The organism is Couchioplanes azureus (assembly GCF_014648355.1).
GTDB lineage: Bacteria > Actinomycetota > Actinomycetes > Mycobacteriales > Micromonosporaceae > Actinoplanes > Actinoplanes azureus.
In genome coordinates this window covers 681,380-739,050 of sequence record NZ_BMQY01000001.1, presented here as the reverse complement: position 1 = coordinate 739,050, position 57,671 = coordinate 681,380, and the positions used below count along the sequence as shown (strand labels likewise).

At 72.6% G+C, this 57,671-nt stretch carries 46 protein-coding genes and 1 tRNA gene (1 of these 47 cut by a window edge); 35 read left to right on the top strand and 12 right to left on the bottom strand.

The annotated features are described in order from the left end of the window. Positions 1 to 208 precede the first annotated feature (208 nt). From IEY99_RS03365 to IEY99_RS03335, 7 genes are all read left to right on the top strand, one after another. A complete protein-coding gene (locus IEY99_RS03365; RefSeq protein ID WP_189200577.1) occupies positions 209 to 838 on the top strand; it encodes a TrmH family RNA methyltransferase in 630 nt (209 codons plus the stop codon). Between the two features lie 292 nt (positions 839 to 1,130). After that, positions 1,131 to 1,793, top strand: coding sequence for a DUF6758 family protein (locus IEY99_RS03360; protein ID WP_308427009.1), 663 nt, complete (start codon positions 1,131 to 1,133; stop codon positions 1,791 to 1,793). A 127-nt stretch (positions 1,794 to 1,920) separates the two neighbouring features. Continuing rightward, positions 1,921 to 2,079 (top strand): hypothetical protein, encoded by a 159-nt coding sequence (locus tag IEY99_RS03355; RefSeq protein ID WP_023562582.1) that lies wholly within the window; start codon positions 1,921 to 1,923, stop codon positions 2,077 to 2,079. A gap of 9 nt (positions 2,080 to 2,088) precedes the next feature. After that, complete coding sequence (locus IEY99_RS03350; protein ID WP_189199165.1) at positions 2,089 to 2,982, top strand: PH domain-containing protein; 894 nt, start codon at positions 2,089 to 2,091, stop codon at positions 2,980 to 2,982. A gap of 43 nt (positions 2,983 to 3,025) precedes the next feature. Then, complete coding sequence (locus IEY99_RS03345; protein ID WP_189199164.1) at positions 3,026 to 3,877, top strand: PHP domain-containing protein; 852 nt, start codon at positions 3,026 to 3,028, stop codon at positions 3,875 to 3,877. A gap of 51 nt (positions 3,878 to 3,928) precedes the next feature. Continuing rightward, a complete protein-coding gene (locus IEY99_RS03340) occupies positions 3,929 to 4,537 on the top strand; it encodes a MarC family protein (protein WP_189199163.1) in 609 nt (202 codons plus the stop codon). 132 nt (positions 4,538 to 4,669) lie between these two features. Next, positions 4,670 to 5,488: a RecB family exonuclease gene (locus tag IEY99_RS03335; RefSeq protein WP_189200572.1), complete on the top strand. Its 819-nt coding sequence runs from the start codon at positions 4,670 to 4,672 to the stop codon at positions 5,486 to 5,488. A 218-nt stretch (positions 5,489 to 5,706) separates the two neighbouring features. On the opposite strand, the gene IEY99_RS03330 is transcribed toward IEY99_RS03335, so the two are convergent. Next, entirely contained in the window at positions 5,707 to 6,567 is an 861-nt protein-coding gene (locus IEY99_RS03330; protein ID WP_189199162.1) for an oxygenase MpaB family protein, read from the bottom strand. 383 nt (positions 6,568 to 6,950) lie between these two features. Here IEY99_RS03330 and IEY99_RS03325 point away from each other — a divergent pair, with 383 nt between their 5' ends. Further along, the gene (locus tag IEY99_RS03325) at positions 6,951 to 7,424 is read left to right on the top strand and encodes a DUF2231 domain-containing protein (protein WP_189199161.1); all 474 of its coding nucleotides are present in this window, start codon (positions 6,951 to 6,953) and stop codon (positions 7,422 to 7,424) included. 415 nt (positions 7,425 to 7,839) lie between these two features. Here the strand turns inward: IEY99_RS03325 and IEY99_RS03320 are convergent, their stop codons facing one another. After that, entirely contained in the window at positions 7,840 to 8,178 is a 339-nt protein-coding gene (locus tag IEY99_RS03320) for a translation initiation factor 2 (protein WP_189199160.1), read from the bottom strand. A gap of 56 nt (positions 8,179 to 8,234) precedes the next feature. On the opposite strand from IEY99_RS03320, the gene IEY99_RS03315 reads away from it, so the two are divergent. Together IEY99_RS03315 and IEY99_RS33940 are read left to right on the top strand one after the other, a co-directional pair. Then, on the top strand, positions 8,235 to 8,420 hold the full coding sequence (locus tag IEY99_RS03315; protein ID WP_071803150.1) for a hypothetical protein: 186 nt from the start codon (positions 8,235 to 8,237) through the stop codon (positions 8,418 to 8,420). 968 nt (positions 8,421 to 9,388) lie between these two features. Further along, positions 9,389 to 9,583: a hypothetical protein gene (locus tag IEY99_RS33940; protein ID WP_229798271.1), complete on the top strand. Its 195-nt coding sequence runs from the start codon at positions 9,389 to 9,391 to the stop codon at positions 9,581 to 9,583. A gap of 224 nt (positions 9,584 to 9,807) precedes the next feature. Here the strand turns inward: IEY99_RS33940 and IEY99_RS03305 are convergent, their stop codons facing one another. Next, entirely contained in the window at positions 9,808 to 10,431 is a 624-nt protein-coding gene (locus IEY99_RS03305) for a 5-formyltetrahydrofolate cyclo-ligase (protein ID WP_189199158.1), read from the bottom strand. A gap of 570 nt (positions 10,432 to 11,001) precedes the next feature. Beyond that, positions 11,002 to 11,148: a hypothetical protein gene (locus IEY99_RS35180; protein WP_373293276.1), complete on the bottom strand. Its 147-nt coding sequence runs from the start codon at positions 11,146 to 11,148 to the stop codon at positions 11,002 to 11,004. 129 nt (positions 11,149 to 11,277) lie between these two features. On the opposite strand from IEY99_RS35180, the gene IEY99_RS03300 reads away from it, so the two are divergent. From IEY99_RS03300 to IEY99_RS03275, 6 genes are all read left to right on the top strand, one after another. Beyond that, positions 11,278 to 13,125 (top strand): sensor domain-containing diguanylate cyclase, encoded by a 1,848-nt coding sequence (locus IEY99_RS03300; protein ID WP_373293275.1) that lies wholly within the window; start codon positions 11,278 to 11,280, stop codon positions 13,123 to 13,125. Between the two features lie 50 nt (positions 13,126 to 13,175). Next, positions 13,176 to 14,102, top strand: a complete 927-nt coding sequence (locus IEY99_RS03295; protein WP_189199157.1) for a UTP--glucose-1-phosphate uridylyltransferase — start codon at positions 13,176 to 13,178, stop codon at positions 14,100 to 14,102. Then, positions 14,099 to 15,409, top strand: a complete 1,311-nt coding sequence (locus IEY99_RS03290; protein WP_189199156.1) for a molybdopterin molybdotransferase MoeA — start codon at positions 14,099 to 14,101, stop codon at positions 15,407 to 15,409. The genes IEY99_RS03295 and IEY99_RS03290 overlap by 4 nt, the downstream gene beginning before the upstream one ends. Next, positions 15,409 to 16,050 carry a GNAT family N-acetyltransferase gene (locus IEY99_RS03285; protein WP_189199155.1) on the top strand — a complete coding sequence of 214 codons (642 nt, stop codon included), beginning with the start codon at positions 15,409 to 15,411 and terminating at the stop codon, positions 16,048 to 16,050. The genes IEY99_RS03290 and IEY99_RS03285 overlap by 1 nt, the downstream gene beginning before the upstream one ends. A gap of 129 nt (positions 16,051 to 16,179) precedes the next feature. Then, positions 16,180 to 17,037: a divisome protein SepX/GlpR gene (gene sepX, locus IEY99_RS03280; protein ID WP_189199154.1), complete on the top strand. Its 858-nt coding sequence runs from the start codon at positions 16,180 to 16,182 to the stop codon at positions 17,035 to 17,037. Positions 17,038 to 17,156: 119 nt separating this feature from the next. After that, a tRNA-Ala gene (locus IEY99_RS03275) sits at positions 17,157 to 17,230 on the top strand. Positions 17,231 to 17,291: 61 nt separating this feature from the next. Here IEY99_RS03275 and IEY99_RS03270 read toward each other — a convergent pair. Further along, on the bottom strand, positions 17,292 to 17,684 hold the full coding sequence (locus IEY99_RS03270; protein ID WP_189199153.1) for a response regulator transcription factor: 393 nt from the start codon (positions 17,682 to 17,684) through the stop codon (positions 17,292 to 17,294). 159 nt (positions 17,685 to 17,843) lie between these two features. On the opposite strand from IEY99_RS03270, the gene IEY99_RS03265 reads away from it, so the two are divergent. The 4 genes from IEY99_RS03265 (at position 17,844) to IEY99_RS03250 (ending at position 21,261) form a co-directional block, all read left to right on the top strand. Then, the gene (locus tag IEY99_RS03265; protein ID WP_189199152.1) at positions 17,844 to 18,233 is read left to right on the top strand and encodes a VOC family protein; all 390 of its coding nucleotides are present in this window, start codon (positions 17,844 to 17,846) and stop codon (positions 18,231 to 18,233) included. A gap of 73 nt (positions 18,234 to 18,306) precedes the next feature. Further along, positions 18,307 to 19,068, top strand: a complete 762-nt coding sequence (locus IEY99_RS03260) for a phosphodiesterase (RefSeq protein ID WP_189199151.1) — start codon at positions 18,307 to 18,309, stop codon at positions 19,066 to 19,068. A 76-nt stretch (positions 19,069 to 19,144) separates the two neighbouring features. Continuing rightward, positions 19,145 to 19,510 carry a VOC family protein gene (locus IEY99_RS03255; RefSeq protein WP_189199150.1) on the top strand — a complete coding sequence of 122 codons (366 nt, stop codon included), beginning with the start codon at positions 19,145 to 19,147 and terminating at the stop codon, positions 19,508 to 19,510. Between the two features lie 515 nt (positions 19,511 to 20,025). Further along, positions 20,026 to 21,261 carry a GAF domain-containing sensor histidine kinase gene (locus IEY99_RS03250; protein WP_189199149.1) on the top strand — a complete coding sequence of 412 codons (1,236 nt, stop codon included), beginning with the start codon at positions 20,026 to 20,028 and terminating at the stop codon, positions 21,259 to 21,261. 88 nt (positions 21,262 to 21,349) lie between these two features. Here the strand turns inward: IEY99_RS03250 and IEY99_RS03245 are convergent, their stop codons facing one another. The 3 genes from IEY99_RS03245 to IEY99_RS03235 form a co-directional block, all read right to left on the bottom strand. Next, the gene (locus IEY99_RS03245) at positions 21,350 to 23,791 is read right to left on the bottom strand and encodes a bifunctional polysaccharide deacetylase/glycosyltransferase family 2 protein (RefSeq protein ID WP_189199148.1); all 2,442 of its coding nucleotides are present in this window, start codon (positions 23,789 to 23,791) and stop codon (positions 21,350 to 21,352) included. Then, a complete protein-coding gene (locus tag IEY99_RS03240; RefSeq protein ID WP_189199147.1) occupies positions 23,788 to 24,768 on the bottom strand; it encodes a hypothetical protein in 981 nt (326 codons plus the stop codon). Before IEY99_RS03240 ends, IEY99_RS03245 begins: the two co-directional genes overlap by 4 nt. A 962-nt stretch (positions 24,769 to 25,730) precedes the next feature. Continuing rightward, entirely contained in the window at positions 25,731 to 27,317 is a 1,587-nt protein-coding gene (locus IEY99_RS03235) for a dolichyl-phosphate-mannose--protein mannosyltransferase (protein WP_189199146.1), read from the bottom strand. Positions 27,318 to 27,448: 131 nt separating this feature from the next. On the opposite strand from IEY99_RS03235, the gene rsmI reads away from it, so the two are divergent. Continuing rightward, a complete protein-coding gene (gene rsmI, locus IEY99_RS03230) occupies positions 27,449 to 28,300 on the top strand; it encodes a 16S rRNA (cytidine(1402)-2'-O)-methyltransferase (RefSeq protein ID WP_189199145.1) in 852 nt (283 codons plus the stop codon). A gap of 44 nt (positions 28,301 to 28,344) precedes the next feature. On the opposite strand, the gene IEY99_RS03225 is transcribed toward rsmI, so the two are convergent. Beyond that, positions 28,345 to 29,607: a hypothetical protein gene (locus tag IEY99_RS03225; RefSeq protein ID WP_189199144.1), complete on the bottom strand. Its 1,263-nt coding sequence runs from the start codon at positions 29,605 to 29,607 to the stop codon at positions 28,345 to 28,347. A 531-nt stretch (positions 29,608 to 30,138) separates the two neighbouring features. Between IEY99_RS03225 and metG the strand changes: the two genes are divergently transcribed. Together metG and IEY99_RS03215 are read left to right on the top strand one after the other, a co-directional pair. Beyond that, positions 30,139 to 31,932, top strand: a complete 1,794-nt coding sequence (metG, locus tag IEY99_RS03220) for a methionine--tRNA ligase (RefSeq protein WP_189199143.1) — start codon at positions 30,139 to 30,141, stop codon at positions 31,930 to 31,932. 214 nt (positions 31,933 to 32,146) lie between these two features. Further along, a complete protein-coding gene (locus IEY99_RS03215) occupies positions 32,147 to 33,544 on the top strand; it encodes a hypothetical protein (protein ID WP_189199142.1) in 1,398 nt (465 codons plus the stop codon). A 57-nt stretch (positions 33,545 to 33,601) separates the two neighbouring features. Here the strand turns inward: IEY99_RS03215 and IEY99_RS03210 are convergent, their stop codons facing one another. Next, positions 33,602 to 34,636, bottom strand: a complete 1,035-nt coding sequence (locus IEY99_RS03210; RefSeq protein WP_189199141.1) for a hypothetical protein — start codon at positions 34,634 to 34,636, stop codon at positions 33,602 to 33,604. Positions 34,637 to 34,709: 73 nt separating this feature from the next. On the opposite strand from IEY99_RS03210, the gene IEY99_RS03205 reads away from it, so the two are divergent. Then, a complete protein-coding gene (locus tag IEY99_RS03205; protein ID WP_189199140.1) occupies positions 34,710 to 35,597 on the top strand; it encodes a TatD family hydrolase in 888 nt (295 codons plus the stop codon). 103 nt (positions 35,598 to 35,700) lie between these two features. Here the strand turns inward: IEY99_RS03205 and IEY99_RS03200 are convergent, their stop codons facing one another. Next, positions 35,701 to 36,123, bottom strand: coding sequence for a hypothetical protein (locus IEY99_RS03200; RefSeq protein WP_189199139.1), 423 nt, complete (start codon positions 36,121 to 36,123; stop codon positions 35,701 to 35,703). A gap of 307 nt (positions 36,124 to 36,430) precedes the next feature. Here IEY99_RS03200 and rsmA point away from each other — a divergent pair, with 307 nt between their 5' ends. The 5 genes from rsmA to IEY99_RS03175 all read left to right on the top strand — a co-directional run bounded on the left by rsmA (position 36,431) and on the right by IEY99_RS03175 (position 41,257). Further along, on the top strand, positions 36,431 to 37,330 hold the full coding sequence (gene rsmA / locus IEY99_RS03195) for a 16S rRNA (adenine(1518)-N(6)/adenine(1519)-N(6))-dimethyltransferase RsmA (RefSeq protein ID WP_189199138.1): 900 nt from the start codon (positions 36,431 to 36,433) through the stop codon (positions 37,328 to 37,330). A 73-nt stretch (positions 37,331 to 37,403) separates the two neighbouring features. Then, positions 37,404 to 38,351 carry a 4-(cytidine 5'-diphospho)-2-C-methyl-D-erythritol kinase gene (locus IEY99_RS03190; RefSeq protein ID WP_189199137.1) on the top strand — a complete coding sequence of 316 codons (948 nt, stop codon included), beginning with the start codon at positions 37,404 to 37,406 and terminating at the stop codon, positions 38,349 to 38,351. A gap of 71 nt (positions 38,352 to 38,422) precedes the next feature. Then, entirely contained in the window at positions 38,423 to 40,249 is a 1,827-nt protein-coding gene (locus IEY99_RS03185; RefSeq protein ID WP_189199136.1) for an ABC-F family ATP-binding cassette domain-containing protein, read from the top strand. A 64-nt stretch (positions 40,250 to 40,313) separates the two neighbouring features. Continuing rightward, on the top strand, positions 40,314 to 40,799 hold the full coding sequence (locus IEY99_RS03180; protein ID WP_373293274.1) for a DUF4383 domain-containing protein: 486 nt from the start codon (positions 40,314 to 40,316) through the stop codon (positions 40,797 to 40,799). Further along, entirely contained in the window at positions 40,799 to 41,257 is a 459-nt protein-coding gene (locus IEY99_RS03175) for a DUF4383 domain-containing protein (RefSeq protein WP_189199135.1), read from the top strand. The genes IEY99_RS03180 and IEY99_RS03175 overlap by 1 nt, the downstream gene beginning before the upstream one ends. Before the next feature lie 22 nt (positions 41,258 to 41,279). Here the strand turns inward: IEY99_RS03175 and IEY99_RS03170 are convergent, their stop codons facing one another. Beyond that, positions 41,280 to 41,882, bottom strand: coding sequence for a TetR/AcrR family transcriptional regulator (locus IEY99_RS03170; RefSeq protein ID WP_229798216.1), 603 nt, complete (start codon positions 41,880 to 41,882; stop codon positions 41,280 to 41,282). A 520-nt stretch (positions 41,883 to 42,402) separates the two neighbouring features. Here IEY99_RS03170 and IEY99_RS03165 point away from each other — a divergent pair. The 6 genes from IEY99_RS03165 to IEY99_RS03140 form a co-directional block, all read left to right on the top strand. Then, positions 42,403 to 49,590, top strand: coding sequence for a type I polyketide synthase (locus IEY99_RS03165; RefSeq protein WP_189199133.1), 7,188 nt, complete (start codon positions 42,403 to 42,405; stop codon positions 49,588 to 49,590). A 6-nt stretch (positions 49,591 to 49,596) separates the two neighbouring features. Continuing rightward, on the top strand, positions 49,597 to 54,249 hold the full coding sequence (locus IEY99_RS03160; RefSeq protein ID WP_189199132.1) for a type I polyketide synthase: 4,653 nt from the start codon (positions 49,597 to 49,599) through the stop codon (positions 54,247 to 54,249). A gap of 11 nt (positions 54,250 to 54,260) precedes the next feature. Then, positions 54,261 to 54,557, top strand: a complete 297-nt coding sequence (locus IEY99_RS03155) for an acyl carrier protein (RefSeq protein ID WP_189199131.1) — start codon at positions 54,261 to 54,263, stop codon at positions 54,555 to 54,557. Then, positions 54,554 to 55,324, top strand: a complete 771-nt coding sequence (locus IEY99_RS03150) for an alpha/beta fold hydrolase (protein WP_189199130.1) — start codon at positions 54,554 to 54,556, stop codon at positions 55,322 to 55,324. The genes IEY99_RS03155 and IEY99_RS03150 overlap by 4 nt, the downstream gene beginning before the upstream one ends. A gap of 8 nt (positions 55,325 to 55,332) precedes the next feature. Further along, the gene (locus IEY99_RS03145; RefSeq protein WP_189199129.1) at positions 55,333 to 56,274 is read left to right on the top strand and encodes a sulfotransferase family protein; all 942 of its coding nucleotides are present in this window, start codon (positions 55,333 to 55,335) and stop codon (positions 56,272 to 56,274) included. 85 nt (positions 56,275 to 56,359) lie between these two features. Then, on the top strand, positions 56,360 to 57,671 hold the 5' portion of the coding sequence (locus IEY99_RS03140) for a hypothetical protein (protein WP_189199128.1). The gene runs 308 nt beyond the window's last position; the window shows 1,312 of its 1,620 coding nt (coding positions 1–1,312); the start codon lies at positions 56,360 to 56,362; the stop codon falls past the right edge of the window.

Sequence of the window (57,671 nt, the reverse complement as noted above, 5' to 3'; positions counted from 1 at the left end):
GCCGACAGCCATCCCGGCTTTCCAGGCGTCGTCCTGTGGCGGCTTCCCAGGCGTCGCCCTGTGGCGGCTTTCCAGGCGCCTCCTGCGGCCGCTTTCCCGGCCTTCGGTGCGCGAGTGGGCCCGGCCGACATGGCGGCGGCTTGCGCCGCTACCGTCCTCCACCATGACGGCCGACGACGTGACCACGGACAGCGGGCTTCCCGTTCCCATGGCCGCAACCGAGTCCTACCTCGAGGTCGGCGTCGGCCCGTGGCCGGGTCCCTGGCCCGACGACGAGCGCTACGACCCGGAGCTCCTCGCGCACGGCGATCGCCGCAACGTCGTCGACCGGTATCGCTACTGGCGGCGCGAGGCCGTCGTTGCCGATCTCGACCGCCGGCGGCACGGATTCCATGTCGCGATCGAGAACTGGCAGCACGACTTCAACATCGGCACTGTGGTCCGCAACGCCAACGCGTTTCTCGCCGCCGAGGTGCACATCGTCGGCCGGCGGCGGTGGAACCGGCGGGGCGCGATGGTCACGGACCGCTACCAGCACGTACGGCACCATTCGACGATCGAGGATTTCGTCCGGTGGGCGGCCGGCGCGAGTCTGCCGATCATCGGGATCGACAATCTGCCGGGCTCGCGCCCGATGGAAACGGTCACCCTCCCGAAAGAATGCATTCTGCTCTTCGGCCAGGAGGGGCCCGGGCTCTCCGATCCCGCCCGCGCGGCGTGCCGCGAGCTCTTCTCGATAGCCCAGTACGGGTCCACGCGCTCCATCAACGCCGGCGTGGCGAGCGGCATCGCGATGCATTCATGGGTACGAGCGCACGCCGGCCCACCCCCGAGCTGACCTCGGAAGTGCGAGCCCCCGGAGCCGACCCCGGATGAGCTCACGCCCGCCCTCCGATGACCCTCGGCGCACGCACGCAGCCGCGCCCAAGCTGAACCCCCCGGGGAGGGCGCGCCGCCCGCCCCTGGAGGCTTGCCGCGGGGAGCGAACGTCCCCGTATCCGCGGGACGGCCCGAGCGGCGAGACCACGGCGCCGCCCGGATCCGGGGCGCGCCTGCCCTTCCGTTCGGGTTCTGCCGATCCGCTTGACGGGGGGCGCCCCGACCCGCACCTTTAGAGGGTGGGTGTCACGGTGAGTTGCCCCCGTTGTGCTGCTCAGGTCCGGCCGCCGGACCTGATGCACAGTGAATGGCGCTGCGACAACTGTGGCGACGTCCACCCGTTCCACGTGGCCGACCATATCGGGCCGGAGATCCTCGAGAGCGCCGTGCGCCAGCCCGTCCGTTCGGTCGGGCGCATGCCCCTGTGGTGTCCCTGGCCGCTCCCGACCGGCTGGATGGTCACCGGCGTCGGCTGGGCGGGTGACGACCGATCGGGTGTCTGTGCGACCGCGCTCTCGTGCAGCGGCCCCGACCCGCTCGGCGGCGGGCCGGCCGACCTGGTGCTCATCGCCGAGCAGCCCGGCGTCGGGCTGGGCACGCGTTTCGCCGGCATTCCCGGCATCGATCCCGGCTATCTGATCGCCGAGGCGCTCGGCGACGGCGGTGGGCGGCCCGGACCGCACGCCAAGATCAAGGCCGGCGGGCATCCGACTCCACTGTGGTGTGTCAAGTCCCCGGAGGACCGGAGCGCCTATGTGAGTGAGGCCAAAGGAATGTGGCTCTATGCGGTAGCGTGGCCCGCAAGCGCGGGTTACTTCCTCGCCGAGCATGTCGTCCTGCACGACCTGTCGGACGGGATTCCGCCCGAGCTTGTGTACGGAGCGCCGTCGCCCTACCTGCACGGCCGGGTCTGACGTTTCGGGCTGACCTGCGGGAACGGTATCGGCTTTTCGGCCACAATGTTCACACTGAGCAGCGAAACTGATACCGTGAGTGTTGCCGCGGCGTCGACCGTACCCGCAACGGAGGAGCAGGCCCGCCATGATCAAGAAGGTACTCACCTGGCTTGGCATCGCATTCTTGATCTTCTTCATTGCGTTCAACCCGAACTCGGCCGCGGCCGTCTTCGAGTCGCTCGGTTCCACCATCGGGGACATCGCCCGCGGTTTCGGAACGTTCTTCACCAACCTCGTCGCTTAACATCGGCGCATGGGTCCTGGTGAGCCGCGGCAACCTGATGGTGAGGGTGCGCGTCGCCCTCAGGACGACGACGAGAACTTCGGTTACAACGATCCGGCCTTCTCCGACGACGGCCCGCAGTACGCCCGGGGCCGGGCCTCGGCGGACGGTCCGGGCTATTCGCCCAGCGCAGGGTACTCATCGGACGCCGGCTACTCGCCGAGCGCGGCCTACGGCGACGACTACGAGACGCGGGAGCAGGAACGCTACCGGGATCCCGGCGAGTACGAGCCTCCCGTCTTCACCGAGGAAGAGCTGCAGGGCCTCGGCGGGGACGGCGCGGGCGTCCCGGGTGGACCCCGGCGGGTGCTGCCGCTCGAGGACGAGCCGACCACACTGGTCTCCCGCTATCTCTTCCCGACCGAGCGCTACCGCGGCGAGTGGAAGCGGCACTGGATCCATCTGTCCACCCCGCTGCTGATCGGCATCGGCGCCACGCTGCTGCTCGGTTACCTCGCCGGCTTCCTCACCCGGCAGAACATCGACGGCCTGGTCACGGCCGCGGTGCTGATCTGGCTGGGCGTGATGGGCTGGGTCGCCTGGAAGGTCGGCGACTGGTACTTCGACCGCTTCATCCTCACCAACAAGCGGGTGATGGTGGTCAACGGCATCATCACCCGGCGGGTCGCGATGATGCCGCTGCTCCGGGTCACCGACATGAAATATGAACAGTCCGCGCTCGGCCGCATGCTGAGCTACGGCACGTTCGTGCTCGAGTCGGCGGGCCAGGACCAGGCGCTGCGCGAGGTCAAGCACCTGCCCAACCCCAACGAGCTCTACCTGCGGGTGGTGGAGGAGATGTACGAGCCGCAGGCGGTCGAGGCCCGGCTGGGCAAAGACGGTGACGCGGGCGACGACGCCTGACATCCGTACCCGCACCGTGGCGGCCACCCGATAGCGTCTGCGAGTGACCAGAATCGACCTGCACTGCCACTCGACCGCCAGTGACGGCACACTGACCCCGGCCGAGCTGGTCAGCGCCGCGGTCGAGGCGGGCCTCGACGTGATGGCCATCACGGATCACGACACCACGGGCGGGTGGGAGGAGGCCGCGGCGGCGCGGCCCGCAGGCTTGACTCTGGTACGCGGCGCCGAGCTCTCCTGCCGCTGGCACGGCGTCGAACCGGCGATCCCGCTGCACCTGCTCGCGTACCTGTTCGATCCGGCGGAGCCGCGGCTCGCCGCCGACCTCGCGCGGCTGCGCAGCGACCGTGAGCAGCGGGCCGAAAAGATCGTCGGCCGGTTGCGCGCCGACGGGGTGGACATCAGCTGGCCCGAGGTCAGCGGCTACGCGGCCGGCGGCTCGATCGGGCGGCCGCACATCGCCCAGGCGCTGATCCGTGCCGGGCTGGTCCGCACGACCGACGAGGCGTTCGCGTCCCGCTGGTTGGGCGCGCGCTACTTCGTACCCAAGGCTGATCTTGATGTTTTCGAGGCCGTGCGGGCGGTGCGCGAGGCCGGCGGGGTGACCGTGTTCGCCCATCCGAACGCCACCGTCCGGGGCCGCATCGTGCCGGACAAACTGATCGTCGACCTGGCCCGGGAAGGCCTCTTCGGACTCGAAGCCGACCACGAGGACCACACGCCGGAGCAGCGCGCGCACGTGCGCAAGCTGGCCGGCGAACTCGGCCTGGTCGTCACCGGGTCGTCGGATTTCCACGGTACGCACAAGACGGTGCGGCTAGGGGCCTTCACGACCGAGCTTGCCGCGTACGGGAAAATCGTGGCCGCCGCGACCGGAGTGCCCGTCCTGGGGTGACGGTTCTCGCAGTTCAAGGCGGTTCTCCGCGGCGCCGCCTAGGTTGGGCCCGTGGATCTTAAGTTGTTCGGCGAGGCCTTCGTGACCCTCCTGGTGATCGTCGACCCTCCGGGCATGGTGCCCGTCTTTCTCGCGTTGACCGGCACGATGCCGACCAAGGAACGTACGCGGGCGGGCACCCAGGCGGTCCTGCTCGCGCTCGGCGTGATCGTCATCTTCGCGGTCGCGGGGCAGACGCTGCTCGACTATCTGCACGTCCAGCTTCCGGCGCTGCAGGGCGCGGGCGGTCTGCTGCTGCTGCTCGTGGCCTTGCAGCTGCTCACGGGCAAGGTGGACGAGTCGGAGGACCAGGGCGGAACGGCCAATGTGGCGCTGGTGCCGATCGGCACCCCGCTGCTCGCCGGGCCCGGCGCGATCGTGGCGACCATGCTGTTCGTGCAGCGTGCGGACGGTGCCGGGGACTACACGATGATCGGCCTGGCCATCCTCGCGGTCATGTTCGCGGTGTGGCTGGTGCTCCGGTTCTCCGGCGGGATCGTCAAACTGCTGCGGCCCGCGGGGATCGAGGTGCTGACCCGGATCGCCGGTCTCCTGCTGGCGGCCATCGCGGTGCAGCTCGTCGCGGACGCGGTGGCGTCCTTCGTCAAGCTCTACGCCTGAGGGCCGCGGTCCTCGTCCGCCGCGGTCGCCCGGTCGGGCGGCGGTTTTGTCGGGGGATCCTGGCAGGATGGGGACGTGCCCAGGACCTCGCAGCGATCCGCCGCCGTACCCGAGCAGTTGGGGTTCGCCGGCATGCCCGAGCGCCTCTTCGTCTGCACGCCGAGCAAGCTCGGCGCCTACGCCGACTGCCCGCGGCGTTACCGCTACACCTATGTCGACCGGCCCAGCCCGCAGAAGGGACCGCCCTGGGCGCACAACTCGCTCGGCGCCAGCGTGCACACGGCCCTCAAGAACTGGTATGCCCTGCCGGCCGCCCGTCGCAGCACCGACGCCCTGCCCACGCTGCTGAAGGCGACCTGGGTGCGCGAGGGCTATCGCGACGTCGACCAGGAGCGCATCGCCTACCGCAAGGCCCTCGAGTGGCTGGAGACCTACGTCGCCGGGCTCGACCCGCAGGAGGAGCCGCTGGGCGTGGAGAGGGTGGTCGCCACCAAGACCGGCGTCCTCGCCTTCAACGGCCGGGCCGACCGCATCGACTCGCGCGCCGGCGAGGCCGTGATCGTCGACTACAAGACCGGGCGGTCGGGCCTCGACGCGGACGACGCCCGCGGGTCCCAGGCGCTGGCCCTCTATGCGTACGCGGCCCAGCGCGTGTTCCGCCGCCCGTGCCGGCGCGTCGAGCTGCATCACCTGCCGAGCGGCACAGTGGCGGCTCACCAGCACACCGAGGAGTCGCTGGCCCGCCAGATCGGCCGGGCCGAGGACACGGCCCGCGACATCATGGCGGCGGAGAAGGCGGTCGCAGCCGGGGCGGATCCGGACGCGGAGTTCCCGGCCAACCCGGGGACGTTGTGCGGGTGGTGCGACTTCCGGCGGACGTGCCCGGCGGGTGCGGAGGTGCAGGGGAAGGAGCCGTGGTCGGCCGTCGAGCATCTGGAGCGGGCGGGGTAGAGGCGGGGATGGCGGCGTACGGGTGTGGACGCCGCCCGAGTGAGCCCAGTCGGTTGTTGGTTGACCTTGCCGGTTTACCTGGATGTTGGCCGGTTGCTGCTTGGACTTTGCCGGTTTGCTCGGCCCTGCCGGTTCGTGCTTGGGCGGGGGGGGGGGGGGGGGGGGGGATTCGCCGGGGACGGGTTCTGTCCGGGGCAGCGGCGGTCGGGCGTCTCGGCTCAGGCCAGGCCGGCTCGTTGGAGGGCTTCGCGGCGCATCGGGGCGACGCGATACCGCTCCGGTAGGGCGGCGAGTCCCGCTTTCATCAGCAACCGGATCGCGCGTACGGAGAGGTCCGCCGACAGGTCGGTCGTCGGCCAGCCGAGGCCGCCGAACATCTTGCGCGCCCAGGGCGGGAGCAGGGCGACCGCCGTGGCCGCGATGCCGAAGTACGCCCAGCGCGCGGGGCCCAGCGTCAGCCCGAGGCGCAGCGGGCGGCTTCCCCACGACGCGGGCACCGGTGGAACCGTGAGGAAGAAGGCCGTCTCCGCGCTGTCCCGGGTCAGCCCCAGCCCCGGCTTCATCGCCTCGAAATAGTCGGCGACGTCGGCCGCCGTCGCGGGAACGGTGGCGGGATCGAGCCCGACGAGCTCGGCGGCACGCAGCTGCTCGGTGTAGTAACCGTCGACCTCGTCGTCGGTGAGACTCAGCCCCGCGCGCCGGGCCGTCGTCAGGAACGACTCCACCTCGGTCACGTGCACCCAGCGAAGCAGGTCCGGCTCGTCGATGCGGAAGACCTCACCCGTACGCGGATCGGTCGCGGTCATCCGGGCATGCAGCCGCCGGATCCGGCTCGCCGCGCGCTCGGCCTCGGCCGTGGTGCCGTAGAGGAGGGTTTCCACGTACTCCGAGGTGCGCTCGAGACGTCCCCACGGGTCCGAGCGATAGCCGGAATTCTGCGCGATAGCCGCCACGGCTCTCGGATGAAGGGCTTGCAGATAGAGGGAGCGAAGTCCGCCGAGGGCGACGATCGGTTCCCGGTGCAGCTTCCAGGTGACCGAATGGGGACCGAACAGCCCAAGGTCGTCATCCGTGGTCATGCCCTCCAGCGTGCCACGGGAGGAGTGAATTTGAACAGGTTCAGAGTTTGCGCGCTCGTGAGTGGCACCACGCCGCACCGGGACTGACCGCTGCGCCCGCTGCAAATCGTGCTCTCTACCCCAGCACCTGCTGCCGGTTCTGCTTGTTCTCCTGCTGCCGCTGTTGCTGAGGCTGCGACCGGTGGTGTCTGATGCCGACGTTGGGTTGCGGGGGCCATGGGGGCGCGGTGCTGACGAGCTTCGTGGCTGCAGAGTCTTACGCGGCCCGTCGTGCCGATGAACCGGATCGATCCGGTAAGCGTTAGCGCGAGCAGGGGGATGTTCCCGGCTCGAGTTGGCCCTAGGCTGGCGCCATGATTGTTTAACGTTCAAGGAGGCTGACCGTGTTCGACCAGATAAACGGCCTGCCCGTCCACGCCCTCGTGCTCCACGCGGCGGTCGTGTTCGTGCCGCTCCTGGCCCTGGTGGCAGTGGTTTACGCGTTCGTGCCGAACTGGCGGGCGAAGGTCGGCTGGGCGGCGATCCTGCTGGCCGTCGCTGCCCCGTCCTCGGCCTTCGTGGCCAAGCAGTCGGGCGCCGAGCTGCACGACCGCCTCGTCGCGAACGGAATGACCGGCCCGTCGCTCGCCAAGATCGATGAGCACGCGGGCTTCGGCACGATGACGTTCTACTACTCGCTCGCTCTGGGCATCGTGACTCTCGTCTTGGTGATCCTGACGCTCAGGACCGAGGCGCGCCGCCTGCCCCGGGTGGCCGACCTGGTTCTTGGGGTGATCGCGCTGGTGCTCGCCGCGGTGTCCGGTTACTACGTTTTCATGACCGGTGACTCGGGAGCGCAGGCAGTCTGGGGCTCTTAGTTCCGGCAATCGCCGTCCCGGCCGCCCTGTGGGGTGGCGGCCGGGACGGCGTCGCCTTTCAGGGCCACCGTGCCGGGCCGCGCCTTTCAGGACGATCCTCCCGGGGCCGCCTCTCGGGACCAGTCTTCCGGGGTCGCCTTTCCGGACCAGTCTTCCGGGGTCGCCTTTCCGGACCAGTCTTCCGGGGTCGCCTTTCCGGACCAGCCTCCCGGGATGGCCTCCCGGACCAGCCTCCCGGACCAGCCTCTCGGACCAGCCTTCAAGGGCCGTTTGCCGGTCGACCCGTCTACCCGTCTACCCGTCGACCGGCCTCCTGGTCGACCGACCTGCCCGTTGACCCGTTCGCCGGTCGACCCGTTCGCCGGTCGACCCGTTGCCGGTCGACCCGCGTGCCGGTCGACCCGCGCGGTCGACGTCAGAAGAGTGTGCGGGCGCAGAGCAGGAACATGACGATCAGAGCTATCGCGCCCGCCACCAGTCCGACGCCGTAGGTCATGGTCCGGGCCGCGCCTTCGGCGTCGTCCAGGGCTTCCATGTCCTGAGCCGGCATGCTTCGTGGCGGTGGTGGCTCCGACACGACCGGAGGGCGCCAGTGCGGAGACGCCGGCGCCGGGCGTGGAGGCCCCTCGTAGGCGGGCGGCTTGGGCTCGGGGGCGGGCGCCGGACGCTCGGCGCCGAACGGGTCTCCGGCCTCCGCGTCGGGCCGCTGCCAGTACGCGTCGTCATCGGATCCGGTCGAGGCGCTCACGTTCATCGACGCTACATCCATCGGGTGCCGACAGCTCGCGCGACGCGGCTTACCCTCATACCGTGGACATCCTTGACGAACCCGACCGCGACGCCGACGCCGAGCGCACCGTGGACTTCGAGTCCGAGGAGACGCCGCTGCTCCCGGAGCAGACCCGCGACGACACGGAACGAGGCTGGGGATACAGCAGCTCCGCCGATTCCAACGACGATCGGCTGCTGGAGGACCGGCCGCCGCACTGGGGCTGACCAGGGCGGAGCCGACGGGTTCCGTGAGGGCCCAGGTGCTCGGGTCATGTCGCCCGGTGGGTCCTTGGTGTGAAGGGTGGGCGGGGACGCGTCCCGCGGCCGGGCATGGGCGGTAAGGACGTCCAGGGGTCGGCCACACGTCGCCGGGCCCGACCATGCCAGCGCTGCGGCCGTTGCCAGCAGCGCCGCCAGTGCGGCCAGGCGGAGCAGGAATTTTCCCGCTCGCCTGCGCCGGCGTACCGGAGCGAGGTCGGGTTCTGGACGGGTCTTTTTCGGAGTGAGCCACACGCCGCGAAAGCTAGCGGTCTCCAGGCCATGGAGGAGCGGGGCCTGTGGATAACTGCCGGTTGTGGATAACTCCGAGGATCGTGTGCCCGGCCGGTAGAAAGGAATGGCACGCGGCGTTCCGGCCGTCGAGGCGCCATACCGAGATGAGGACCGAGCTCGGCTCAGGGTGGAGCTGAGCTGGAAGATGACGAGCTCAGCAAGCCCCTGAGTCCAGGCAGAGCGCTCCTGGGCTCAGGCTGGCTTCAGCTCGGCTGGTGCTTGCTCACCCCGTGCCTGCGCTCAGGCCGTGCCTGCGCTCAGGCCGTGCCTGCTCGGGCGGTGTGAGGCAGCCGGCGCCTGAGCAGGACGACACGCGAGCTCGGGCGGACGACAGTCACTCAGGCGGGCCCGTCAACCGGGTGGACGTCAGCCCGGGCGTCAGCTCTGGTGGGACGTCAGCCCGGGCGTCAGCTCTGGTGGGACGTCAGCCCGGGCGTCAGCTCTGGTGGGACGTCAGCCCGGGCGTCAGCTCTGGTGGGACGTTGGCTCCGGGCGGGCGTCAGCTGGGTGGACGTCAGCTCGGCGGGCGTCGGCTGGGTAGGCGTCAGCTATCCAGGCGGGCGTCCGCTGATGGTGGACGTCAGCTACCCGGGCGGGCGTCAGCTGGTGGACGTCTGTTCGGCGGACGCCTGCTGGGGCGGGTGTCAGCTCAGGCGGGTGTCGACGCGGTGGAGGGCGTCTTCGCCGGAGCGGGCGAGGGAGAGGGAGAGGAGGCCGCTGGTGTCGACGTGGTGGATGACGTCGAGGACGACTCCGACTTGCTGTCGGACGACGAGGTCGAGGACGTCGTCGACTTGTCCGAGCTGCCGTTGCCCGAGCGGGAGTCGTTGCGGTAGAAGCCGGAGCCCTTGAAGACGATGCCGACCGAGTTGAAGACCTTGCGGAGCTTGCCGTTGCAGGCCGGGCACTCGGTCAGTGCCGGGTCGGAAAAAGACTGCACCCTCTCGAGCTGCTCCCCGCACTCGGTGCATGCGTACTGGTACGTGGGCACTGGTCCTCCGCGTCGCTCTCGATTGCTGGCACTCGCCGACTACGAGTGCCAATGCTGCGTCATCGGAGTTTATTTCGTCCAGTCCAGGCTTTCGTTGAGGCCCTCGGCAGGTGTGATCGTGGCGCGTACGCGGCGGTCGTGCGGCTCGGCCGGGACCTCGGCGAGGAGCTCTCCGTCGTGCAGCAGGGCGACGGTGAACGCCGAATCGGGGACACGGGCGAGGGCGCGGTCGTAGGAGCCGCCGCCCCTGCCCATGCGGACACCACGGCGGTCGACGGCGAGCGCGGGTACGACGACCAGCTCCGCCTCGGAGACGGCTGCGGTGCCGAGCCGTGGCTCCGCCGGCTCGAGGAGTCCGCGCGGGCCGGGACGCAGGGACGACGGGCCTTCGTAGGGTGCCCAGTCCAGGTCGCCGTCCGGCAGTAGGACGGGCAGGAGCACCGAGGCCGTGGGTGCTGCGCGGCGGAGCGCCTCGGGGAGATCCGGGCCGCCGGGTTCGGCGCCGATCGGCGCATAGGTGGCGATGACTGTGGGTGATTGGCGGCGTACGAGGGCTTGGAGGGTCTGCTGGACCCGTCCGGCCGCTCGAGAGAGGGTTTCGGGCGTTCTTGATCTACGCAAAGCTAGGAGTTGACCGCGGAGAGCCACCTTCGCGGCTCCGGGGCTTTCCGCATCACGGGTGAAATCGGACATGCAACACCCCCTTTGTAAAACCGGCAAACGGTGCGCACTATGTCAGCATCGCTCCAAAGAAGGCCGCTTCCAGGAGGTCGTGTGACTCTGCGTGGCCGACTCACTACGGCCTTTCTGGCGGTCGTGCTCGGCCCGGTCCTGCTCGGATCCTTCTTCGTGGGGATGACCGTGTCCACGGTGAGCCGGGAGCGGACGGTCGAGCGGCTCGATCATGCCGCAACCACGGTACGGAGTGCGATGGGTGCCTTGTGCGGTCAGCTCCAGGCGGTGGCCGACGCCGTCGCGGTGCTCCCCGAGGACGCCAGGAGGTCGGCAGCGGATCAGATGGTGACCCGGGGGCTGGCCGCCGAGGTCCGGATCCTGAGCCCCGCCCCGGTAGGCGGAGGCCCATCCGGGCACGGCGAGCCCGAACGCGGGCAGGCCGACGACGGCAACGAGAAAGTGGGCGGGAAAGCCGAGGAAGCAGCGAGAGAGGGCGCAATAGGGCAGCAGCCCGTAGTAGGAGAGCAGACGGCGGCGGGGCAGCAGGGGGCGGCAGGGCAGCAGGCGGCGGCGGAGCTGCACGCGGCGTCAGGGCAGCGGGGCGCGGTAGGGCAGCAGGGCGCGGCGGGACAGGACGCGATAGGGCAGCAGGGCGCGGCCGGGGAGCAGGGCGCGGCGGGACAGGGCGCGGCGGGACAGGGCGCGGCAGCGGAGGGTGAGGCAACCGAGGGCCACGCGGGGAAGGGCGAGGGTCCGGCAGCGGGACCCCAGGGCAGCCAAGGCCGAGCCGAGGAGCGCGACTGCGCAGGCCCCCCCGCAGCCGCAACCCCCGGTGCGAGCATCACCGCCGTCACCGCGAGCGCTGTGGAGGGCGATGTCGCCGTTGTCGCCGTGGCCCGGGCGGACCAGGACTTCATCCAGCGCCTCGCCCACACCAGCGGCGCCGCCGTCGGCCTGAACCGCAGTGCCGCCGATGCGTGGACAACCGTGCCGCGCGGCGGGGTGTCGGCGCGGGCGATCGCGAGCGGTCCCGGCCAGCCCCTTCCGCTTGTCGTCGCGGTGCCGGGGCGGACGCCGTTCCCGCTCTACGCCCTGCTCGTCGCCGCCGTCTTAATCGTGGCCGGTGTCGCGATCGTTGTCGCGCGGTGGCTCGCGCGCTCCACCACCCGTCCGCTCGAGGAGCTCGCCTGGGCCGCCGGCAAGGTCGCCGACGGCGAGCTCGGCGTACGGGTGCCGGTGCGGCGGGACGACGAGATCGGGCGGCTCGCGGGGACCTTCAACCGGATGACGCGTGAGCTGCAGGCGTACGTGCAGGCGCTCACCGCCAGCCGTGACCAGCTCCGCGGGCATCTCGCCATCCTGGGCGACACCCTCTCCAGCACCCACGACGTGGACCGCATCCTCCGGGTGATCCTCCGGACCGCCCTGTCCGCGAGCGGTGCCCGGGCCGGGATCGTGCTGCTCACCGATCCGGCCACCGGCGATCTGGTCGCCCGGTGTGCCGAGGGGCTCACCGGGCGGTGGGACGTGCCGGACGACGAGCTGCCCACGCTGCGGGTGCCGCGCGGGCGCGGGATTCTCGGTGCCGTCGCCGCCGGTGGGGAACCGCGCCGCGGGTTCTGCGGCCTCGGGGGCGGCGTCGTCGACGAGCCGGCCTGCCGGACGTACGTGGCGGTGCCGATCTGTGCGCCGGCGACCGCGGGTGATCCGCTGGTGCCGCCGGAGTGGGACACGGCGGGGCATCCGGCCACGCTGGGGGTGCTCGCACTGTACGACCGGCTCGGCACCGACGAGTTCGACGACGCCGACCTGCTGATGCTGCGTACCTTCGCCGGGCAGGCCGGGGTCGCCGTGCACAACGTGCGGATGCACGAGGAGGCGCAGCGGCTTTCGCTCACGGACCCGCTCACCGGCTTGTGGAACTACCGTTACCTGCGGGAGTCGTTGCGCCGCGAGGTGGAGCGGGCCAACCGGTTCGGGCGGATGCTCACCGTGCTGGTGCTGGATCTCGACCACTTCAAAGAGGTGAACGACCGGTACGGGCACGCCGCCGGGGACGCCGTGCTGGGAGAGTTCGCGCGGCGGGTCCGGCTGGGGCTTCGGGAGGTCGATGTGGCGTTCCGGCAGGGCGGTGAGGAGTTCGTGGTGTTGCTGCCCGAGACCGACGCGTACGGCGGCATCATCGTCGCCGAGCGCCTCGGGGCCGCGGTGCGCGACCATCCGGTGGTGATCGATGGCGGGCGGTCCGGCTCGGTCGGGCGGTCCGCCGCCGAACGGGTGGCGATCAGCGTCTCCATCGGGATCGCCGTGTATCCCGAGCACGGCGCGTCGGCCGAGCGGGTGCTCGCCGCCGCCGACGACGCGCTGTACGCGGCGAAGAACGCGGGCCGGGACACCTACCGACTCGCCGAGGCCCAGGTCCCCACCGAGGGCGCGGCCGGCACGCCGCCGCAGGCCGGCGACGCTGGGATTCCTTGCGAGGCGATGCGGCCGGCAGACACCGGCGGGACCCCTCCCGACGTGACGCGGGTGGGCAGCAGTGCGGAAGCTTCCGCCGAGACGACGCTGGCAGCGGGTGGTGCCGGACGAAGCGCTCCTGTGACGCAGGCATCGGTTTCGGAGGGAGTCGACGAAGGGCAATTCGACCATCCGGAATCCATGCCGGGCGCGTCCGGCGGGCCACAACCGCCGCGGCAGAGCCGTGGCCGATAGTCTCGCGGAATGTCCGGGCACGAACTCAGCAAAGGTGCGGTGACCCTCACATGACCACGCAGGCGCAGGCGACCGGCCGTCGGGCCGTCAAGGCCGTCATTCCGGCGGCCGGGCTGGCCACCCGATTCCTTCCGGCCACCAAGGCCGTACCCAAGGAGCTGTTGCCGGTCGTGGACCGCCCGGTCCTTCAATACATCGTGGAGGAGGCGGCGGCCGCGGGAATCACCGACGTGCTGCTGGTGACCGGGCGCGGCAAGACCTCCATGGTCGACCACTTCGACCGGCGGCCCGACGTGGAGGCGCGGCTGGAGGAGAAGGGCGACACCGAGCGGCTCGCCGCAGTTCGCCGCACCAGTGAGCTCGCCGACATCTACACCTGCCGGCAGGGTGAGCCGCTCGGCCTCGGGCACGCCGTCGGGGTGGCCGCCTCGCACGTCGGCGACGAGGCCTTCGCCGTGCTGCTCGGTGACGAGTTCGTCGCGGAGGACGATCCGCTGCTGCCGGCCATGCTGGACCTGCAGGCCGAGACCGGCGGCATCGTCCTCGCGTTCATCGAGGTCGCACCCGAGGAGACCAGCCGCTACGGCATCGCGTCCGTCGAGCCGGAGCCGGGCCGCCCCGAGGGCGTGGTGAAGGTCACCGGCCTGGTCGAGAAGCCGTCGCCCGCCGAGGCGCCGAGCAACCTGGCGGTCGTCGGGCGCTACGTGCTGCCCGCCGCCATCTTCGAGGCCATTGCGCAGACCAAGCCGGGCAGCGGCGGCGAGATCCAGCTGACCGACGCCATGGCCCAGCTCCTCGCCGACGGGGTGCCGGTGCACGGCATCGTCTACCGCGGGCACCGCTACGACACCGGGATGCCGCTGGGCTACCTGCAGGCCGTGGTTCAGCTGGCGGCCCAGCGGCCCGACGTCGGCCCCGAGTTCCGCCGGTGGCTGACCGACTTCGTGGCCACGCACATCGGCGGTGCCCAGGGATGACAGCCACGGCCGATGCCGAGGCGGCCGCCAACGAGCTGATGCCTCTCGCCGAATACCTGGGCAGCGTGCTGCGCAGGCTTCGAGCGCTGCCTCCGCTCGACCTCGACCTCACCCAGGCGCACGGCAACGTCCTCGCCAACGACGTGCTGGCCCCGCACCCGTACCCCGCCTTCGACCAGGCGGCGATCGACGGGTACGCGGCCCGCTGGGAGGACCTTGCCGCCGCCGGGCGGATCGGTTCGCACCCGTCCTTCGGCGCGTTCGAGGGCGGGCTGCGCCCGGTCCGGCTCAACGTCGTCGGAGACCTGGGTGCGGCCAGCTGGCGGCCGGTCCGGCTGACCCCGGGAACCTGCTTCTCGGTGGCGGCGGGCGCTCCCCTGCCGCTCGGCGCCGACGTCGTCGTGCCGGTGCACTGGACCGACCAGGGCATGGCCGCGGTGGAGATCCTGCATGCGCCGAAACGCGGATCCGGGGTACGGCGGGCCGGGGACGAGCTGCCCGTCGGGCGGGTGCTGGCCTCCGCCGGCTCGTACGTGACGCCCGCGATGGTCGCCGTGTTCGCCGCCTCCGGCATCGGGCACGTGGTCGTGCGGCCCAGCCCGCGGGTGGTCGTGGTGGCCACCGGTGACGAGCTCGTCGACGTGGGCCGGCCCAGCCAGCCGGGGCAGGTGGTGGACGCCAACTCGCACGCGCTCACCGCCGCCGCGGTCGAGGCCGGCGCGCTCGCGTACCGGATAGGCATCTGTGACGACGACCCGGAGAGCCTGCGGGGGTTGCTCGAGGACCAGACCCTGCGGGCCGACCTGATCATCACCACCGGAGGCACGGGTACGGGGCCGGGCGACATGCTCCGCCGCGTCCTCTCCCGGCGCGACCACGGGCGCGGTGCGGTCGAGTTCACCGACGTGGCGCTCTGCCCGGGCGCCGCGCTCGGCTTCGGCACGGTCGGCGGCGAGGAGGTGCCGGTCGTCTGCCTGCCGGGTGAGCCCGGTGCGGCCCTGATCGGTTTCGAGGTGCTCGCCCGGCCCGTCATCCAGCTGCTCGCCGGCTCCGAGCCCGTCTTCCGGCCCAGCGTCAAGGCACACCTGCTCGAGACGGTCTCGTCGCCCGGCGGGCTGCGCGAGTTCCGTCCCGCGCACGTCGCCGAACGGCGCGGCGGCGGCTATACGGTCCAGCCGCTCGCCGGTGGGCCGTACACTCTCTCCGGCCTGGCCGAAGCCAACGGTCTGCTGGTGCTGGGCGAGCGGGTCACCGCGGCCGCGGCCGGGTCGACCGTCGACGTGTTGCTGCTCGACCGGAGGCGATGATGTGGGGGTCCATGCCCGGATGGCCTGCCGTCCTGGCGGACGGACCCGTGGTGCTCCGGCCCTACCGCCGCGGTGACGCGCGGGCCTGGTCGGAGGTCCGCGTCGCCAACGAGGCGTGGCTCAGCCCGTGGGAGTCGGCACCGCCCGGGCCGTGGGCGGACATGAACTCGCCGCGGGCCTACCTCTACGTCTACCGGGACATGAAGCGGGCCGCGCGGCGCGGCGACAGCATGCCGTTCGCCGTCTGCCTGCGGCAGGACGACGGTGAGGAGCGCCTGGTCGGCCACATCAACCTCGGCAGCATCGTGCGCCGGGCGTTCGGTTCCGCGTACGTCGGCTACTGGGTCGATTCCCGCGTCGCCGGTCGCGGCGTGATCCCGACGGCCCTGGCGCTCGCCGTGGACCACGCGTTCGGGCCGGCCGGGCTGCACCGCGTGGAGATCAACATCAGGCCGGAGAACGGGCCCAGCCGGCGGGTCGTCGAGAAGCTCGGGTTTCGCGAGGAGGCGTACCACCCGCGCTACATGCACATCGACGGCGCCTGGCGCGATCACCTCGGGTATGCCATGACCAGCGAGGAGGTCGCGAGTGAGGGCGGCCTGCTGGCGCGGTGGCGCAGGTTGCGTACCACAGCAAAATGATCATCCAAGGCTCACCGGCCCGGCGCGGCGCGGCGATTTCCGCAGCTCTCGCCCGTAATCTCGGGGAGATTGCGACTTTTTCGTGACCGGGCGTCGCCAGCTCGGCACGGTCTGAGGCTGACGGGAGGGGTGAGGGTGCCGACCTCGGTGCTCCTCGCCGTCCTCGCCGCGGCCGGGTTGCTCGCCCTCGCACCGGCCCTCGTCCGCCGGTACGACGCCACCGAGCGCCTGGCCGCGGAGCGGGCGTCGTCGACGGCTCGGGTGCTGCAGCGCCGCCGTCGGCTCCGCACCGTGCCCGGACGCCGACCGGTCAACCCCGGTCGCCAGTACATGGTTACGTCGCGGACCCTAACGGGTGATCTCCCGCCGGACACCGCCGTCCCGGCGCCCGCGGCCCCGGTGTCCGGGGCTCCCGACTCGGCCGCGCCGGCGTCGGGTGCCCCTCTCCCGGGCGCGCCGGTGTCCGGCCCGCCGGCCCGGCGGCTGCGCGTGGTGCCGTCGCGGCGCCCGGTACGCCGCCGTCCGCTGCGCCGGCAGACCCCGGCCGTGGTCCGCCGACGCCGGGTCTTCGCCGCCCTGCTGCTGCTCAACGTGATCGAGCTGGTCGGCGTGCTCGCGGTCGGCCCGGGATTCTGGATCAGCTTCGCGGTGACCGGCACCCTGCTCGGCGTCTACCTGGTGCACCTGCGCAACCGCGCCATCGCGGACCGCCGGCGCCGCCGGATCGAGGCACGCGAGGCCGCCTGGCTGGCGGCGCGGCAGGCGGAGGTGCGGCGCGAACAGGCCCGTCGGGCGGCCGCCCGCAGAGAGGCCCAGCGCCGACTCGCGGCCCAGCGCGAGGCGGTCCGCCGTACGGCGATGGGCCTGGACCGCGACTCCTCCGAGCTGCCGGCGGCGGTCAACGGCGCGTCGGTCTCCTACCGTCGTGCCGGAGGGCTCCGCGGCCGCGCCTACGAGGCCGGCGGCCGGGGCGCATACCCGGCCTGACGGGGAGCCGGGCGGGCGGATGCCCGGCCGCAGACGAGGATCGCCGCCGCCACGCGGAGGGGGTGATTCGCGGGGCGGGCGGGGGACCTGTTAGCCTAGCTGCGGTCCTGAGGGACCGGGGGGCTGTGGCGCAGTCCGGTAGCGCACCTCGTTCGCATCGAGGGGGTCTGGGGTTCAAATCCCCACAGCTCCACCCCAACGCAAAGGCCATCTCCGTTCGCCGGAGATGGCCTTTCGTCGTTCCGGCCCCGCGGTCAGGCGGCGGGGGTCAGCTTGCGGCGCTCGATGGCCTGCTGGAGCTCGGCGACCAGGCGCCGGGGCGACAGGGGCTTCGCCAGGTAGCCGTCCGCGCCCGAGCCGAGGCCCGCGTTGATGTCGTGCATGTGCGAGTTGGCCGAGACCATCAGCACCGCCGCGTTGCTGACCTCCGGGTTGCTGCGGACGAGCTGGCACAGTTCCATGCCGTTGAGGGCCGGCATCCGTACGTCGGTCACGATGCCGACCGGGCGGGCGACCTTGATGATGCGGGCCGCGGTGCTGCCGTCCTTGGCGCCGACCGTGGTGTAGCCCGCCCGTTCCAGGGCGAACGTGATCATGTCGCGCAGGTCCGGGTCGTCCTCGGCGACGAGGATCAGGTTCTCGTTCATGGTTGCTGACATCGGCGGGCCCGGGCGATCCGGCAGCAAGATCCGGGTTGCATCCGGGGAGTAGCCGCGGGGGTCGGTATGGTCTTTGTGACACATCGATCACGCTGAGGATCCGCGCGTCCTCGTGGCATTGCCCGGCCGGGGTAGCAGACTGCACGAATGCTGGGACGAAACTCATCGCACTTCTGGGGCGTGGTGCTCGAGACTCCCGATCCGCTGGCGCTGGCGGAGTTCTATGCGGCCCTGATGGACTGGAAGATCGTCAAGGAGGAGCCGGACTTCGTGGCCGTGGCACCTCTCGGCGATCACGTCGAGTACCTGGCCTTCCAGCGCTCGCCCGACTACGAGCAGCCGACGTGGCCCAACAAGGCGCACAAGCAGCAGATGATGATGCATCTCGACATCGAGGTGCCCGATCTGGAATCCGCGGTGAAGAGCGCCACGGCGGCGGGCGCGACGGAAGCGGATCATCAGACCCAGGACACCGTACGGGTGATGCTCGATCCGGACGGGCACCCCTTCTGCCTGTACGTCGACACCGAGGCCTAGGTCGTCATTTTTCCGTTGTAGTGGTTACGACCGATCGGTTGACCGGCGGTCAGGGCACCGGATCATCAGCGATATGACCTCGTTCATCGCTCAGCTCAGCGACTCTCACCTCACCACCGGGCCGTTGGGGGGCGGTCCGGCTGCCGGCCTCCAGCTCGCCCTGGCCCGCGTCATGGCGCTCGATCCGCGGCCCGACTGCGTCGTCGTCACCGGCGATCTCACCGACAACGGCCGCGAGGAGGAGTACGCCGCCCTCAAGGAGGTCATCGGCGACTTCCCGCTGCCACTGCACCTGACCACCGGCAACCACGACGACCGGGACGCCATGGTCAAGGCGTTCGGTGGCGAGCCCTTCTACGCCGTGGACTATCCCGGGTTCACGCTGGTCGCGCTCGACTCGCTGATCCCCGGCTCGCCGGCCGGGCGGCTCGGTGCGGACCAGCTCGAGTGGCTCGACGCGGTGCTGGCCACGCGCCCGGGAGTGCCGGCGATGATCGCGCTGCACCATCCGCCGATGCCCATCGGCATCCCGTTCCTGGACGGCATGCGCCTGCTCGACGGGGACCGGCTGCGCGAGGTCGTCTCCGCGCACGACAACGTCGCGCGGATCATGGCGGGGCACGTCCACCGGCCGGTCACCGCCGCGTTCGCCGGCTCGGTGTTGACCGTGGGCCCGAGCACCTGGCGTCAGGCCGGGCTGCTGCTGAGCTCCGACGCCCCACCCGGGTACGTGGCGGAGCCCACCGGCTTCCTGTTGCACATGCTCTCCGGCGACGACTGCGTGACCCACACCGTCCAGGTCAGCCACGCCGCTGCTCTGCTCGGCGCATACTGACCGCCGCTCGGCGCAGCGATCATCGAAGTGTCGTACCCCCGCTATACGGTCGATGTTCAGCGGGAAGGGGAGACCGATGATCGACCACGTCGTTCTCGGGGTGCATCACCTCGACGAGAGCCGGCACTTCTACGAGCATGCCCTGCGTCCGCTCGGTCTCAAGGTCGTGATCACCGGACCCGAGATGATCGGTTTCGGGGACGACAGCGGACGGCCGTTCTTCTGGCTGGCCGTGCGCGAGCCGACGCACCGGGTGCACGTGGCGTTCACGGCGGCGGACCGCGCGGCGGTCGACGCCTTCCACGCCGCGGCGCTGCACGCGGGCGGGGTCGACAACGGTCCTCCGGGGCTGCGGCCGCATTATCACGAGAACTACTACGGCGCGTTCGCGTTCGACGCGGACGGCAACAACATCGAGGCGGTCTGCCACCGGCCGGCCTGACCGCACCGGCGGTCGCACCGGCGGTCGCACCGGCGACCTCGACGGGGGACTGGCCGCGGGACGGCGATCCGCTGCCGGTGAGCGACGGCACCAGCGCTGCTGCCGTCAGCGGTCGCGCCGAGGGTGAGGGCTGCGCGGGGCGTGGTGGTGGCGGCCGTAAGTTCGCGGGCCGCGCGGGGCGCGCGGGGCGCGGTGGTCGCGGGCCCAAGTTCAGGGGCTGCATGGATCGTCGTGGTCGCGCAGGAGTGGGCGGCGCGGGATCGTCCAGGTCGCGGGCGAGTGGGCGGCGCGGGATCGTCGTGGTCGCGCAGGAGCGGGCGGCGCGGGATCGTCCAGGTCGCGGGCGAGCGGGGTTGGGGGCGTCGTGGTGGTCGCGGCTGGGAGGCCGGGGGCGCTGCGCGGGTCGTCGGGTCCGGCCGAGCCGATGACGGGTGACAGCGGGAGCAAGATGGCCGAAATGCCAGTATTGCTACTTCTGGGTGGTACCTCTGTAGTCAGTCTCGGAGGTGACCGCCATGCAAGCGCCCCTGCCCACGAACGAAGCCGACCGGCTCGCCGCCCTTTATGAACTCGACATTCTCGACTCCGCACCCGAGAAGGACTTCGACGACATCGTCGCGCTGGCCTCCACGGTGTGCGGCGTACCGACGGCCCTCGTCTCGCTCGTCGACGCCCATCGGCAGTGGTTCAAGGCGCGGATCGGCACCGATCTGGCGGAGACCCCGCGCGACCAGTCGTTCTGCGCCCACAGCATTCTGGGCAAGGACCTGATGGTCATTCCCGACCTGACCCAGGACGAGCGGTTCGCCGATCATCCGGACGTCGTCGGAGACCGGGGGTTCCGGTTCTACGCCGGTGCGCCGCTGATCACCACGGGCGGGTTCGCGCTCGGCTGCCTGTGCGTCTTCGACACGCATCCGCGGCGGCTCGACGGCGAGCAGCTCCAGGCCCTGCGCGCGCTGGCGCGGCAGGTCACGTCTCAGCTCGAGCTGCGGCGGTATGCCTCCACGCTGGCCAACACCACGGCCCGCCTGCAGGAGCTGGAGCGCCGCAAGGACGATCTCGCCGGGCTCGTCGGTGGGAAGCTGCGCGCGCCGCTGCGGCTGATGCGGTCGTACCTGGCCGACCTCGGCAACAAGGGAGTGCACGACCCGGAGCTGGCCGACCTCGTGGGCCGGGCCACCGCCGCGCACGTGCGCGGGCTGACCGACCTGCTCGACCACCTGGCCTCCATGGCCGAGGTGGGGCACGGCGCCGACAGCCTGCACATGCGCGAGATCGACCTGACCCGGCTCACCCAGCGGGCGGTCGAGGCGGTGCGGCCCATCGCCGCCAGCAAGCAGATCTGGATCCTCAACCACGCCGGCGGGCCGTCGCTGCCGATCATCGCCGATCCCGTACGCCTGGAGCAGGTCCTCATGCAGTTGCTCTTCGCCGCGGTGAAGTACACGCCGGCCGGCGGGCGGGTACGCGTCGGCACCGAGATGGAGTCGGGACCGGCGGTGCGGCTGGACGACATGGATATGCCGGACGGTCTGCGTCCCGACCTCTTCCCGCACCTGTACTACGGCACGATCTCCCACCCGACCGCGGAGCCCGGACCCGACCAGGGCCTGGCCGTGGCGAAACGCATCCTCGACGCCCACCACGCCACGGTCGCGCTCTCCGACCGCCCGGGTGACGGCACGTCTCTGCACGTGGTCTTCCCCATCGCGGAGAAGGAGAGGGAGCTGGAGCTGGTCGGCGTGTGACGGCTCGTTGCGGATCCGCTCCCGCCCGGCTGCAGTTCGGGCGGGAGCGGACCCGTTCGGGGGGTGACGCGGTCCTGACGCGAGCCCGTCAGGACCGTCCGGACACCCCCCGGGCCCCGTGCGTGAAGCCGGGGCCGGAGCCGCCGCCCGGGGGCGAGCCGGCCGACGGAAGATCTTCGGGCGGCAGGACGAGGCCCTGCGGGTTCGGGCTCTGCGCCGGCACCGGCGGGCGGGCCGTCGCCCGGCCCGCCGCCGGATGCGTTCCCGGCGGCCGCTGGTCGCGGCTCGGCGGCCAGGTGTCCACGGCCGGGGCGACGCTCTGCTGCGGCAGGATCACCGTGTTGCCGGCGGGCACGGCCTGGACCCCGGTCAGCCCGGCCCGGTGCAGCTTGTGCCAGCGCAGCCGGGCGCCGGTCATGGCGGTCAGCGCGGACTGGATCAGCACCAGGTACATCAGCTGCCGGTACGCGAACTGCTGCAGCGGCAGCCGCCACAACGGCCGCAGCGACTCCCGGTCGAACCGGAACGCGACCGCCGCGGTGAACATCTGCAGCGCCAGCATCCCGAGCCAGGCCGCGACCGTGGCGCCCAGCTCCCAGAACACGATGCCGTACAGCAGCATGATGTCGACCACCGGCGCGAGCATCGGCAGCGCCACCCCGAAGAGCGCGAGGAACGGCAGCCCGACCCGGCCGAAGCGGCCCGAGTCGCCGGTGTCGGTCAGCGCCCCCCGGTGCTTCCACATCGCCTGCATGGTCCCGTAGCTCCAGCGGTACCGCTGCCGGTAGAGCTGTTCCAGCGTCGCGGGCGCCTCCGTCCACGCCCGGGCGCGCTCCTCGTAGACGACCCGCCAGCCGGCCCGGCACAGCGCGATCGTCACGTCGGTGTCCTCGGCGAGCGTCTCGTCGCTGATCCCGCCGACCTCGGCCAGCGCCGTACGCCGGAACGCCCCGATCGCCCCGGGCACGGTCGGCATGCAGTTGAGCACCTCGTAGAGCCGGCGGTCGAGGTTGAAGCCGATCACGTACTCGATGTGCTGCCAGGCCGAGACGATGTTCTCCCGGTTGCCGACCTTGACGTTGCCGGCGACCGCGCCGACCGCCGGGCTGGCGAACGGCTGCACCAGCATCCGGATCGAGTCGGGCTCGAAGATGGTGTCGCCGTCGACCGTGACGACGATGTCGTGCCTGGCCAGGGCGATGCCGGTGTTCAGCGCGTTCGCCTTGCCGCCGTTGGGCACCCGGATCACCCGTACGTTGCTCAGCTGGAGGCGCTCCACGAGGTCGGCGGTGCCGTCGGTGGAGCCGTCGTCCACGACGACCACCTCGATGTCCGGGTAGTCGCCGCCGGCCAGCGACCGGACCGCCGCCTGGATGCCCGCCTTCTCGTTGTAGGCGGGCACGATCACCGACACCGGCTCGGTCACCGGCGGACCCCAGGTGAAGGTCTTCTTGCGGCGCTGCCGGGCATGCCGGGTCGCGAGCAGCAGGAGCAGCAGCGTACGGGCGACGGTCAGCGAACCCACCACGAGGAAGAGCGCGGCGATCGCCCAGACCAGCCCGTCGGCGACCCGTACGGTCCACAGCAGCGCCGTGCCCCGCCAGCGGTCGGTGCCGTACGCCTCCGGGTTGACCGGCAGCATCGGCACCGTGGCGAGCGATTCGCTCTCCTGCTGGGAGATGGCGAGGTTCATCCCCTCGGTGACCGTGGTGAAGGAGTACCCGCGGGCCTTCATCATCGGGATGAAGGCCCGCAGCGCCGCGACGGTCTGCGCCCGGTCGCCGCCCGCGTCGTGGAAGAGCACGACCGCGCCGGCGTCGCCGGCCGGGGTGGCGTTGCGCACGATCTGCTCGACGCCCGGGCGCCGCCAGTCCTCGCTGTCCAGGTCGTTGACCACCACCAGGTAGCCGTGCGCGCCGGCCTCCTTGATGATCCGCCAGTTAACGTCGTCGATGGCCTGCGGCTTCGACGAGTACGGGAACCGGGCCAGGTTGGTCCGTACGTTCGCGGCGCGGGCGATGGCGACCTGGGTCTGCGACAGCTCGAGGTCGCGCCGCCACGACGCGATGCGCTGCAGGTTCGGGTGGGTGAAGGTGTGCAGGCCCAGCTCGCTGCCCTGTTCGGTGATCCGCCTGGTCAGCTCGGGGTGCCGGGCGACCTCGGAGCCGACCACGAAGAAGGTGCCGTGCGCGCCGTTCTCCTCCAGCACGTCCAGGATCTGCGGCGTCCACCTCGGATCGGGGCCGTCGTCGAAGGTCAGCGCGATGGTCTTCGCGGGCAGCCGGCTCGAGCTCTCCTGGCCGCCGGTGGTGTTGATGACCGGCCCGCCGCCGCGGATCGCGGCCGGCACGCCGGCCTGGTCGCCCACCTCGGACTCGACGTGGTCACCCTTGAACTCGGCGTTGACGTACGCCTGCACGATCAGGACGCCGACGAAGAGGCCGATCAGGAGCACGCCGAGCATGATCCGGGGGCGCGGGAGGATCCGGCGCCGGGAGCGGCTGCGGTTGCGGTTGCGGGGTTTGCTCATCGGGGCGCCTCGCCGGCGGGAGCGGTCCCGGCCCCACCGGCTTCCTCGGCGTCCTGGGCGGGCTCCCCGGCAGGCTGGGCGACGGGCCGCTCGGCGGGCGCGGCGGCCGGTTCGTCGGTGTCGGCCGGGTCGCGGTTCGCGATGGCGGGCGGTGGCGGCGGGTCGCTGGAGCGGTCGTCCGAACCGCCGGCTGATCCGCCGCTGCCGCTGCCGACCGCGCTGCCGCCCGCACCTGCGCTGGTCGTGCCGCTTCCGCTGGTCGTACCGGCGCCGCCCGCGGTGCCGCCGCTTCCGGTGGGGGCGCTGACCTCGTCGTCGGAGTCGCCGTCGTCGCTGCCTGTGCCTGTGCCTGTGCCGCCGCCGGTGCCGCCGGATCCACCGGTTCCGGGAGGGATCGGCGGGGCCGGCGGCACCGGGTCGGCCGGGGCGGTCGGCGTGCCGGTGGGCGGCACGGTCGGCCCCGGGGTGGTGGGCTTGGTGGTGCCGGACTCGACCGGCTTGGCCGCGGTCGGCGAGGTGGCCGGCTTCGTGGTCCGCCTCGCGGTCGGTGTCCGCGTGGGGCGCGCCGCCGGAGCCACCGACCGCGGCACCACGCCGGACTCCACCGTGTGCCGGGTGGCCGGCAGGTTGCGCTGGGGGAAGATCTCCATCACCGGTCGGGTGCTGGGCACCGCGGTGAACGGGTCCGGCGTCGGGCTGGGCCGGACCGCGGCGACCGCCTTGTCGTCGCCGTCCGCGAGGTCGGGCAGGGGCAGGACCGCGCTCGGGCTGACCGGACCGCCGGCGAGGCTGACGCTGATGAGCCCCCCGTAGGCCATGCAGAGGGCACCGAAGCCGTACGCGACGCGCCGCAGCAGACGCCGGCGGCGCCCGGTCGAGTCGACGAACACCGGCGAGGGATGCGCGACGACGATCACCTCGGTGTCCGGGATCTCGGCGTCGGCGAAAAGCTGGGTGTCAGGCTCCTGCAATGTCACGCGGCGAGCTTAGGAACATCTACGAAGATCATGATCCGTCTCACCCCATCAGATGACGTCCATATGCGGTAGGGAAATCATCCGAAACGGTGAGCGCCTGCGTTTGACCTGATCAGCGAGGTGTGCGCCGCGGATTCGCGGTCCGCTCTGACCTGCGGTGAAAGGCGGCGAGCTAGAAGGTTACGCGAATTTACCGAAGCATCAGGTGTCGCATTCTCGACTCCCGGCCGGGCCATTTTCCGAGAGGTATTCGCCAATGGATAAGTGCCTTAAAGGGCAATATAGCCTTATGCCCGGTTTGCGGCAATGAGGGGGAGCGCGGAGCGGTTCCGGAGCCGCCCGCCCCGGCGCCCGGCGGCGGGCGGCGCTCATGGGGCCGGCGGCGGCGCTGCGGTGTGGTGGATCATTCCGCCGCCGTGCCGCGCCCGACCGGATCTCATCGCGGGGAGAAGATTCCGACAACCGACGGACTCCACCCGTTGTGTCCGCCAACGACGCTCGTTAAGCTTCATCTTGCGCGCCCCTATCGCCCGCTTCCCCCGTGGCAGGCGATCGGGGCGTTGCCTATTCCGGTCGTCGACCGACCGCCCGTCGAGCCGCCGCGCACCCGTGGCGGCTTTTCCGTGCCCGATGGCCCGGTGCCAGGTCGTGCCGGGTCCTGTGTCGGCTCGTGCCGGGTCCTGTGTCGGCTCGTGCCGGGTCCTGTGTCGGCTCGTGCCGGGTCCTGTGCCGGCTCGTGCCCAGATCCCGTGCCGGCTCGTGCCCAGGTCCTGTGCCGACGGTGGTGCCAGCGGGGCTTCGCACCCCGGCGGCGCAGCGCGGCAGGAACGACCGCCCGCGGGCCACGGGCCGTTGCCAGCGGCGGGCCGGCGCGCCGCGTCAGCGCCGCGCCGGGGACGCAGTGCACGCCTCGCAGCGCCGCTGTCAGGGCGTGGATCCGAGCAAGCCCGCCGCGACTCCGCTCAGATCCAGCGGCTGCCCAGCCACATCCGCGCCGACCAGTCCTCGTACGGAAGCAGCTGACCCACGAAGATCGGATGGAAGTACGCGAAGCACAGCGCGACGAGCAGCACGTACACCCCGGCCACGATGGTGCCGATCAGCTGCCGGTCCGTCCGTCTCGCTCCCGCGGCGGTGCCGGCCGGCGGGGTCATGACGGCGCCCAGCGCGTAGACCACCGCCAGGATCAGGAACGGCAGCGCCGGCATCACGTAGAACGTGAACATCGTGCGGCCGTCCACCAGGGCGAAGTAGAACCACGGCAGCAGGCCCGCGACCACGCCCGTACCGATGGCGAAGGCCCGCCAGTCGCGGCGGGCGATGCCGAACCAGAGCAGGGCCCCCAGAGCCGGCAGGAACGACCACCACAGCAGCGGGGTGCCGAGCAGCAGGATCTCCGCCGCGCAGCTCGGGGCGCCGCAGTTGCCGTTGCCGTTCCAGTAGAACGCGACCGGCCGGCCCAGCAGCAGCCACTGCCACGGCCACGACTGGTAGACGTGGCGGTCGGTCAGGCCGCTGTGGAACGTGTACGCCTCGTGGTGGTAGTGCATCAGGTTGAGCAGGGCGCCCAGGAAAGGCGGCTCGTCCAGGCCGTTGGCCTCGCGGTAGTGGCGGAAGTAGCCGCTGTCGGTGACGAACCAGCCGGTCCAGGAGGCGAGGTAGAAGATCACCGTGAGGGTGAAGCTGAGAATCAGGTAGCCGAGGTCGCTCGCGATGCCGGAGAGCACCGGGCGGCGCATGCCGGCCGAGCGCCGGGCCTGCGCGCGCCAGACGACGACCAGCAGGCCGAAGAACGGCGCGAAGAACAACGCGCTCCACTTCACGCCGCAGGCGAGCCCGAACGTGACGCCCGCGGCGAGCAGCCACCACGGGAAGACGAAGATGCGGCCGTGGGGTCCGGTCGGGTCGTGGCCGCCTTCCAAAGCCGCGAGCCAGCGCCTGCGGTAGTGGTCACGGTCCAGCACGAGGGCCGCGAAGGTCATCAGGATGAACAGCCCGAGGAAGACGTCGAGCAGCGACGTCCGGGACAGCACGAGCTGGAAGCCGTCGAGGGTCATCAGCAGGCCTGCCGCGCCGGCCAGCACGATCGAGTGGAACAGCCGGTAGGCGACGCGGATCAGGACGAGGATCATCAGCGTGCCGGCGACCGCGGCCGGGAAGCGCCAGCCGACCTCGTTGTTGCCGAACGCCATCTCGCCGAGGGCGATCAGCCACTTGCCGAGCGGCGGGTGCACCACGTACGCCGGCCCGTTGGTCTTCTCGTCCCACTCGACCCCGTGCTGGAGCATGTCCCACGCGTCGGTCGGGTAGTAGACCTCGTCGAAGATGTAGCCCTTCGGGCGGTTCAGCCCGACCAGCCGCAGCACCGCGGCGATGGCCACGATGACGGCCGTGACCAGCCACGAGTACGGATTCAGCCAGTTGTCGAGCGTGCTCAGCCGGCGCCGTACCGCGTCCGGGACGCCGCGCACGCCGCCGGCCCCGTCGCCGGGGATCTCGTCCGCGGGCGGTGGGCTCGGGGTGTCAGTCTCCGCTGTCGCCGAAGTCACCCCGCGATCGTAGGCCGCGAGTCCACGAACCGGCGTCTGCCGGCCGCGGCCCGTCGCGGATGTGATGGAGCCGGGTGACCTGTCCCGGGTGCGGACCGTCGCCCTCGACGACGATGTGATGGACTCGGGTCGTGGACGAGAACGCGGCAGGTCGGGTCGTGCTGGTCGGCGCGCCGCTGGGCAACGTCGGCGACGCCTCGGCCCGGCTGCGCGAGGTGCTGGCCGGCGCCGACGTGGTCGCCGCCGAGGACACCCGCCGGCTGGCCCGGCTGGCCCGCGACCTCGGCGTCGCGGTCGGCGGGCGGATCGTGTCGTACTTCGAGGGCAACGAGGAGCGCCGTACCCCCGAACTGGTCGACGCCCTCCGCGGCGGCGCGGTCGTCGCCGTCGTCACCGACGGCGGCATGCCCAGCGTCTCGGACCCGGGATACCGCCTGGTACGCGCGGCGCTGGACGCCGGTTTCCCGGTGACCGCCGCGCCCGGCCCGAGCGCGGTGACGACCGCGCTCGCGCTGTCCGGCCTGCCCAGCGACCGGTTCTGCTTCGAGGGCTTCCTGCCGCGCGGTGGCTCGGGACGCCGGTCGCGGTTGCGCGAGCTCGCCGCCGAGTCGCGGACGCTGGTGTTCTTCGAGGCGCCGCACCGGATCGCCGGCATGCTCCAGGACCTCGCCGGGACGTTCGGCGCCGAGCGGGAGGCCGCGGTCTGCCGGGAGCTCACCAAGACCTACGAGGAGATCCGCCGCGGTCCGCTCGGCGAGTTGGCCGGCTGGGCGGCCGAAGCGGGACCGCGCGGCGAGATCACGGTGGTCGTGGCCGGCGCGAGCGCCGGACCGGCCGAGCGGCCGGCCGACGAGGACCTGCGGGCGGCCGTGGCCGAGCGGGAGGCGGGCGGCGCCTCGCGGCGGGACGCGGTCCAGGCCGTCGCCGACGCGTACGGGCTGCGCAGACGCGAGGTCTACGAGCTTGTCCACGCCGCCCCGTAGGCGGCGAAGCTCAGTAGGCGGCGAAGCTCAGTAGGCGGCGACGCTCAATAGGCGGCGAGGAGGAAGCCGGCCAGCAGGGCGAGCGGGCCGGCCAGGCTGAGCAGTAGCGCGCCGCGCCGGGAGCGGGCGGTGCCGAGCCGTCGCGCCCCGGTGAGGCCGGCGATGCCGAGCCCGCACAGCAGCACCAGCACGAAGCCCAGCGACCAGCGCAGGTGCACCAGGACGCTTGCCTCCCCGGCGTACGCCTGCCGGCTGTCCTGGCTGACCATCCGCGCGGAAGCGACCGAGCCGGTGGCCCGCTGTGCCGGCTCGACGCCGAACAGGGCGATCGTCGGCACGGTGTAGCGGCCGTCGGCCGAGGTGAACTGCCCGGAGCAGCGCTGGGTGACGCCGTCGCCGGTGCACCGGGCGATCGTCGCGGTGCCGGCGTGGCCGTGCCCCACCGCCAGCCAGAACGGTTCCGCGCTGACCCAGGAGAAGAAGGTGGCCACCAGGGCGAGGGCGAGCAGTGCCAGCAGGCCGCTGACCGGCCGGCGGGGATCCCGCGGCTTGCGCCGGGGCGGCCGGCCGGCGCTGGGCCGGGGATCCCGCGCCGGTGGCGCGGGGCGCTGGTCGTCGCTGAGCCAGAACGGCGAGGTCTCGAGGAGGGCGGACGTGCGCTCGGCGCGTACCCGGTCCTGCAGGGCCCGGTCGGCGCGGGCCTGGTCGTCCCGGGCCTTTCCGGGGGTTCCCTGACCGGGCACGGGCCCCCGGTCCAGGGCCACCGTCGGCCGGTCGCGCTCCGGTTCCGGAAGGATCATCACATCGGGTACGGCGGCAGCGGCCGGCTCGCTCGCGGGTACGGCGGCGAGCAGGTCCACGATCGTGGGTTCCTGGTCCGCGCTCCGGCGGGGCTGGTAGGCCGCGACCGTGCCCTCGGTGTTGAAGCGTCCGGCATCGATCTCGTCGTGGTCGCGTTCGGCCGCCTTCCCGGCGTCCGCGGACTCGGCGGGCCGCTCGAGGGCTGCCGTGGCGTCCTGCACGCCGGCCCGGTGCGCCTCGGCCGCCTCACCGCTGTGCCGGGTGGTGCTCACCGCCTCCGCCGGCGGCCCGGCGACCTGCGGCGGCTCCATCGCGGGCTCGGTGGCGTGCGGCTCCAGCGGGAGTTTGATGGCGCGCGGCCCCGTCGTGGATTCGTTGGCGCGCGGCCCCGTCGTGGATTCGTTGGCGCGCGGCTCCAGCGGGGGTTCGGCGGCGCGCGGCTCCGAGGTGGGTCCGGTGGCGCACGGCGGCGCCGTCGGGCGTTCGGTGGCGCGCGGCGGCTCCATCGTGGGCTCCGCGGCGGCGGCTGGCGGCTCCATCATCGGCGCGGTCGGCGCGGCGGGCGCGGTCGGCGTGACGGGCGCGGTCGGCGTGACGCGCGCCGATGCCGGGGGCGAGGACGCCGCCGGGGCGGGGTGTGCGGCTCGGACCGTCGGTGACGGCGCGGCCGGTGCCGGGTGTGCGGCTGGGGCCGTGGGTGACGGCGCGGCGGGGGCCGGGTGCGCGGCGGGGGCCGTGGGTGACGGCGCGGCCGGTGCCGGGCGGCGTTGGTGCCTGGGCTGGGGGCGGGTGTGGGCGTCCGCGGGTTTGGGTTTCGCCTCCGTGCACCACCAGGCGCCGGTGCCGGGGTCGTTCCAGGACCACGGGTTTCCCTCGGTGCGCGGCGTTTCCCCAGGCTGCGGCGCGTCTCCGGTCATGGCTCCCATTGGACTACGCGGCTTGCCGCGGTTCCGGGAGATGACGGGCGTGTCGGAGCAAAAAGGGCGGATGCCTATCCGTTCGCGGGGCGCGCCGCGGAGTCACTACGCTTGGACGTCATGAGTCACGTTCTCGCCGCGGTCGCCTGGCCCTACGCCAACGGCCCGCGCCACATCGGTCATGTCTCCGGCTTCGGGGTGCCCTCCGACGTGTTCAGCCGGTTCATGCGGATGTCCGGCCACGACGTGCTCATGGTCTCGGGCACCGACGAGCACGGCACGCCGATCCAGGTGCAGGCCGACGCCGACGGCGTGACGCCCCGGGAGCTCGCCGACCGCTACAACCGGGTGATCGTCGAGGACCTGCACGGCCTCGGGCTGTCGTACGACCTCTTCACCCGCACGACCACCCGCAACCACTACGCGGTCGTGCAGGAGCTGTTCACGGGGTTGCACGAGAACGGCTACATCGTCGCCAAGACGACGCTCGGCGCGATCTCGCCGTCGACCGGGCGCACCCTGCCCGACCGCTACATCGAGGGCACCTGCCCGATCTGCCGCTACGAGAGCGCCCGCGGCGACCAGTGCGACAACTGCGGCAACCAGCTCGACCCCGAGCAGCTGATCGACCCGAAATCGCGGATCAACGGCGAGACCCCGGAGTTCGTCGAGACCGAGCACTTCTTCCTCGATCTGCCGGCGTTCGCCCAGGCGCTGGGCAAGTGGCTGGACACCCGCGAGGGCTGGCGCCCCAACGTGCTGAAGTTCTCGCGCAACCTGCTCGACGACCTCCAGCCGCGGGCCATCACCCGGGACCTGGAATGGGGCGTACCGATCCCGTTGGACGCCTGGCGGGACCGCGCCGACAAGCGCATCTACGTCTGGTTCGACGCGGTCATCGGCTACCTGTCGGCGTCCATCGAGTGGGCGCGGCGCTCCGGCGACCCGGAGGCGTGGCGCAAGTGGTGGTCGCCCGGCGCGGGCGGCGACTCGCGGGGCTACTACTTCATGGGCAAGGACAACATCGTCTTCCACTCGGTGATCTGGCCGTCGCTGCTGCTCGGCTACTCGGGCGAGGGCGACAAGGGCGGCAAGCCGGGCTCGCTCGGCGCGCTCAACCTGCCGACCGAGGTGGTCTCGAGCGAGTATCTGACCATGGAGGGCCGCAAGTTCTCCTCGTCCCGCAAGGTCGTCATCTACGTCCGCGACTTCCTCGAGCGGTACGACGCCGATGCCCTGCGGTACTTCATCGCCGCGGCCGGGCCGGAGTCGAACGACACGGACTTCACCTGGTCGGAGTTCGTGCGGCGCAACAACGACGAGCTCGTGGCCGGCTGGGGCAACCTGGTCAACCGGTCGATCTCGATGGCGGCGAAGAACTTCGGCGCCGTCCCCGAGGCCGGCGAGCTGACCGCCGACGACCGGGCGCTGCTCGAAGTGGCCCGCTCGGCCTTCGCCACCGTGGGCGACCTCATCGGCAAGCACCGGCAGAAGGCGGCCATCGGCGAGGCGATGCGAGTCGTCGCGGAGGCGAACAAGTACCTCTCCGAGCAGGCGCCGTGGAAGCTCAAGGACGAGGCCTCGAAGCCGCGGATGGGCACGATCCTGCACGTCGCGCTGCAGGTCGTGCGCGATGCCAACACGCTGCTCACCCCGTTCCTCCCGCATTCCGCGCAGAAGGTGCACGAGCTGCTCGGCGGCACCGGGGTGCACGCGCCGATGCCGTCCATCGTGGAGGTCGACGATGTGGACGGCGGCCCGGGCTACCCGGTGCTGACCGGTGACTACACGGGCGGCGCCCGGTGGGAGTCGGTGCCGCTGGTGGCCGGCACGCCGCTGGCCGCACCGAAGCCGGTCTTCCGCAAGCTCGACCCGTCCGTGGTGGAGGAGGAGCTGGAGCGGCTCGGCTCCTGAGGCAGGCCCCGAAGCCCACCGGCGGCGCGTCGGTGGGCTTCGCCATGTCCGGGCGAGAAGGGGATTGATCGGCGTAGCGATGATCATGTACCTTCGGCGCCGACCACGGGGGAAACGTCTGCGTTTCATCGGTACGGCGCCGTTCCAGCGAGAGCGGCGCCGTGCCGCGCCAGCCTGCCTCCTTCGCCCGGTCGTGGCCCTCGAAGGAGTTTTCTTGAACCGACGCCTTTCGCGTCCGCTGCTGGCAATCGCCGTCAGCGGTGCGCTTCTGACCGGCAGCGCCGTCGTGGGCGCGCCGGCCTTCGCCGCCGACACCGAAGCGACCGCGGCCGTCCACACCGCCCTCGGCGACCCGGCCACGGGCCCGGCGACGCCGGACGGCCCGGCCACCGGCACCCCGGAGGCGGGCCCGAGTACGCCGCAGACCGAGCCGAGCACCCCGCAGACGGAACCCGGCACCCCGGAGACCGAGCCGAGCACCCCGGAGACCGAGCCGAGCACACCGGAGACGGAGCCCAGCACTCCGGAGACGGAGCCCAGCACGCCGCAGACCCAGCCGAGCACGCCGGAGACCGAGCCCAGCACTCCGGAGACCGAGCCCAGCACTCCGGAGACCGAGCCCAGCACTCCGGAGACCGAGCCGAGCACTCCGCAGACGCAGCCCAGCAGTCCGGGGACCGGGCCGGGCACCCCGGCCGACACCACGGCGCCCGTCGGCAGCTTCTCGCTGCACACGACGTCGCTGTGGATCGGGCAGAAGGTGACCCTGAAGCTCGGCGCGGTCAGCGACGACACCAGCTCCGCGGCACAGATCAGCCGCGTGGTGAACTGGGGCGACGGCAAGTCGGACACGCTGCGGGCCGGACAGCTGCAGATCCAGAAGCAGTACACCAAGGTCGGCAGCTTTGCCGTCACCGTCACGCTGAAGGACGCCGCGGGCAACACCGGCACGGCCACCGCGCCCGCCGGCAAGGTCACCGTGACCAGCCCCGGCAAGTTCCGCCTGGACAAGACCAGCGTGTGGCCGGGTCAGCGGTTCTCGGTCTCGATCAGCGGCGTGCCGGCCGGCACCAGGTCCATCCGCCTGTACTGGGGCGACGGCTCCTCCAGCGCGCTCAAGGGCGCCAACCAGACGGTCTCCACCCTCTACGGCCGCAACATCGGCAAGGTGACCCTGCGGGCGACGTTCACGAACGGGAACGGCACGTCGGCGGCGGTCACCGCCGGCACGATCGAGGTCAAGCGCGACCGCTGGAAGCCGGTCGTCAAGGTCAAGAAGCCGGGCAAGTCGAACCGGCTGAAGTCCTGGAAGTACGCCACCGGCACGGTCACCGACAAGGGCGCCGGCGTGCCGTTCCTCTTCGTGCTGGCGACCCGCATCTCGGGCAACAAGGTCTACTGCTTCACCCCGAAGAAGAAGTGGAAGCGCGTCTACAACGAGAAGCAGTTCAGGAACTGCGTCCCGGTCGCGGTGAAGGTGTCCAAGGGCAAGTGGTCGCTGAAGCTGAGCGGCCTGAAGAAGGGCGACCTCTACGTCGACGCGATGGCGCGGGACTGGGGCGGCAACCTCAGCAAGGTGGCCTCCGTCAAGGCGAAGATCACTCGAAACTGAGCACGGCAGCGGTCGTCACGACCCGGGGTCCGGCGCCACGCCGGGCCCCGCGTCCGCTCAGAGCCGGTACGGCACGTCCACGACGTGGTGGTCGGTGAGCTCCCGCACCGCCGCCCACACCTCGTACACGCCGCGTTCGTAGCAGCGGGCGCCGACCGCCGAGACCGAGTCGGCGTCGGGGCGTACCAGCCGGAGCCGCGCCCAGCTGTCGTCGCGCTGCAGCACCCACGCCGGCACGGTGCGCCAGCGGGCCTGCTCGGCGCGGCGGGACAGGGACTGCACCGGATAGCGGGCGGCGCGGGTGAGGGCGCGAACGCGGAAGTCCTCCGGCGGGTCGGCGATCGCCTCGTACTCCTGCTCGCCGATCCGGCCGACGAGGCGAGCCGAGCCGGCGTCGGTGCAGGGGACGTACTCCCGGTCCGGGCTGACCCCCGGCACGCCCTCGAGCAGGTGCCGCCAGCGCGGGCCGGCCAGCCGCAGCCAGCCGTGCTGCTCGGGCTGGTAGGTGTAGAGCACCACCTCGTCGCCGGTGCCGGGATAGGCCACGAGCTGCGCGTTCGCCGGCATGGGAAGGTCGGCGAAGCCCGCGGTGACGAACTCCGGGATCAGATCGTCGGCGCTGGGGGTGAAGCCGGTGCCGAGCACCATCGCGCCGATCCGGGAGTGTGCCGGCAGGGCGGGCAGTCCGGCCTGGACGGCCCCCATCGGGATCTCGAAATCGAGCGGGTCGGTGGCGCGCCAGCGCAGCGCGTACGCGACCGGCTGGTCACCGGCGCCGTCGGTGCGCAGCACGGACAGCTCCTCCGGAGTGCGCAGGTGGGCGATGTCGCAGGCGCGGTAGCAGAACCCGTACGGCAGCCAGCCGGCCAGGTGCCCGGCGAGCTGGACCGCGGAGAGCACCTTGGTCATGCGCGTGCCGCGGTGCACGGCGGCGGTGACCCGGATCCGCTGCAGCAGGGGATCGTCCTGGTGCCCGGCGGACTGGCTCATGGACTGCACCTGTGCCCAGGAGAGGTCTCGGCGTAACGGCGCCATCAGAGGCGGCTCGAGCGGGTCGCTGCCCACGGCAGCGTCCTCACCGGTCAGGGTCACCTCGCCCAGCCTAGGGGCGACGGGTGGATTTCGGATGAACGCGAGATTATCCCGTGTGTGATGCTGGACGGCGATGAACACGCAACCGTCCGAATCCCGCAAACAGCGTGCCGCCCGGCGCGCCGGTGAGTTCCCGCCCGCGCCCGAGCCGCTGGCCGTACCCGTCTTCGACAGCCACACCCACCTCGACATCACGGTGCACGAGCAGGGCGTGCCCGGCGGCGGCGACGACCCGGTCGAGGCCCTGATCACCGCCGCGGCGAAGGTGGGGGTGGACCGGCTGGTGCAGGTCGGCGTCGACGTGGCGTCGTCGCGCTGGGGAGCCGCCCTGGCAGCCCGCCATCCCTCGGTCCTGGCGACCGTCGCGTTGCACCCCAACGAGGCGCCGACCTTGCCGGACCTCGACGAGGCCCTGCGGGAGATCGAGACACTGGCGGCCGAGCCGCGGGTGCGCGGGCTGGGGGAGACGGGCCTCGACACATTCCGTACGGGCGAAGCCGGGCGCCCGGCTCAGGAGCGCAGCTTCCGCGCCCACATCGCCATCGCCAAGCGCTACGGCAAGCCGCTGATCATCCACGACCGGGACGCGCACCAGGACGTGCTGCGAGTTCTCGACGAGGAGGGCGCACCGGACACTGTGGTGCTGCACTGCTTCTCGGGCGACGCGGAGTTCGCGGCGGAGTGCGTGCGGCGCGGTTACCTGCTGAGCTTCGCGGGCACGGTGACCTTCGCCAGCGCGGGCGACCTGCGGGCGGCCGCGGTTCTGACGCCGCCGGAGCAGATGCTGGTCGAGACGGATGCGCCGTATCTGACCCCGGTGCCGCACCGGGGACGGCCCAACGCCTCGTACCTGATCCCGGTGACCGTACGGGCGCTGGCGGAGGTGACCGGCCGGGACCTCGACGCCCTGTGCGCGGCGATCTCCGCGAACGGCGAGCGCGTCTTCGGCCCCTGGCGCTGACCGCCGGCGTCTCGAAAGCGCTCGGGCGCCGGCGTCTCGAAAGCGCGCGGGCGCCGGCGTCTCGAAAGCGCGCGGGCACCGGGCTCGTCGGCGCGCGGAAGGCTCAGGAGGGCAGGGGATAGGCGGCGCAGTCGAGGCGTTCGCCGAGGCCGCCGAGGAGCTTGGCGAACTCGGTCGGGGCGGCGTTCAGCGGACCTCGTGACACGAAGCGCACCGCCCAGCGGTGCCCCGGCGCGACGTTGAAGATGCGGTGCACCACCAGCGAGCCGCGGTCGTCGGGTTCGACGCTGGTGACGCCGCGATACCACCATTCGCCCTGCTGGGCGACCGAGCGGGCGGCCCGGTCGACGGTCACGGTGATGGTGCTGCCGTCCCGGGTGACGGTGAACTCGTCGCCCTTCGCGGGCTTGGCGGCGCCGGTCGCCGCGATCGGCGACCTCCCACCCGGCCGCGCGTCGAGCAGCACCGCGGCGACCTCGTCCGGCGTCGCCTCGACCACACCCCGCAGTTCGAGCAGCTCCGTCATGCCCTCGTTGTACTCCCTCCGCGCACCTTGTCGCTGCCCCGTGACTGACCGTCACGCGAACGGCGCCCGGCCGCCGCCGGAACGGCAGGGAGCGGCCTGCGGCGCCGTCGCGTGCACGGCGCCCGGCCGCCGCCGGAACGGCAGGGAGCGGCCTGCGGCGCCGTCGCGTGCACGGCGCCCGGCCGCCGCCGGAGCGGCAGGGAGCGGCCTGCGGCGCCGTCGCGTGCACGGCGACCGGCCGCCGCCGGAGCGGCGAGGGCGTCGCCTGCGGTGATCGTCGCCCGGCGGCGCCGTAGGCTGTGACGTCATGGCTGACGCACTGCTCGGCCCGGCGGAGATCCGGGAGCTCGCCACGCGGCTCGGGGTCGCGCCGACGAAGAAGCTCGGCCAGAACTTCGTGCACGACCCCAACACGGTCCGCCGCATCGTCGCCGCGGCCGGGCTCACCGCCGCCGACGTCGTGCTGGAGGTCGGCCCGGGGCTGGGCTCGCTCACCCTGGGACTGCTCGGCGCCGCCGCGCACGTGCACGCCGTGGAGATCGATCCGGTGCTTGCCGGAGCGCTGCCGGAGACGGTGCGGGAGCGGTGCGGCACCGCGAAGCTGACGGTGCACCCCGCCGACGCGCTCAAGGTCACCGCGGACATGTTCCGGCCGGCGCCGACCATGCTGGTGGCGAACCTGCCGTACAACGTGGCGGTTCCGGTCGTGCTGCACCTGCTGGCCACCCTGCCGACGCTGCGGGGCGGGCTGGTCATGGTGCAGAAGGAGGTCGCCGACCGGCTGGTCGCCGGACCCGGATCGAAGGTGTACGGCGTGCCCTCGGTCAAGCTCGCCTGGTACGCCGAGGCGCGCGCCGCCGGCCGCGTACCCCCGGCGGTCTTCTGGCCCGTGCCCAACGTCGATTCCGGCCTGGTCGCCTTCGCCCGCCGCGAGCTGGACTGCGACGTGCCGCGCGCGGTCGTGTTCCAGGTGGTCGACGCCGCGTTCGCGCAGCGGCGCAAGACCCTGCGGGCCGCGCTCGCCGGCTGGGCCGGTGGCGCCGCCGCGGCGGAGCGGATCCTCGTCGCGGCGGGGGTGGATCCCCAGGCCCGCGGCGAGTCGTTGACCGTACGGGAGTTCGCCGCGGTCGCGGCTGCCGCGATCTCCCTGGGGTACGGCGGTAAGCTCAGCGCAACCGGCAGGCGGCACGGGGAGGTGGACTCATGACGGCAGGAGCGGAGTCCGTCGTGCGTTCGGCGCCGCCCCGCGGACCCGTGCTGGTCACCCGGGAACTCGCTCCGTGACGGAGGCCTGGGGACCGGACGACGACAAGCCGCGCCGGATCGCCGGCCCGGTCCGGGTCCGCGTGCCCGCCAAGATCAATCTGCATCTCGGCGTGGGCCCGCTGCGTGCCGACGGCTTCCACGAGCTGAGCACCGTCTACCACGCGATCAGCCTCTTCGACGAGCTGACCGCGCGCCGCGGCGACACCCTCGCGCTGACCATGGAGGGCGAGGGCGCCGGCGAGCTGGAGCTCGACGAGAGCAACCTGATCATCCGGGCGGCCCGGGCGCTGGCCCGCAAGGCGCGGGTGCCGGCCCACGCCCGCCTGCACCTGCGCAAGACCATCCCGCTGGCCGGCGGCCTCGCCGGGGGCAGCGCCGACGCCGCGGCCACCCTGCTCGCCTGCGATCTGCTCTGGGGCACCGGCTTCAGCAAGGAGGAGCTGGCCGAGGTCGGCGCCGAGCTGGGCTCGGACGTGCCCTTCCTGCTGCACGGCGGCACCGCGCTGGGCACCGGCCACGGGGAGGCGATCAGCCCGATCCTGGCCCGGCCGACCACCTGGCACTGGGTGGTGGCGATCGCCGACGGCGGCCTGTCCACGCCGGCGGTCTACCGCGAGCTGGACCGGCTGCGCGACAGCCCGTGGCCGCCGACCCCGCTGGAGAGTCCCGACGAGCTGATGGCCGCCCTGCGCCAGCGTAAGCCGGAGGTGCTGGGCGCGGCCCTCGCCAACGACCTGCAGCCGGCGGCGCTGTCGCTGCGCCCTGCCCTGTCCGACGTGCTCAAGGCCGGCCACGAGGCGGGCGCGGTGGCGGGGCTGGTCTCCGGTTCCGGCCCGACCTGCGTCTTCCTCGCCACGGACGCCCGCCACGCGGAGCAGGTGGCGGCGTTGCTGGCCGAGGCCGGGGTGTGCCGCACGGCGGTGACCGCCCGCGGTCCCATGCCGGGCGCCCGCGCCGTCTGACCTGCGGGGCCCGGCGAGGGTGGACCTCCCCGCAGGGGCTTGTCGCCAGACAAGGTAGTCTGGACGGCATCGTGGCCAACATTGTCAATCTGGACCGGGTCAACAAGGGCTACGGCGCCGCCGGTCAACTGCTCACCGACGTCTCACTCGGGCTCGACGACGACGCCCGGGTCGGCATCGTCGGCCTCAACGGCGCCGGCAAGTCGACCCTGCTGCGGATGCTCGCGAAGCTCGAGGAGCCCGACTCCGGCCGGGTCACCCACCGCCGGGACCTGCGGGTCGCCGCCCTGCCGCAGAGCCTCGTCCTGGCCGGCGAGGCGACCGTCCGCGACGTCGTGCTGGGCACCGCCTGGCTGGCCGAGGGGATGGGCGCCGAGCACGAGTGGGCCGGCGACGCCGGCGTCCGTGCGATCCTCGACGGTCTCGGCATGGGTCACCTCGGCCTGGACACGCCGGTCGGTCCCATGTCCGGCGGTGAGCGCCGCCGGGTGGCCCTCGCCGCGCTGCTCGTCCGCGAGTCGGACCTGCTGATCCTCGACGAGCCCACCAACCACCTGGACGTGGCCGGCGTCGACTGGCTCGCCCGCTACCTGCTCGGCCGCCGGGGCGCGCTGGTCGTCGTCACCCACGACCGCTGGTTCCTCGACGCCGTCTGCACCGCGACCTGGGAGGTCGTCGACGAGCAGGTGCACACCTACGAGGGCGGCTACGCGGCCTGGACGCTCGCCCGGGCCGAGCGGCAGCGGGTGGCCGCGGCGGTCGAGGCCCGGCGGCAGAACCTGCTCCGCAAGGAGATCGCCTGGCTGCGCCGCGGCCCGCCGGCCCGCACCTCGAAGCCGCAGTTCCGCATCGACGCGGCGAACGCGCTGATCGCGGACGTGCCGCCGGTGCGCGACAAGGTCAGCCTGCAGCGGCTGGCGACCACCCGGCTGGGCAAGCAGGTGTACGACCTGGAGAACGTCCGCCTCGAGGCCGGCCCGAAGACCATCTTCTCGGACCTCACCTGGCAGGTCGGCCCCGGCGACCGGATCGCGATCCTGGGTGCCAACGGCGCGGGCAAGACCACCCTGTTGCGCCTGCTCGCCGGCGTCACCGAGCCGGACGGCGGGCGCGTGGTGCGGGGCTCGACCGTACGCCCGGCGTTCCTGTCCCAGGAGCTCAAGGAGCTGCCGGGGCACCTGCGCCTGCTGGAGGCCGTCGAGGAGGTGGCCAAGCGGGTCAAGCTCGGCGACCGCGAGTTGTCGGCGGGGCAGCTCGCCGAGGTGTTCGGCTTCACCGACAAGCGGATCTGGACCCCGGTGAGCGACCTGTCCGGTGGCGAGCGGCGCCGGCTGCAACTGTTGCGCCTGCTCGCCGCGGAGCCGAACGTGCTGCTCCTCGACGAGCCCACCAACGACCTGGACACCGACACGCTGGCCTCGCTGGAGGACCTGCTCGACTCCTGGCCGGGCACGATGGTGGTGGCCAGTCACGACCGTTACCTGGTCGAGCGGGTGACCGACACCGCGTACGGGATGTTCGGCGACGGCCGGCTGGTGCACCTGCCCGGCGGCGTCGACGAATACCTCGCGCGCACCACCGGTGGTCCGGCCGCGGCGGGCACGACCGGCGGGACGGGCGGGACGGGCGCGGCGACGCCGGCGTCCGGAGCGGCCGCCACCGGGAGCGGGATGTCCGCGGGCGAGCTGCGGGCGGCCCGCAAGGACCTGGCCCGGCTCGAACGGCAGTTGGCGAAGCTCGAGGACAAGATCGTCAAGATCAACGAGGGCCTCGCCGAGCACGGCAGCGACTACGACAAGATCATGGAGCTGGACGCGCAGCTCAAGGCCGTACAGGCGGAGCGGGCCCAGGTCGAGGAGGCCTGGCTGGAGCTGGCCGAGCAGGTGGGCGACGCCTGATCCGGGGGTGCTCCTGCAGGCGCCGAGGGGATGCGCGAGAATCTCTCCGAGACACAAACCGACGTTGGAGACGGACACCATGGCGCACATTCCGGTCAATCACCCGCTGCGGCCGCTCTACCGCGCTCTGGGCGCGCTGACCGGGGCCTACCTCGTCCTCTTCGGGATCGTGGGCATCATCGTCACCGCCGGTGACGGCCTGTTCGGCAACGGTGGGGACCGGGTGCTCGGCCAGGGCGCCAACCTGTTCTGGTCGATCGTCTCGCTGCTGGTCGGCGGCATCGTGGTGCTCGGCACGGTCATCGGGCGCAACTCCGACGTCGCGGTCGACAAGTACTTCGGCTGGGCCCTGCTGGTCGTGGGCAGCTACGAGCTCGCGGTGATCCGCACCGACGCCAACTTCCTCGACTTCACCGTCTCCACGGTGGTGGTCACCTACCTGGTCGGCCTGGTGCTGATCATGGCCAGCCTCTACAGCAAGGTGGCCCCGGCCGCGCAGGCCGGCGAGCCGCGTCAGGTGCGGCAGGCCCGGGCGACCCAGAACGCCTGATGGCCCACTACCCCGTCAACCACCACCTCCGCCAGACCTATCGGCTGCTCGCCGGCGCGTCGGGGGCGTACCTGGCCCTGGTCGGCGTCATCGGCGTTGCCGTCACCTGGGGTGACCCCTTCTTCCACCGGGGACCCGACTGGGTGCTGGGCCTGCGCACGAACCCCGCCGGGGCGTGGCTGACCGCCCTGCTGGGCCTGGCCGTGCTGGTCGCCGTGCTGCTCGGCGGCAACGTGCACCACCACGGCAGCCTCTTCACCGGCTGGGGCCTGCTCGGCGTGTCCATGGTGCTGCTGGCCCTCATCCAGACCGACGCCAACGTCCTCAACGTCTCGATGGTCAACGTCATCGTGCTCACGCTGCTGGGCCTGGTCGTCCTCACCGCCGGCCTGTACGGCAAGGTGGCCGACCCGGAGACCGCTCGCGGGGAGAACGAGCTGGCGCACCACAGCGCCTGAGCGGGTCGCCGGGCCGGAGTGCTCAGCGGATCTTCCGGGTCAGCAGGGTGGGCTTGGCCTCGAGGTGCGACAGGCCGTTCCAGGCCAGGTTCACCAGGTGCGCGGCCACCATCTCCTTCTTCGGCTTGCGTGCCTCGGGCCACCACTGGCCGACCAGGGCCACCATGCCCACCAGCGCCTGGGAGTAGAGCTCGGCGAACTTGGGCTCCAGCCCGCGGGACGTGAACTCGGCGCCGAGGATGTGCTCGACCTGGTGCGCCACGTCGTTCATCACGCTGGAGAAGTTGCCCGCCGGCTGCAGCGCGGGCGACTCGCGGACGAGCACCCGGAAGCCGTGCGGCTCCTCCTCGATGTAGTCCAGCAGGGCGAGGGCGGCCTGCTCCAGCAGCTCGCGGGGATGCCCGGCGGTCAGGGCGGCGGCGACGCGGTCGAGCAGGGCGCGCACCTCCCGGTCGACCACGACCGCGTAGAGGCCCTCCTTGCCGCCGAAGTGCTCGTACACGACCGGCTTGGAGACCTTGGCGCGCGAGGCGACCTCCTCCACCGAGGTGGCGTCGAAGCCGCGCTCGGCGAAGAGCTGACGGCCGATGGCGATGAGCTGCTCACGCCGTTGGGCCGCGGACATGCGTACGCGCGACGAGGACGGCGCCGTCCCGCCGCGGCCCGGCGCGGTGACCGGGCGCAGCCGTCGGCCCCGGGGCGGGTTGCTGCTCTCGTTGTGCTCGGTCACCCGGCCATCCTGCCAGCATCGGGCGGATCCACCGAGGTGCGCGGCGCGGCACGACGATCGTCAATTGTTAACAGCTTACGCCTACGTCACCGTAACTTACGGCGCCGCGGAGAGCCCGCCGGGACGGCCGCCAAGCGCTCGGCCGGGCCCGCCATGATCGCGCCCCGAGGCCCGGTGTGTGTTCCAGGCCACAGAACGAAAATCCTGCTGGCGGGCCATGAGACCGCGATATGGACGGCTTGTTGCCGGTCCGCCGCCGACAAAATCTGCACCTTGTCCATCGAGAAGGTGTAACGCCGCTGTAACTCCAAGTCGATAACGTGCGCTCCGAGCAACATTCATGTATCGACATCCTTCTTTCACCGCTGCCCTTGCATGCCTGTGCGACCGTTTCGAACGACACGGCGGGAGTCCGATGAAGACAGTGCGACAGACGAGCTCACTGGTCCTGGCGGTCAGCGGTGGCATCGGCCTGGAGCCGAGCCCGCATCAGGTCGCCGCCGCGGCGCGGGCCGGCGGAGTCGGCATTCTGGACCTGGGGCGCGGCGATGCCTGGAGCCTGCGCGTGCTGGCGCAGACCGCCCGCCGCGTGGGCGAGGGGCTGGGCGTGCGGGTCACCGCGGCCTGCGCGGCCACCGCCGCCGACCTGGAGCGGGTCGCCGGTGCCGCGGTCGAGCTCGTGGTCGTCGCCGCGGACGCCGGATGGGACGTCGCCGCCCTGGCCGGCCGATACCGTGTCTACGTCGAGGTCACCGACCTCGCCGAGGCCCGGGCCGCGGTGGCCGCCGGTGCGCACGGGCTGGTGGCCCGCGGCATGGAGTCCGGCGGGCGGGTCGGCGACCTCAGCTCGTTCGTGCTCCTCCAGCAGCTCGCCGGCGTCGGGCTGCCGATCTGGGTGGCCGGCGGCATCGGCCCGCACACCGCCGCGGCCTGCGTGGTGGGCGGCGCGGCGGGCATCCTGCTGGACACCCAGCTCGCCCTGCTCCCTGAGTCCACATTGTCCGATCAACACCTTTCTCTGCTGCGGCGGACGGACGGCACCGAGACGGTGCTGCGCGACGGCATGCGCGGCGTCGAGAGCGGCGGCACGCTGCTGCCCATCGGCCAGGACGGGTGGCTCGCCGCCGACTTCGCCCGGCGGTACGCGGACACCGCCGCGGCCGTACGCGGCATTCGCGACTCCATCCTGCAGGCCCTGGAGCACGCCGAGGCCGGGGAGGCGCTGAGCCCCGGCGCCCCGCTGGCCCGCACGCTCGGCGTCGACCTTCCCGTCGCCCAGGGCCCGATGACCCGGGTGAGCGACGTGGCCGGCTTCGCCCGGGCCGTCGCGGACGGCGGCGCCCTGCCCTTCATCGCCCTGGCCCTGGCCAACGCCGAGCAGACCCGGCGGATGCTGACCGAGACGGCGGCCGCGCTCGGCGACCGCCCGTGGGGCGTCGGCGTGCTCGGCTTCGCGCCGGAGCACCTGCGGGCCGCGCAGATCGAGGTCGTCCGCGAGATCCGGCCCGCCGTCGCGATCATCGCCGGCGGCCGTCCCGCCCAGGCCAAGGGGCTCGAGGCCGACGGCATCAGCTCCTTCCTGCACGTGCCCTCGCCCGGGCTGCTGCGGCAGTTCCTGCAGGCCGGCTCCCGCAAGTTCATCTTCGAGGGCGCCGAGTGCGGCGGGCACGTCGGCCCGCGCGCCAGCTTCCCGCTGTGGGAGGCGCAGCTCGGCGTCATCGAGGAGTTCCTCGCCGGGCGTCCCGAGGGCACGGCCGCCGAGCTGCAGATCTTCTTCGCCGGCGGCATCCACGACGAACGGTCGGCCGCGATGGTGGCCGCGATGACCGGCCCGCTCACCCGTCGCGGCGCCCAGACCGGTGTGCTGATGGGCACGGCGTACCTGTTCACCGCCGAGGCCGTCACCCACGGCGCGATCCAGCCGCTGTTCCAGCGGCAGGCGATCGAGGCGACGCGGACGGCGCTGCTGGAGACCGCCCCCGGTCACGCCACCCGGTGCCTGCAGTCGGGCTTCGTGGACGACTTCCACGATCTGCGGGAGCAGCTCGAAGGCGCCGGAGTGGAGAACCGCGTCGTCTGGGAGCAGCTCGAAATGCTCAACGTCGGCCGGCTGCGCATCGCCAGCAAGGGCATCACCCGCGACGGCGACCGGCTGGTGGCCGTCGACGAGGCCACCCAGGAGGCGGAGGGCCTCTTCATGGCCGGGCAGGTCGCGGTCCTGCGCGACGCCGCCACCACCATCGCCGGCCTGCACGAGCAGGTCAGCACGGCCGCCGCGGCCGGGCACGCCGACCGGGTCGCCGCCCTGCGCGTCGAGCTCGGGCTGGACCCGGTGCTGGAGCCGGAGGTCGCCGAGCCGCTGGACATCGCGATCGTCGGCATGGCGTGCGTCTTCCCGGGCTCGCCCGACCTGGCCTCCTTCTGGGAGACCGTGATCAGCGGCGCCGACCAGGTCGGCGAGGTGCCCGCGCACCGGTGGGACGTCGGCACCTACTACGCGCCGGAGGTCGGGCCCGGGCAGACCGGCCGGATCACCGTCTCCAAGTGGGGCGGCTTCATCGATCCGGTGCCGTTCGACGCGATCAGGTACGGTATCCCGCCCGCCGCGCTGGCCAGCATCGACCCCACCCAGCTGCTCGCGCTGGAGATCTCGCACCGGGCGCTCGTCGACGCCGGGTACGCGTACGACTCCGGCTACGACCACGGCCGCACCGGCGTGGTGTTCGGTGCCGAGGCGGGCAGCGACATGAGTCAGACGCAGACGCTGCGCACCCTGCTGCCCGGTTACCTCGGCGAGCTCCCGGAGCAGCTCGAGGACCTGCTGCCGACGGTCACCGAGGACACCTTCCCCGGGGTGCTCGCCAACGTCATCGCCGGCCGGGTCGCCAACCGTCTGGACCTCGGCGGCCCCAACTACACCGTGGACGCCGCCTGCGCCTCGTCGCTGGCCGCCATGGACTCCGCCTGCAAGGAGCTGATCGCCGGCGACAGCGACCTGATGATCTGCGGCGGCGCCGACCTGCACAACGGCATCAACGACTACCTGATGTTCACCTCGGCGCACGCGCTCTCGCCGACCGGCCGGTGCCGCACCTTCGACAGCACCGGCGACGGCATCGCTCTGGGCGAGGGCGTCGCCGCCGTGGTGCTCAAGCGGCTCGCCGACGCCGAGCGCGACGGCGACCGGGTGTACGCCGTGATCAAGGGCCTCGGCGGCGCCAGCGACGGGCGGGCGCTGGGCCTGACCGCGCCGCGCGCCGAGGGCCAGCGCCGGGCGCTCGACCGGGCGTACGGCGGCGCGGGCATCTCCCCGAGCGAGGTGGGGCTCGTCGAGGCGCACGGGACCGGGACGGTCGTCGGTGACCGTACCGAGCTGGAGACGCTGACCCGGCTCTTCACCGAGTCGGGCGCGCGTCCCGGCACCGCGGTGCTGGGCTCGGTCAAGTCGCAGATCGGCCACACCAAGTGCGCGGCGGGCATGGCCGGGGTCATCAAGGCCGCGCTCGCCCTGCACACCGGCGTGAAGCCGCCGACGATCGGGCTGAGCCGGCCCAACCCGGCCTGGAACCCGCAGACCAGCCCGTTCGCGTTCCACACCGAGACCCGGCCCTGGGCGGCGCCCGCGGCCGAGCGGATCGCCGGGGTCAGCGCGTTCGGCTTCGGCGGCACCAACTTCCACGTGGTGCTCAGCGCCCATCCGGCCACCGCCGACCCGCGGCACGCCCGCCAGCAGTGGCCCGCCGAGCTGTTCATGTTCCGCGGCACCACCGTGGAGGCCGCCCGGCGGGGTGTCACGAAGCTGATCGAGAAGCTGCCCGGGGCCGGGAGCCTGCGCGAGCTGGCCGCCGCCGCGGCGCGCGAGTCGGACCCGCGCACCGGCCCGGTGCGCATCGCGGTGGTCGCGTCCGGCGTCGACGACCTGAACGACCTGCTGCGCCGCGCCCTCGCCGGCGAGCACGACCCGCGCAAGGGCCTGATCCAGCCGCCGGCGAGCACCGAGCCGGGCAAGGTCGCGTTCCTGTTCCCCGGCCAGGGCAGCCAGAAGCCCGGTGCCCTGTCCGACCTGTTCGTCGCCTTCCCGGAGCTGCGGGAGTATCTGGAGCTCGGCCGGGAGTGGGCGGACCTGCTCTTCCCGCCGACGGCGTTCGGGGAGGAGGAACAGCAGGCCCAGGCCGACCGGGTCCGGGACACCCGCGTCGCGCAGCCGGTGCTCGGCATCGGCGGCCTCGCCGTCGATCACGTCCTGCGCCGCCTCGGCGTACGCCCGGACATGGCCGGCGGGCACAGCTACGGCGAGCTGGTCGCGCTCAGCATCGCGGGCGCCTTCGACCCGGCCACGCTGCTCGACCTGAGCCGGGAGCGGGCCGCGGCCATCCTCGCGGCCGCGGGCGACGACCCGGGCACCATGGCCGCGGTCGGCGGCACCGCCGAGCAGGTCACAGCCGCGCTGGCCGCGGCCGGGCTCGACGGCGAGGTGGTGCTGGCCAACCACAACGCGCCGACCCAGGTCGTCATCTCCGGCCCGACCGAGGCGATCGCCCGCGCCACGGCGGCGCTCAAGGACGTCGGGCTGCGGGCGCGGGCCATCCCGGTGGCCGCCGCCTTCCACAGCCCGGTGGTGGCGCGGGGGGCCGAGGCCTTCGCCGGCGTGCTCGCCACCCGGGAGATCGGCGTGCCCACCGTGCCGGTCTGGTCCAACCACACCGCCGAGCCGTATCCCGCGGATCCCGGCGCGGTCCGCGCCGGGCTCGCCGCGCAGATCGGCGCGCCGGTCCGCTTCGTCGAGCAGGTCGAGGCGATGTACGCCGCCGGCGCTCGCGTCTTCGTCGAGGCCGGCCCCGGTCAGGTCCTCGCCAAGCTGGTCGCCGCCGTGCTCGGCGACCGCCCGCACCTGGTCGTCACCGTCGACGGCCGTCCGGGCCAGGGCTTGCGCGCCCTGCTGACCGCCGCCGCCGAGCTGGCCTGCGCCGGGGTCCCGGTGCAGACCGGCTGGCTCTTCGCCGGCCGCGACACCGCCGGCCCGGCGGCACCGGCCACCAACCGTCCCACCTGGACCGTCGACGGCCAGGCCGTACGCGACCGCACCGGACAGTGCCTGCCCGGCGGGATGACCCCCGCCCGGCGCATCGAGATCGAGGAGCTCACGATGACCGCAGTGCAGGGGCCCGACGGCGCCCGGGACAGCCGCAGCGAGCTCGTCAGCGAGTTCCTGCGGACCAGCCGGGACCTGATCGCGACCCAGCGCGACGTGCTGCTGGCGTACCTGGGCGAGGGCGGGGGCGGCCGCCTGGTGTGGCAGCCGTCCGAGGTGACGCCGGCTCAGGCCCTCGCATCGGCACCGATGCCGATGCCGGCGCCGGCCGCCGCGATGGCCGCTCCGGTCTCGCCCGCGCCCGCCACGGCGGTCGCCGTGCACTACCCGACGGTCGCCGAGACGGAGGCCCTGCTCGCGCCGGAGCCGTCGCACTCCGGCCTGGACGTGCAGGGTGCCGTGCTGGCGGTGATCAGTGAGCGGACCGGCTACCCGGAGGAGCTGATCGAGCTCGACCTCGATCTGGAGGCGGATCTGAGTGTCGACTCGATCAAGCGGGCCGAGGTGGCCGGCGAGGTGGCGAACAAGCTGGGGCTGAGCGTCGAGGGTGACGAATCCGAGCTGGAGGACCTGGTCAAGGCCCGCACGGTACGGGCGATGGTGAGCTGGCTCGACACCCGGATCAACGCGAGCCCGGCGTCCGCGGCCGTCGCCGGGTCCGCCCCGGCCGCCGGGTCCGCCGCCCCGGCCGCGGTCGCCGTTCCAGCGATGGACGTGCAGGGTGCCGTGCTGGCGGTGATCAGTGAGCGGACCGGCTACCCGGAGGAGCTGATCGAGCTCGACCTCGATCTGGAGGCGGATCTGAGTGTCGACTCGATCAAGCGGGCCGAGGTGGCCGGCGAGGTGGCGAACAAGCTGGGGCTGAGCGTCGAGGGCGACGAATCCGAGCTGGAGGACCTGGTCAAGGCCCGCACGGTACGGGCCATGGTGAGCTGGCTGGACGAGAAGATCAACGCACCCGCCGCGCCGGTCACCGCCGCCTCAGGGCCCGTCGCCGCCGAGCCCGTCGCCGCCGGGCCCGTCGCCGCCGGGCCCGCCGCCGACGAGGCGCCGGCCCGGGTGGGCATCGCGCCGCAGCGGTTGATCGCCACCCTGGAACCGGCCGTCCCGGGCGAGGCGGCGGGCACCGACCTCGCGGGTGCCCGGTTCCTGATCACCGGTGGCGGCGCGACCGGCGTCCGGCTGGCCGAGCTGCTGGCCGACGCCGGTGCGAGCGGCGTGAGCGGCTCGACCGCCGACGACCCGACCGGCTTGGACGGGATCGTGCTGCTCGACGGCCTCACCACCGACGGCGGTCCGCTGCTGCCGGACGCGTTCGGCTTCCTCAAGCGGGCGCTGTCGGCCGGGCCGCGGTGGCTCATCGCCGCCGGCCCGGAGGGAGGCAGCGCGCGGACCGACGGGCTGACCGGCCTGTTCCGCACGATCGCCCGGGAGTACCCGGAGACCGTCGCCCGCTACGTCGAGGTGAGCGGCGCGGCGTCCGCCGACGACGTCGCCCAGGGACTCGTCGAGGAGCTGCACGATGCCGCCGCCGCCCCGGTGGTCTACCGCCGCTCGGACGGGCGGCAGCTCGGGCAGCTCACCGAGGCCGGCCTCGGCGTGCTGGCCGACGGGGGAGCCGGGCCGGCCGGCGACGGCGTGGCCGAGGCGCGGGCGATCGGGCTCGACGCCGACTCCGTCGTGGTGCTCGTCGGCGGGGCGCGGGGCATCACGCCGTGGTTCGCCCGGACGGTCGCCGCGGCCTCGCGGTGCCGGATCGAGCTGGTCGGGCGTACGCCGCTGCCGCAGACCGACGAGGACCCGGAGCTGGCCGCGGCCGGTGACAAGGCGGCGCTGCGCTCGGCGCTGGCGCGGCGTGGCATGCGCTCGCCCGCCGACATCGACCGCACCGCCTCGGCGATCCTCGCCGCCCGCGAGGTCAACGCCACGGTCGCGGAGCTGACCGGGCTCGGCGCCCAGGTGCGGTACCACTCGCTGGACGTCCGGGACGACGAGGCCACCCGCCGCCTGGTCAAGCGGATCCACGACGAGTACGGGCGCATCGACGGCCTGGTCTACGCGGCCGGGATCATCGAGGACAAGCTCATCGCCGACAAGGACCCGGACTCCTTCGCGCGGGTGTTCCGCACCAAGGTCGACGGCGCCCGGTCGGTGCTGGACGCGCTGGAGGGCTGCGGCGCCGCGCCCCGGTTCGTGGTCATGTTCGGCAGCATCGCCGCCGCGTACGGCAACCGCGGCCAGAGCGACTACGCGGCCGCCAACGACGCGCTCGACACGATGGGCACCCGCTGGTCGCAGGTCACCGGCCACCGCGCGCTGACGGTGCACTGGGGACCGTGGGCGCCGGTCGGCGCGCACGGCGGCATGGTCACGCCCGAGCTGACCGCCGAGTACGCCCGCCGCGGCATCGGCCTGATCGATCCGGAGGAGGGCGCGCTCAGCCTGCTGCGCGAGCTCGCCTGGGGAGATCCGGCGCAGACCTCGGTCGTCCTCACCGCGTCGGGCTGGTAGGCCGGCATGGAGCAGATCGCCATCGTCGGGATGGCGGCGATCTTCCCCGGCGCCGCGACCCTGGAGCAGTACTGGCAGAACCTGGTCAACGGCAAGGACATGATCAGCGATGTCCCGGCGGACCGCTTCGACGCGCTGTTCTACGACCCGGAGAACGCGCACCGGCCGGACCGGCTCTACACCCGGCGCGGCGGCTTCCTCGACGACCAGGCGGTGTTCGAGCCGCTGAAGTTCGGCATCATGCCGAACTCGGTGGGCGACATCGAGCCGGACCAGCTCATCGCGCTGGAGGTCGCCGCGGCGGCCATCGCGGACGCGGGTGGCGCGGACCGCCTGCCGGACGCCGACCGGATCGGCGTGATCCTGGGCCGCGGCGGACTGCTCAACCCGGCCGCCTCCCGCTACGCCAACCGGGTACGGATGGCCAGCCAGGTCATCGGCCTGCTGCGGGAACTCGTGCCGGACCTCGGCGAGGACCGTCTCGACCTGCTGCGGGACCGCATCGACGAGCGGCTCGGCAAGCACCAGCCGGAGGGCACGATCGGGCTGGTGCCCAACCTCGCCGCGTCCCGGGTGGCGAACCGGCTCAACCTGCGCGGCCCGGCGTACACGATCGACGCGGCGTGCGCCTCCTCCCTGATCGCGGTCGACCAGGGGATGACCGAGCTGGCGCAGGGCCGGCTCGACGCCGTGCTGGCCGGGGGCGTGCACCACGTGCACGACATCAGCTTCTGGTCGGTGTTCAGCCAGTTGCAGGCGCTGAGCCGCAAGGGCGAGATCCGGCCGTTCGACGCCGACGCCGACGGCGTGCTGATCGGCGAGGGCACCGGCATGGTGGTGCTCAAGCGCCTGGCCGACGCCGAACGCGACGGCGACCGGGTGTACGCGGTCATCCGCGGCAGCGGCACCTCCAGCGACGGCCGCTCGGCCAGCATGTTCAATCCGGCGAGCTCCGGTCAGTCGCTGGCGATCCGGCGTGCGTGGGAGATGGCCGGGCTCGACCCGACGGCCCCGGACGCGCTGGGCCTGCTCGAGGCGCACGGCACGGCGACGCCGACCGGCGACGCCGCCGAGCTTGCCACGGTGGCCGAGGTGTTCGGCCCGCACACCGGCGGCGGGGAACGTCCGGTGATCGGCTCGGTGAAGTCGATGATCGGGCACGCGATGCCGGCCGCCGGGGTGGCCGGCCTGATCAAGGCCACGCTCGCGGTCTACCACGGCGTGCTGCCGCCCACCCTCAACGTGGTCAAGCCGCGCGCCGAGATGGCGAGGACCCGCTTCCGGCCCATCTCGTCGGCGCAGCCGTGGGAGGGCACCGGCCCCCGCCGGGCCGGCGTCAACGCGTTCGGCTTCGGCGGCATCAACGCGCACGTCATCGTCGAGCAGTACGCGCCGGGCGGACCCGTGACCGTCGCCGAGCCGGAGCGCGTCGTGTGGCTGTCCGCCGCCACGACCGGCGAGCTGGCCGCCCTGCTGGAGCGCGACGACGTCCGGGAGCTGCCGCGCGCGTCGGCGGGCGGTCCGGTGCGCCTGGGCATCGTCGACCCCACGGACCAGCGTCTGGGCATCGCCCGCAAGATGGTCGCCCGCGGCGAGCCGTGGCGCGGCGGGCGGGACATCTGGTTCACGCCCCGGCCCCTGCTCGGCCCCGGCGGCGGCAAGCTCGCCTTCGTCTTCCCGGGCGTGGAGGCGGAGTTCGCCCCCCGGACGGCGGACATCGCCGCGCACTTCGGCCTGCCGCACCGGGAATGGACCGCCGCGGACCTGGGCCAGCACGGCACCGGCCTGGTCGAGGTCGGCAAGCTGCTGGACGCGGCCCTGCGCCGGATGAACGTCCGGCCGGACGCGGTCGCCGGGCACAGCATCGGCGAGTGGACGGCCGCCGCGGTCACCGGGCAGATGAGCACCCAGGGCGTCGACGCGTTCCTCGGCCTCTTCGACGCCGACAGCGTCGAGGTCAGCGGGTACGCGTTCGCGGCGATCAGCGCGCCGATGGAGACCGTGACACCGCTGCTGGACGGCTATCCGGGCGTGGTGCTGTCGCACGACAACGCGCCCAACCAGTGCGTCGTCAACGGGCCCCGCGAGCAGGTGCAGCGCCTCGTGGACGACCTGCGCGCCCGGACCATCCTGTGCCAGCTCCTGCCGTTCCGCTCGGCGTTCCACACCCCCGTCTTCGCCGAGGGGCTGCAGGCCATCGGCGCCGCGCTGGGCCGCTGGGAGGTGCACCCGACGGAGGTGCCGGTCTGGTCCGGCACCATCTCGGCGCCGTTCCCGTCCGATCCCGACGAGGTCAACCAGCTCTTCATCCGGCACATGATCGAGCCGGTCTGGTTCCGCCGGACCGTCGGCGCGATGTACGCCGACGGCATCCGCGTCTTCCTGCAGATGGGCGCCGGTCAGCTCGCCTCGCTCATCGACGACAACCTGCGTGACCGCGAGCACCTGGCCATGCCGGTCAACGTCTCTCGCCGCGACGGCCTGGCCCAGCTCCGCCGGGTGGCGACGGCCCTCTGGGTGGACGGCGGCGACCCGGACCTGACGGTCCTCGAACCGGCCCGGCCGAGCCCCGCGGCTCCCAAGGTCAACACGGTCGCCGAGCCGTCGGCCCGCAAGGGCCCGGCCATCCGCCTCGACCTCGGCGGCCCCCTGGTCAAGCTCGGCGAAGGCGCCGACCAGCTCCTCGGCCTGAGCACGGACCGAAGCCCACGAACCGCCCCGGCGGGGACAGCACCACAGCCGAACCCCACGGCGAAAGCCCCGCAGCCGCACGCACAAAGTCAGCCGCAGGTGCAGGCCCACGCGGAAGCCCACGGGGCGGCGCTGGCCGCGTTGAGCAAGATGGCGGGCACGTCGAAGGCCGCCGCGGAGCTGGCGGCCCTGCTCCAGGAGACCGCGAGCGACGCGGTCACGGTGATGAACGCCGCGGCGGCCCCACCCGCGCGCCAGCCGGTGATCCCGCGACAGAAGCCGGCGCCGGCCCCGCAACGTCCGGTGATCCCGCAGCAGCGACCGGCGACGCCGCCGGCGGCGCGCCCGGCAGCGGCACCACCGCCGGTAACCGCTGGGCACGGATCGACGGTGTCACGCGAGCCGGTGGCCGTACCGGAAAAGAAAGCAACCATCCACACAGCCGGACCGGAAAAGGAAAAGCAAGCGGAAGAGATCCTCCTCAGAACCACCCTCGACGTCTCCGTCGACACCATGCCCTACCTGCGTGACCACTGCTTCTTCGTGCAGCCCGACGACTGGCCGCGCGTGGAGGACCGGTGGCCGGTGGTGCCGGCGACCACCGTCGTGCAGCACATGATGGATGCCGCCGAGCGGGCCGCGCCCGGGCTGAAGGCGGTCGCGGTGCGCGACGCGAAGTTCAACCGGTGGCTGATCGCGGCGCCGCCGCAGCGGGTCGACATCACCGTCCGGCGGGCCGGTCCCGGGCTGGTCACCGTGATCTTCGGTGGCTACGCCCGTGCCACGGTCGAGATGGCGGCGACCTATCCGGAGCCGGCGGAGCGCCCGTGGACGCAGGACCCGGCGACGGAGTTCCCGCCGACGACCAGTGCCGAGGAGATGTACGCCGAACGCCTCATGTTCCACGGCCCGCTCTTCCAGGGCGTCACCGCGGTGCACGCGCTCGGCGACATGCACGTGCGCGGCATCGTCACCGCGCCGACGCCGCCCGGCGCCTTGTTGGACAACGCGTTGCAGCTCATCGGCAACTGGCTGATCACGACCCAGCCGTTCCGGACGGTGGCCCTGCCGGTCGGGCTGCGCCACGTCCGGTTCTACGGCCCGCCGCCCGCGCCCGGCACCGCCTTCGACTGCGTGGCCCGGGTGCGGTCCATCACCGACGGTGAGCTGATAGCCGACACGCAACTGTCGGTGAACGGCCGGGTGTGGGCGCAGATCGACGGGGCGACCGACCGGCGCTTCGACAGCCATCCGACCGCGCGCGCCTGCGAGCGGTTCCCGGAGAAGTACCCGATGTCGCAGCGCCGGCCCGGCGGTTGGACCGTGGTCTTCGACGCGTGGACGGACCTGGTCACCCGCGGCATGGCCGCGCGCGGCATCCTCGGCGGGGAGGCCGCCGTCGAGTACGAGCGCATGCCCGGCGCCCGGCGCAACCAGTGGATGCTGGGCCGGATCGCGGCGAAGGACGCGGTGCGGTTCCGCCAGTGGGACGCCGGGCACACGGACGTGTATCCGATCGAGCTGACCGTGCGCAACGAGCCGAGCGGCAAGCCGTACGTCGAGCTGCGCCCGGGCCGCGGCTACCAGGACTGTGCCGTGTCGATCGCGCACACCGCCGAGGTGGGGGTCGCCATCGCCGGTCCGGCGGGCGCCGCGGTCGGCATCGACGTGGTGGAGATCGCGCCGCGGGAGGAGAGCACCTACCGATACGCGCTCACCGAGGCTGAGCGTGCTCAGCTCACGGACGACCGCAGCTTCGCGCGGCTGTGGGCGGCGAAGGAGGCCGCCGGCAAGGCGCTCGGCACGGGACTCGACGGCGCGCCCCGCCGGTTCGAGGTGTGCCTCGCCGAGGGCACCGTGACCGTCGGCGACCGGGTCCTCCGGGTCGCGTGGCAGGAGATCGAGAACCCGCCGGAGCTTCCGGCGCGACGCTACGTCGTCGCCTGGACCAGTACCGAAGACCACTAAGGAGCACCGCCATGCCCTCGGATCAGACCGCCGTTCTCGCCGACGTCTCCTCGATGCTGCGTTCGGTCCTCGGTGACTTCGGCGACGACGCCGACATCACCATGGACACCACCTTCCGCGACGACCTGGGCATGGAGAGCATCGACGTGGTGTCGCTCGCCGGCCGCCTCCAGGCCCGGTACGGCACCTCGGTCAACTTCGCGCTCTTCGTCTCCAGCCTCGACGTGGAGTCGGTCGGCCAGCTGAAGGTCGGCGAGCTCGTGTGCTACATCGTGGACTCGCTGGGGAAGGCGCCGGCCGGGTCATGAGCATGGTCAGCGCCAACGGGGTCGACCTCCACGTGCAGGAAGTGGCGCCCATCGGTGGTCACCGGGGCACGGTGGTGCTCATCCACGGCATGACGTCGGACAGCATGGCGAGCTGGTTCCTGACGATGGTCCACCCGCTGGCCGAGGCGGGGATGCGCGTCCTGCTCTACGACCTGCGCGGGCACGGGCACAGCGCCCGGCCGGCGACCGGTTACCGGCTGGACGACTTCGTCGCCGACCTGGAGGCGCTGCTCGTCCACTGGGCCGTCGACGGTCCGGTCCATCTGTTCGGCAATTCGTTCGGGGGAACGGTCGCCTTCGCGTACGCGGCGCGCCATCCGGCAGCGGTGGCCGGCATCGTCACCATCGAGTCCGCCCCGCCGACCTCGACGTGGTTCGCCCGGATGGCCCGCCGGCTGGCCCGGGTCGCCGAGACCCTCGCGGACGCCGAGGCGGTGGCCGGCAGCCGCCCGCTGCTCGCCCGGCGCCTGCGGGACGCCTCCGCCCTGCTCGCCGACACGGACATCGGCGCGGAACTGCCCGCCAGCATCCTGCCCGATCCGGCCGCGTTCGAGGCGATCACCTGCCCGGTCCTGTGCCTGTACGGCGGCGACTCTGCGGTCAAGGAGCTCGCCGCGGAGACCGAGCGCCTGGTGCCGCAGTCGAAGCATGTGGTCGTCGCCGGCCAGAAGCACACCCTGCTCATCAAGGCACCCGACCAGGTCCGCGCCGAGGTGCTGCCCTGGCTCGCCACCTGCGTGCATTAGGAGATCCCATGGACCGCGCCATCATCATCAGCAACGGCCGCTGTGGTTCGACCCTGCTCTCCGACCTGATCGTCGAGGAGCCGGAGACCTGCTCGGTCCAGGAGTTCTTCATGTCGGTCGCGCCGTGGAACCGGAGCACCGAGATCATCACGGGACCCGAGTACTGGCGGGTGCTCAGCGGTCCCAAGGAGGAGCTGTCGGTCCTGTTCCGGATCGGCGTGCCGCCGAAGGAGGTCCGCTACCCGGCCTCCGGCCGCTTCAACGACGATCTCGTGAACCTGCCCCGCATCCTGGCCATCACCCTGGCGAAGCTGACCGACGACCCGGACGCGCTCTTCGACCGCCTCGCCCCGCGGGTGGAAGCGTTCCCCACCCAGAGCGTCGGCGCGCATCACCAGGCGTTCCTCGACCTGCTCACCGAGCTGACCGGCAAGAAGCGCTGGGTCGAGCGCTCCGGCGGCAGCAGCCAGGTCACCACCTCGCTGCTGGAGAACTTCCCCAGCGCCAGGATCGTGTACCTGACCCGGGACTGGGCGGCCACCGCGAGGTCGATGAGCCGGCACTCGTCGTTCCAGCTGGTCCAGCTGCGGGTCGAGGCGGTCGGACGGTACGGCGTGGACCCGCTCACCGCCGACCCGGGCGACGACGTGCCGGACGAGGTACGGGCGTACCTGCCGGACCGGCTCACCGCCGAGTTCCTGCAGGAGCGGGGCAAGGACCCGAAGCGGTTCATCGGCCTGTGCGCGTTCATGAGCAGCCAGGCCGAGCAGGCGCTGGCCGACCACCCGCCGGCGCACCTGCACACGATGGCGTACGAGGACCTGGTCGCCGACCCGGTCGGTCAGCTCACCGCGCTGGGCACGTTCCTCGGCTTCGCCGACCCGGGCGGCTGGGCGGCTTCGGTGGCGCACCGAGTGCGCAAGCCGGAACCCGTGGCGGTCCCGGCATGAACGACTGCACCGAACTTCTCCTTCCCGGACTTCGCGACGGCCGTGACGGTGAGGGCCAGGAGGGCATGCCAACTGGAGGCTCGGCATGAACGCCCTGGCCGGGTTCGCCGCCGCGCTGCTGCTCGGTGCGGGTGCGGCTGTCGCGCCTGCGGCGGCCGCCGACACGTACGCGCACCGGCTGCTCGGCAAGGCCGCGCCGGACGAGTGCTTCGCCGGCATCGGACAGCCGTATCCGCCGGGGCCGCCCTGCGCCGAGGGCCAGGCCAAGGTCAACCAGTCGTACGTGTGGGGAATGACCCGCGTCGGCCGGCAGGTCTGGTTCGGCACCGGCGCCAACACGCACTGCCTGACCAGCGGCGCCGGCCTCGCGGACTCGAATCCCGTGGTCAACGACGACTACGTCTGCGAGTTCGCCGAGAGCCAGGTCGCCCGGGAGCACCCGACCGTGCCGGACGCGCTGGGCGACCTCCGGGCGCCGCAGGTCTGGCTGTACGACGCCGGCGTCCTGACGAACCGGTCCGCCGACATCATGGCCGCCTCCGACGCCGACGCCCGCCGCCTGCGCAGCACCCTCGGGATGCGGGCCGCGGGCCATGCCGGCGGTGTGGTGCTGTTCGCCGGGCCGTCGCTGACCAGCACCCTCAACGTCTTCGCCTTCGACGCGGTGACCAAGCGCTTCCTCGGGTCGCGCACGCTGGCCCGGTACGGCAACGCCCGGACGTTCCTCGCCGCGGCGGGCGACCTCTACCTCGGCGTCGGCATCGGGCCGGACGGCGGCCTCGGCGGTGCCGTGCTGCGCTGGCGTGGCAACCGGGTCGCCCCGTTCCTCTTCGACCGGGTGGCGACGCTGCCCGCACAGGCGGCCGACCTCGCGTACGCCGACGGCCGCCTCTACGCGACGACCTGGTCCACCGCCAGGCCCACCACCGACGCGCAGATCGCCGGGGTGTGGCGCAGCCCGGCCCTGCCGCTCGACGGCGCCGGATGGACTCAGGTGTGGCAGGCCGGTTCCTACGAGAAGGACCCGCTCACCACGACCACGTACGGCGTCGGCGGGGTGGCGGCGTACGACGGCTGGCTCTACTGGGGCAGCATGCACGTCCCGCTGAAGGCGACCAAGGCGCACCAGGCGGCGTACCCGCAGCCCACCGAGGAGGCCAGGAACAACCAGATCCGGTACACCCAGCGGGCGGCGACCATCTGGCGGGGCCGTGACCTGGGCACCCCGGAACAGCGGATCGAGCTGCTCTACGGCGAGTCCGTGCTGCCCGTGTACCAGCCGGCCGCCGGCGCCTGGACGCCCGTGCCGACCGGCTGGACCGCCCGGTACGGCAAGTCCGGCTTCGGCAACGCCTTCAACAACTACGCCTGGCGCATGACGGTCGCCGGTGACCGGC

Excerpts from the sequence above, each read along its gene's own strand:
- IEY99_RS03285 (WP_189199155.1), top strand. The coding sequence starts at position 15,409 with ATGTGGGGGTCCATGCCCGGATGGCCTGCCGTCCTGGCGGACGGACCC.
- IEY99_RS03330 (WP_189199162.1), bottom strand. The coding sequence starts at position 6,567 with ATGACCACGGATGACGACCTTGGGCTGTTCGGTCCCCATTCGGTCACC.
- IEY99_RS03295 (WP_189199157.1), top strand. The coding sequence starts at position 13,176 with ATGACCACGCAGGCGCAGGCGACCGGCCGTCGGGCCGTCAAGGCCGTC.
- IEY99_RS03255 (WP_189199150.1), top strand. The coding sequence starts at position 19,145 with ATGATCGACCACGTCGTTCTCGGGGTGCATCACCTCGACGAGAGCCGG.
- IEY99_RS03350 (WP_189199165.1), top strand. The coding sequence starts at position 2,089 with ATGGGTCCTGGTGAGCCGCGGCAACCTGATGGTGAGGGTGCGCGTCGC.
- IEY99_RS03355 (WP_023562582.1), top strand. The coding sequence starts at position 1,921 with ATGATCAAGAAGGTACTCACCTGGCTTGGCATCGCATTCTTGATCTTC.
- metG (WP_189199143.1), top strand. The coding sequence starts at position 30,139 with ATGAGTCACGTTCTCGCCGCGGTCGCCTGGCCCTACGCCAACGGCCCG.
- IEY99_RS03245 (WP_189199148.1), bottom strand. The coding sequence starts at position 23,791 with ATGAGCAAACCCCGCAACCGCAACCGCAGCCGCTCCCGGCGCCGGATC.
- rsmA (WP_189199138.1), top strand. The coding sequence starts at position 36,431 with ATGGCTGACGCACTGCTCGGCCCGGCGGAGATCCGGGAGCTCGCCACG.
- IEY99_RS03270 (WP_189199153.1), bottom strand. The coding sequence starts at position 17,684 with ATGAACGAGAACCTGATCCTCGTCGCCGAGGACGACCCGGACCTGCGC.
- IEY99_RS03160 (WP_189199132.1), top strand. The coding sequence starts at position 49,597 with ATGGAGCAGATCGCCATCGTCGGGATGGCGGCGATCTTCCCCGGCGCC.
- IEY99_RS03320 (WP_189199160.1), bottom strand. The coding sequence starts at position 8,178 with ATGAACGTGAGCGCCTCGACCGGATCCGATGACGACGCGTACTGGCAG.
- IEY99_RS03155 (WP_189199131.1), top strand. The coding sequence starts at position 54,261 with ATGCCCTCGGATCAGACCGCCGTTCTCGCCGACGTCTCCTCGATGCTG.
- IEY99_RS03290 (WP_189199156.1), top strand. The coding sequence starts at position 14,099 with ATGACAGCCACGGCCGATGCCGAGGCGGCCGCCAACGAGCTGATGCCT.
- IEY99_RS03170 (WP_229798216.1), bottom strand. The coding sequence starts at position 41,882 with ATGTCCGCGGCCCAACGGCGTGAGCAGCTCATCGCCATCGGCCGTCAG.
- IEY99_RS03175 (WP_189199135.1), top strand. The coding sequence starts at position 40,799 with ATGGCCCACTACCCCGTCAACCACCACCTCCGCCAGACCTATCGGCTG.
- IEY99_RS03200 (WP_189199139.1), bottom strand. The coding sequence starts at position 36,123 with ATGACGGAGCTGCTCGAACTGCGGGGTGTGGTCGAGGCGACGCCGGAC.
- IEY99_RS03265 (WP_189199152.1), top strand. The coding sequence starts at position 17,844 with ATGCTGGGACGAAACTCATCGCACTTCTGGGGCGTGGTGCTCGAGACT.
- IEY99_RS03165 (WP_189199133.1), top strand. The coding sequence starts at position 42,403 with ATGAAGACAGTGCGACAGACGAGCTCACTGGTCCTGGCGGTCAGCGGT.
- IEY99_RS03335 (WP_189200572.1), top strand. The coding sequence starts at position 4,670 with ATGCCCGAGCGCCTCTTCGTCTGCACGCCGAGCAAGCTCGGCGCCTAC.
- IEY99_RS03250 (WP_189199149.1), top strand. The coding sequence starts at position 20,026 with ATGCAAGCGCCCCTGCCCACGAACGAAGCCGACCGGCTCGCCGCCCTT.
- IEY99_RS03260 (WP_189199151.1), top strand. The coding sequence starts at position 18,307 with ATGACCTCGTTCATCGCTCAGCTCAGCGACTCTCACCTCACCACCGGG.
- IEY99_RS03225 (WP_189199144.1), bottom strand. The coding sequence starts at position 29,607 with ATGGAGCCGCCGCGCGCCACCGAACGCCCGACGGCGCCGCCGTGCGCC.
- IEY99_RS03145 (WP_189199129.1), top strand. The coding sequence starts at position 55,333 with ATGGACCGCGCCATCATCATCAGCAACGGCCGCTGTGGTTCGACCCTG.
- IEY99_RS03365 (WP_189200577.1), top strand. The coding sequence starts at position 209 with ATGGCCGCAACCGAGTCCTACCTCGAGGTCGGCGTCGGCCCGTGGCCG.
- IEY99_RS03305 (WP_189199158.1), bottom strand. The coding sequence starts at position 10,431 with ATGTCCGATTTCACCCGTGATGCGGAAAGCCCCGGAGCCGCGAAGGTG.
- IEY99_RS03150 (WP_189199130.1), top strand. The coding sequence starts at position 54,554 with ATGAGCATGGTCAGCGCCAACGGGGTCGACCTCCACGTGCAGGAAGTG.
- IEY99_RS03205 (WP_189199140.1), top strand. The coding sequence starts at position 34,710 with ATGAACACGCAACCGTCCGAATCCCGCAAACAGCGTGCCGCCCGGCGC.